Origin of the sequence: Pedobacter nutrimenti, assembly GCF_003208655.1 — a bacterium.
GTDB lineage: Bacteria > Bacteroidota > Bacteroidia > Sphingobacteriales > Sphingobacteriaceae > Pedobacter > Pedobacter nutrimenti.
The window spans coordinates 385,745-443,415 of the sequence record NZ_QKLU01000003.1; the positions used below are offsets into that span (position 1 = coordinate 385,745).

The following is a 57,671-nucleotide window of genomic DNA, read 5'->3' on the forward strand; positions in this document are numbered from 1 at the left end:
GGTTTAACCAGCATCAGTATCACCTATAATGGTTCATCGGCACCACCTACCCAGGCAGGGAGTTATGCCGTTGTGGCCAGTTTAAGCAATTCAAATTATACGGCACCTGATGCGACCGGTACTTTAACAATTCTTCCCAAAACCATAACTGTAAGGGCCGAAGCGAAAACAAAAAACTATGGCGATACAGATCCCTTATTAACCTTTACAATTAGCACCGCACCTGCGTCAGGTGATTATTTTACAGGTTCGCTCTCCCGTGTCCCGGGCGAAAACCCGGGCACTTATGCCATTGTTCAGGGAAGTTTATCGCTTGGCAATAATTATATCCTGAATTATCAGCCTGCAAACCTGAGTATTACAGGTGGAATGCTCAACTTCGCGGCACTGACAGGTAAAACTTATGGTGATGCCGATTTCAGGCCACCGGTTTCCAGCAGTAACAGCAATATAGCAATTGATTTGAGCAGTGATAATCCAGCCATTGCAACGATTGTAAACGGACAGGTTCATATCCTGGCTGCCGGAACGGTAAACATCACCGCTTCCCAGGCTGGTGCCGGGAGTATCAGTCGTCAGTTAAACATTGCAAAAGCGGGTATAACCGTCACTGCAAATAACCAAAGCAGGCTTTATGGGGCAGCTGACCCGGTATTTACAGTAGTATACAGTGGTTTTGTCAATGGAGATGATGTTTCAAAATTGAATACGGCGGCAACGGCGGTTACCACGGCAAGCCTGTCAAGCCCGGCTGGTCATTATCCGATTGTTCCTGCCGGGGCATCGTCCGCAAATTATAACTTTAATTACATCAGCGGTATTTTGACGATAGTTGCCCTGAATAATACCGATGTGATTTCCCTAAGCATTAATCCAGGGACCTTATCGCCAGCATTTAACGCCCAAAACCACAATTATACCGCCTCGGTCGACAACAGCATTGACCGTGTTTTAATAAGTATTAACCTGAGCGATGTCAATGCCGTTGCGCTGATCAATGGAAGCCCTTCCAGAGGAGTGTCCCTGAATCCGGGAAACAACACGATTGTTGTTGAAGTCACCGCTCAGGATGGAAAAACTAAAAACAGCTATATCCTGAATGTGTATAGGGGAATGTCTGAAGGTTCTATTACAGCAACGAATATCCTGACCCCGAATAATGATGGGAAAAATGACCGCTGGGTTATACAGGATATAGAATTGTACCCGAATAATAATGTAAAAGTATTTGACCGGGCAGGGCGGATCGTGTATACAAAACATGGCTATAACAATGAATGGGATGGGGCACTGAATGGCACGGGAGAGCCCCTTACCGAAGGAACCTATTATTACATTGTCGATTTAGGCACAGGAAAAAGTCCATTTAAAGGTTTCATTACCATCATCAGAAACAGATAAAAAAATGCAAACAATGCTTAGCATAAAGAACAGCTTTCCCCATATAAAATTAAATAAGGCCATCAGTACACTATTTGTTTTGCTGGTTATGATCAGTACTTTACAGGTAAAAGCACAACTGAACCCTTTCCAGGCCATGTATTTTCAAAACCCCTATTTGTACAATCCTGCAATCGCCGGAAGGGAAAAAGGGTTGGTGCTTAATTTCGGGCATAACCAGCAGTGGAACAATTTTCCGGGTGCGCCTAAAATTTCAGCAATGACCGCCGAGCTGCAGGCAACAGAAAGGGTAGGATTGGGGTTTCAGGTGAACCATGATCAGGCTGGACTGATCAATTCCAACCGTTTTATGGCCACTTATGCCTATCATTTGCCCTTAAGCCATCAGGGACAACACCTGAGTTTTGGCCTTTCTCTGGGCATCAGCGATTCCAGGATCAATTCGAATAATTTAAACGGAGACCCAACGGATGAACAGGTTCAGCGTTACAACCAGCTTAAGCCATATCTGGATGGCGACCTGGGGATTGCCTACAGAAGTGATGGGCTTCAGATCGGGGCGGCACTACCCAATCTAAAATCTACTTTTTTTAAAACCTCGGAAAGCAGGTTTGATACCGATCGCCTGTTGTTTATTGGCAGCCTTAGCTATAAAATTCATTTTCAGGGGACTGCACAACAACTGACACTTGAACCTTTAGGCACATATAGAATTATAAAGGGCTATAAAGATATTGTTGATGCCGGCTTTAATTTTAGAATGGAAGATTATGGGCTTAACCTGCAGGGCATTTACCACAGCAGTGAAAGTATGGGTATAGGCTTTGGACTGGATAAAAACAGTTATGCCTTCAATTTTGCATACAATTTTGAAACAGGTACCCTGGGTCAGTATACCAATGGAACCTTTGAACTGGGTCTGAAATTACGATTATTCAACAGGTAAAAAAACGCCTGAAGCAATAAACGCTTCAGGCGAAAATAAACCATACAGTGGTTATTCTAAATGCTTGGGAACATCGACTGGGCTTTGGCGCCGATCAACGGAATTTCTTTCTTTTTACCCTGGATGGCACCAATAAGGCCAATAATCCATAAGATGAATAGAATCAGGTAGATGATGCCGAAAATTGTTTCCAGTAAACCTGAGTAAGTAATGTTAATAATAATCCTGTACGCTATATTGACCACAATCAGCACCAGGTAAAGCAGTAGTGTTTGTCTTAAATGATAACTGCCCAGTTCCGTTCTTTTGTCTTTGTGCATGGCAAAATAGGCAATCAGCCAGCCGATAATGGTAATGTAGCTGACCACAGCCACGCTTTTACCTTCTTCTGTAGTTGTTACGTTAAAGTTTGTTTCCATAGGGTATAATTTAGAGTTAAATGTGTTTTTATATAGGATGTAGGGTCAATTTATAGCATTAATCAGTTGGTTTTTATTCAGCCTGCCCTGATCTGTGAACATCAATACAAGGAAAAAGGCATTTGGCTCATTAATAGGACATTGTTAAATAAAAATGGCCTGTTTCAATGATCCTTTTACAGGAAGCAAAGAACAGGCCATTAAATGGAATTTTAACCTAAAAAATATTGGAAACTAGAATTTAAAGGTCACATTACCTGTAAATCTGGCTGGTGCCTGTGGGGTCAAACGTACCGACCAGGCTTTTTCACTGGTCAGGTTATCTACTTTAAAACCTATCCTGAACCTGCTGTGGTCATAAAATACGGTTGCATCAAGCATGGTGTAAGAAGGAATAATGACTTTTCTGGTGGTGGTATTGGTCTGGAAGGAAGAACTGCCCGAATTTCCTCCGAAACCTGCCCCAAAACCTTTTAACTTTCCTTCAGGGAACCGGTAACTCAACCAGAAATTGAGCATTTTACCCGGACCTGATAGTGCCGGTCTTAAACCTTCAATGCTGGCGTCGGCATGGGTCATTTTACTGTCGTTATAGGCGTAACCCGCTACAATGTTAAAACCCGGGAAAGGGTTTGCCGTCAGTTCAATTTCAACTCCTTTACTGGTTTGTCCGCCATTCTGAATATTGAAGTTGACATTCTCCGGGTCAGTACGGACCATATTCTTTACGTCAATATTGTAATAACTAATGGTACCCACCAGCTTATGGTTAAACAGGTCTGCTTTAATACCCCCTTCTGCCTGGTTGGCCTGCTCGGGCTTAAATACATTTCCTGCAGCATCAGAACCAGGTTTATTGGTAAAACCGTTCATGTAATTTCCGAATACAGAAACCCGGTCTTTCCATAGTTCATAGACCAAACCCAGTTTTGGGGACAGGGCGGTCTGCCCGTATTTTCCTGTATTGATCCCCGTTGCCATGGAAGTAACCCCCTGGTTTTGGTAACGGTCAAGCCTTAAGCTCAACATGGCCAGTAAACGGTCGGTCGCATTAAATACGTTCGAGGCATAAACCGCATAACTGTTGTCACCGTTGTTTTCATTTCGCATGGTACCAGTCGGGGCCAGGCCATCAATGGTTGCCTGGGTAATTTTGGTTGGGATTTCAGGATGTGTAAAGTAAACCACCGGACCATTGATCTGTACCCTGTCGAAAGTGTTGGAGTTGTTGTAATAATCCAGACCCAGGACCAAACGGTTGCGGTGGGAACCAATTTTAAAATCACCGGTAAAGTTTTGCTGCAAATCGGTTGCAATAAATGCCGTATAGCCCCTCATGACCAATGCCCTCAACGTGGTGTCAGTAACCCCGTTCAATGCAGAAATATAGCCATTAATGGAAGTCCTGGCCCTTGAAATAACGGTTTGAGAGGTCCATTGATCAGAAATCTTATAATTGAACTGTGCAAAAATATTCATCATCTGGGTGCTGTAAGCCAGGTCATTGCTGCCAAATAAACGGTTGTAAGGGAAGTTCATGTCGGCAATACTTTCAGTTTTTTTGCTTTTCGTCCAGGGATTAAAACGGACGACAGAAGTGCCTTTTGCCTGTCCGAATTCAATATCAAACAACATGGAGAAACGGTCATTGACCTGGTAAGAGAAACTCGGTGCCAGGCTGATGCTGTTGGTAAAGCCCATGTCCTGAAAACTTTTTTCAAAACTCGTGGCCCCGTTTAAACGGAACAGCACTGTTTTATCGGCATTAACAGGTGTGTTGAGGTCAACTGCTACCCGGTTAAAATTCCAGCTGCCGCTGAAAAGAGAAAGTTCACCACCAAAACCATTGTAAGGTTTTTTGGTGACCCTGTTGTACAAACCGCCATAACTGGATAAATTGGTGCCAAACAGCGTTGCTGAAGGACCTTTAATGGCCTCAATCCGCTCTAAATTGGCGGGGTCAATAGCAGAATAAGAAAAACCGGCCACACCGTTTCTGACCATAGGTTCTATTTCAAAGCCCCGGGAACGGAAAGTGACACGGCCCTGATTGGCCAGCATGGGAATCCCTGACCCCGGTACGTTTTTAGAAATACTGCCCAGGTCCACCGCCATTTGTTCAGTGATCAGTTCTTTGGGAACAGTGGTGTATACCTGTGGATTTTCCAGGTTTTTTAAGGGAAGGCGGGCTGCGTATACACTTTCTTTTTTAGAGAACCTGTTGGTTGTGCCCGGAATGGTCACTTCCTGCAGGGCCTGTACATTTTCTTTTGGCAACTGATAATCTGCCGATGTGGTCTGTCCGGAAAGGACTTCCACAGATATTTTTTTTTCAGGAGCACCAAGCATTTGGATTTTCACCGTATACTTTCCAGGTACAAGATGCGTAAAGCTGTACTGGCCATGGTCATCTGTTAAAGTTCCTTTTAGCGTTTCCATTAAGGTAATGGAAGCAGAACCAACCGGTTGACCGTCAACCAGTGTTACTTTACCTGTAATTTTTCCAGGTGCAGATTGTGCAAAAGAGGAGAGCGCATTTGATAAAATAAAAATTAAAAAAATTTTGAGTAGAGTTTTCATCAATACGTATATGGGGTTTAACTAAATATGGCGCAAAGATATAAAGTTATTTATATTGAGTCTAAATAAATTACTATATCTTTGCACTGATGAAAAAAGCCCCTTACCTGCTGTTGTTATTTTTAATCGTTCCCTTATTTGGTCATGCCAGTGCCTATTGGATGGAAATTAAAGGAACAGGGAAATTGAGGGAAGAAGTGGAGATCCGGATTTACTATGGAAATATTAACGAATCCGGGCAACGCATAGCGCAGAGGGGCGCTGAATTGGCACTTACCGGGGAGTTCCGGATTAGGGCGCGCAATGGAAACGGTCCTTTGTTCACTATACCCATAAGTCTGAAAGGCGACTGCTGGTCAGGAACATTTACCCCAGAAAAAGAAGGGGTTTATCAGATCCTGGGCATCAATGATACCCATCCGGTGGTAGATCGTTCCAAAACCGGTGGAAAAAATGTCCGTCCTGTGGATTACCTCTGTGCTGCTTATCAGGTTGGTGTTGTGCCGGCCAGCTCCGAACCCCTACAGTTTCTGGACATCACAACGCTCATGGAAGGCAAAAGGGTTCTTGTAAAAGCCTTTAATCAGGCCAAACCCGCTGCGGAAGGCACAAAACTTAGGGTTTTTAACCCGGAAAACTGGGAAAAAGAACTTCTGGTTAACGGGCAGGGACAAGCCGTTTTTCAGACGAGCATAAAAGGCTTATACATTATCCGTCAGGACTGGTCAGATCCTAGGCCAGGCACTTATAAAGGCATTGCTTATCAACAGGTGCGTCACCGTTGTAACTACTTTTTATTGCTGCAGTAATTAACAGGTACGATCCTATCCAGAAATACGACCATTTGCATGTAAACGCACCTTTGTTCAGATCATAACAAGGAAATTTGCAGCGTAGCTGATAAAGGCTGCAATTGATGTTAAATGTTATGTGGGAAAGAATTGTATTTACGGTAAGGTTATTAAATTGGGTGTTGAGAAAAAGTTTTGGTCCTGGTTACGGTAAGCAAACGCATTAGACGCTTTATTAATTGGCATTAATTGGTAAATTAGGTCAAATTATTAATCGTCTTCCATCAGGATTTATCCGTTCAAAATGACCCTTACGTTAAATTCCTATACACTGTTGATTTTACTCGCTTGTGGCAATTTTTTGTGTATAGCCCTTTATACCCAGGTGGTCAGGGAAGGACGAGATTATATTGCAAATTGCTTTCTGGCTGCGTTTTGTTTATTCTTTTGTATCGGCAACCTCGATTATATATTTATCCCAAATCATTATTATAATTATTACCCCAGGCTCATTGGAATGGGAGATGTGGCCTCCCTGCTGTTGGGTCCGCTGCTGTATTTATACGTATTGTTGCTCAGCAGTAATGACCACAGGTTTAAATGGAAATACCTGATCCACCTTGCCCCGGTGACCATTTATATGATCTGGCTCCTGCCTTTTAAGCTAAAGGACATCAACGCCCAGGTACAGGAATTTGATCGGCTTGTTAGCGGGCTAATGCCATTTCCTGTTATGGTGGCTTATTATAATAAAGTGGTGAACTTAATCTACATACTGATGATTTTTTTCTTGTTGAGAAAACATCATTCTGTTGTAAAACAGCTGGTTTCTACCGCAGAGGAGAACAGTTTAAACTGGATAAGAAATTTGGCTTTATTTGCTTTTCCCCTTTATTTGTGCTGGTTTTTACAAAATCAGGGACTTGTTGATGATCATTTTTTTGGTGTCGGAAATCTTTTGTTCAGCTATTATCTTGGTTACCATGTCATCCAGCAAAAGAGCATCTATACAACACTTTCCAATGATTTCAGTGTGAATAAAATAGATGCCTCGGGTACAAAGTATAAAAATTCAATACTTACCGTCGAAAGGAAAACCTTGTATAAAGACAGGTTAGATGCGCTAATGGTAAGCGAAAAACCCTTTAAGGATAAAGAGCTTTCGCTTACCATGCTTGCCGACAAAGTAGAAATTAAACCCGGATATCTTTCTCAGATTTTAAATGAAGATTACCGGGAGAGTTTTTATACGTTTATTAATCGTTACCGGATTGAGGAAAGTAAACGCCTGTTGCTGGATAAGCGTTATCAAAATTATAATATCCTTAGTATTGCTTATGAGGCTGGCTTTAATTCCAAGTCGACCTTCAATAAAGTGTTTAGGGAGTCTGTTGGTGTTTCGCCTTCGGAATATCAAAAACAACACCTGGTCTAAGCTCCTGTTTACCGAGGAAAAGTCAGTTAAAGTGCTTTGATTACTAAATTGTTAACCCTATAATTTAAAATGATATTTTATGTAAAATTAGTACATTAGGTTACATTTAAAATTATAACCTCATGCTTAGAAAAACAATGATGGCAGGTCTGGCACTTTTGATGCTTTCCTGCGGAAATGCAAAAAAAGAAGAAAAAAGTGACCAGAGCAGTGGCGGTGGAATTGTGGAGGGGGTAAGCAACCTGAACAAAATGGCCAAGTCTGCAGATAAGATGAAAGACCTGTCTGAAGCTTTAAAAAAATTAACCCCTTTAACAAATGACGAGTTAAAAGCGGTCATTCCCGAAACTTTAAATGGTTTAAAAAGAAAAAGCTTTAGCGCTGGCGGTTACGGGATGGCTGGTATGAGTGCCATCCAGGCCGAATACGGGGACGATAATAAAAATGTAAAAATCAGTATTCTGGATGGGGCAGGAGAGACCGGCAGTGCCGTGGTTTCCTTAATGGCCATGACCTTAAGTATGGATGCGGAGTCTGAGTCCAATGGCACCAAAAGCAAAACCACTGAAATCAATGGGCTTCGGGCAATTACTGAAGACACCAAATCAGGAGAATCCATAAGTTCTTCCATTAAATATTTATACAAAGACCGCTATTCCATTGGCCTGGATGGTCAGGGTTATAGTCTTTCGGAGCTGGAAACTTATATGAAAGCACTTCATACCAGCGCTTTGAAATAGGTTGTTTTTTAAGATAAAAAAGGCCGGTAAATAGTTAATTTACCGGCCTTTTTGTTTGCGGATATTTGTGACAGCAGAATAATCTGTTATCTTCGCCTGCCTTTTGTGCTAAAGCCCGGAACCAGGTACATTTCGGAAAGCAGGCGCAGGGTATTAACCTATTGTCCGATACGATTTTACAGAATGAATTTTAATCTCGCATTTTACGCAACAGCTGCACTTGCAGGTATTGCGGTGGTCTATCTGATCACGACCCTTAGAAAAGCCTCTGCCTACAACATGCCTTTTTTTAAGGCCCTGAATCCAAACTACACCGCACGCGTACATGAATTGGCCCAGGTGAAGGCATCGCTGCAGCCCATTATTACAGAAATGGAAACCAGGCAAATGAGCAGTTTTATCCTGTTGTGGAAAGCAAAATTTGAAAAAGGAACATTCTCCGAGCAGGATGTGAAAGACCTGAACCAGCAGATTGCCGATGGCAATAAAGCCCAGGTAGATGGAATTTTATCCTTACACCCCAATGCACGCAGCAGGTTTAATGAAATCAATGCAGCGCTGGAGGCAGCAACCAAAGCTGCAGAGTTGCAGCAAGCAGAAGCCGAGACCGAATTGGCTTGATGACCATAGCAAAAGTTTTCCGGTTGACCCAAAAAGGAAACCGGAAAACGATTTTTAAATATTTATAGCACCTTGCCCGGCTGCAATCAGGTAGGCATCTTTTAAAGCTTCTGAATAGGTCGGATGGGCATAACTGATTTTGTGCATGTCCCTGGCGGTCACTTCATATTCCATACCCACCACGGTTTGCGCAATTACATCGGCCGCTCTTGGACCTATAATGTGTACGCCCAATACTTCTCCATATTTAGGGGCAACCAATACTTTTACAAAACCATCGGTATCCATCGAAGCCCTGGCACGTGCACTGGCCGCATAAGGAAATTTCCCAACTGTATATTCCATGCCCTGGGCTTTGAGCTCTTCTTCTGTTAGTCCTGCAGAGGCCACTTCAGGCCAGGTATACACCACACCAGGAATTAAATGGTAATTGATGTGTGGTTTTTGCCCATTGATGACCTCAGCCACAAAAGTCCCTTCATCTTCGGCTTTATGGGCCAGCATAGGACCATCAATCACATCACCAATGGCATAAATATTCGGTACATTGGTTTGCAACTGGCCGTTCACTTTTATTTTTCCGTTGGGCTCTGGAGAAATGCCAAGGGCCTGCAGGTTTAAGCCTTCGGTATAAGCTTTTCTACCCACTGCAACAAGACAATAGTCGGCAGTAACTTCCTGGGCATTGCCCTGCTGGTCCAGAAACTGTACAGAGGCCGCTGAAGGACTGGCTGTGGCAGACTGGACTTTACTGCTGAGCAATATCCGGATGCCGAGTTTGGAAAGGGTTTTGAATAAAGTCTTGCCAAGTTCTCTGTCCATAGTGGGGATCAGGGAATCGGCATATTCGATAATGGTCACCTGGGTGCCAATTCTGGCATATACCGAAGCGAGTTCTACACCAATTACCCCGCCGCCAATAATCACCATTGAATTGGGCCTGGCATCCAGGGAGAGGCTTTCGGTTGAAGTAATGATCCTTTTTTTATCAATAGTTACACCTGGGATGGAAGAAGGTTTGGAGCCGGTGGCAATGATAAAATAAGTCGCTGTTAAAACTTTTTCCTGATCAGGGCCGCTCACTTTTAAACGGGTTTTGTCTATAAAACTTCCAAGGCCCTGGTGCACATCAATTTTATTCTTTTTCATCAGGTAAATCAAACCCGAAGTGTTTTGCCGGATGACTTCTGCTTTGCGGTCTATAAACTGTTTGAAATCCAGGCTCAGTTCAGCCATGTGAATGCCATGGGCCTTAAACTGTTCTTTGGCCTGATGATAATGTTCGGAACTGTCCAGTAAGGCCTTGGCAGGAATACAGCCTACATTGGTACAGGTACCACCAAGGGTACTGTATTTTTCTACAATGGCCACTTTATAGCCGAGCTGCGCTGCACGTATGGCCGATACATAGCCACCAGGGCCCGATCCGATGACAACAATGTCATATTTATTTTCCATAAGAATTGATATCTATTTTTCTGCAGCCCCATGGACCGCGGTTTCTATAATTTTATGATCTGTTTTTAACGCATTGGAATAGCCTCTGGCCAAAAGCCTTTCCTTTTTAAGGTTCCAGAGTTCAAACTCTACATTAATGACCTGACGGCCAGCCTTTATGATTTTTGTTTTTCCAGTAACCACATCCCCCAGCCGGGCTGCTGAAAAGTAATCTATTACATTGTTTACAGTGGTGTAAAAATGTTCCCGGCCCATACTAATAATGGTTGCACCGATCATATCGTCCATGATGGCTGCAGTTACCCCGCCATGCAGGGTCCCAATGGGATTGGTCATTTCTTTTCTTACCACGTATTCAAAAGTCATTGTGCCCTCGCTGATTTCTTTTACGACCGGTGCCAGCCATAACATAAAGGCAGAAGGGGAACTGGTAACGGTTTGTCCCAGTTGCTGGATCAGGCCCTGCCTGATGTGATCTGTCGGATTGTTCATATATACTGATTGGTATTTTTAAGCTGAATTGAAAATGAACGATTAGTTGTTTTAACAACTGTTTTTTAAGGGAATTCGTTTGGAAAACCAAATATACCAATTGGTATTAAATTACCTCGTTTGCTGACGTAAATTTTACAAGAAAAAAAAATAACCCGGGCCAACTAGTACCATTCCGCCCAGCGATTGTATATGATAATAGAAGCATTGACAAACAATGTGCTGTAATAATAATGTCCGAAAGGTCCTGATGTTGTCTGAGATGATCAACCGTATATTAAAACTTCCGCTGTACCTGAAATTAAATGCATTGTTTTTTGCAGCGCTGCTGTTCATTTGTACCGCTTATACAAAAACGGCAGGTTTTGTATTGCTTAATCTGTACCATAAACCCTGGCTGGACAGGGTTTTTAGAGTTTTAACCCATTTGGGAGACGGATGTTTTGCCCTGGCTGTTATTGCTGTCTGTTTCCTGATGCGTCAAAGGAGATTGGGCTATAGCCTTACCCTGGCTTTTTTGAGCTCGGGCCTGGTGGCCGTTTTATTAAAAATACTTTTCAGGGAAGACAGGCCAAAGCTGTACTTCGAAAAAACCGGATTTCGTTATCCATATTTTATAGAGGGGATGGTGACCAACAACAGCTGTTCATTTCCTTCCGGACATACCACAACAGCTTTTGCCATAGCGACTGTACTTTCCCTCTGGTCGGGAAAAAACAATATGGTTATTTTGTTGTTTTTTCTGGCGGCTGTAGCAGGCTATTCCAGAATTTACCTGGCGCAGCATTTTCCACAGGATGTTCTGGCCGGTATGGTCATAGGAATGATGGCTGGCATGCTCAGCCATCATCTGGTTCTTAAAAAAGCTGTTTATGGCCAAACCAGGCCACAAACAAAATACAATCTTATTTCTTAACAGCTTCTTTTTTTACCGGGCTTTGTTTTTTCACTGCAGGGGCAGCTGCCGGTGCCGAAGGAGCTGGAGTCGTTGTTTTCACTGTTGCTGGGGCTGTTGCAGCATTTTCATCTGCTGTTTTATGTTTTACAGCGATCTTTTTTGATAATTTAAGGGCGGCTTTATGAACTTCTTTTTTTACTTTTTTAAGTTCGTAACCCAGTTTAACCAAACTTTGTTCAAGTTCTGTGACCAGGTGGTTGCTCAATGCTTTACGGATTTCCTTTTTGGCAGATTTGGATTGGGAGTGCTTCTTTTTACTTTTCATGAGATGTATTGTATTTGTTGAATGATCGTATTACAAAGCCGGTGCTTGTTTTGCCCGTTTTTAAGCCGGATCTGATGAACGATCTGAATATGGGCGCAAGTAACGTAAAATAATCATTAAATTAATATTATCATAATGTTAAGAAACCTTTTTACAATTAACATACTTTGCTGAAAAGCCCTTCAAAGGCTTAATTTTGAAGGGCTTAAAAATAAGTGTTTTTCGGATGCGGCCTGCGGCGGCTTGTTTTTTTTCGTTTGGCGTAAGCCGTTTTCTCTTTTGGGTTAAGTTGAAGAACTTTAAACCAGCAGGTCCTTGTCCAGGTCAAAAATGAAATCTTCATCTTTCAGATGGGCCACTTCCATTGATTTTTCATAATTGGTCGATTTCTTTGAAAAGAAATCATGTTGTGTGGTTTCCAGGTTTAATCCGTTTAATACAATCGGGTTCACCTCTTTTACCTCAAAAAGTTCCTCAAATCCAAGGTTCATCAGGGCTTTGTTGGCATTGTAACGTACATATTCTTTTACCTCGGCTGTAAGGCCGATGTCGGTATAGACCTCTTCAGTGTATTTTAGCTCATTTTCATAAAGTTCCTGCAGCAGGGCGGTCAGTTTATCTTTCGCCCTTTGCGGATGGGGGAGTGTTTTATAAACATCCTGGGCCAACAGGCCAACAAATACGCCATGTATAGATTCATCGGCAATGATCTTTTTAATGATGTCGGCACTGGCGACCATTTCACCTTGTCCGCAAAGCCAAAGGGGCATAAAGAATCCGCTGTAAAACAGAAAAGATTCCAGCAGAACCGAAGCGCCCAAAGCCAGGAACAATTCTTCATCATTCACCTGTTTTTTGTCCAGGGCGCGGTAATAGCGGTCAATTGTTGCTGCTTTAAACTGCAGGTATTTGTTGGCATGTACCCAGTCAAAAAGTTCATTGATTTCTTGTGTAGTGGTCACGGTTGTAAAAATCGTGGAATAGGATTTGGCATGAATGGCTTCCATCATACACATAAAAGAAAGCACGGCTTTATTTTGCAGTGAGTCAATATGGTCCAGAATTTTGGGCATTCCGGTGTGGCTTTGCAAGGTATCCAGCAAAGTCAAACCTCCCAGGGCCCTTTTATAAGCCTGCTGGATTTCGGGAGAAAGTCCTTTCCAGCTGTCAATGTCTTTGGAGGGTATATATTCAGTATCCACCCAGAATTGCCTCAGGTTCTGTTCCCAGAACAGGGCACTGTAATCATTTTCGGGGGTATTCCAGTTTACGGCTTTAAATGCTGTCATGGTGGGTCGGTTTTAAACGGAACAGGAAACACATTCCTCTATGGAAGCTTTACGGGTCCGGGTATAGTATAATGATTTTAATCCTGCCTTATGGGCATAAATGTAATAGCGGGCCAGGTCACGGGTATTGTCTTTGGTGTTGGTGTGCAGAATGGTCGAAATGCCCTGGTCTACATGGCGCTGAATGACAGAAACCAGGCGCAAGACATTTTTCTGGTCCATATCATAGGCCGACTTGTAAAAGAAATAATTGTCATTGTCCAGATAGGGCATAGGGTAATAGGTGGTGCTGTCGCCATATTCCCGTACTTCAATGGTGTCTACCACCGGCATCACTGAGGCGGTTGCGTTCATAATGTAAGCAGTACTTTGGTTTGGGGCAATGGCCATGCGGTAGGCATGATATAAGCCATGTTCTTTAACCTGTTCTGCCAGTTCTTCCCATGCCGCTTTTCCCGGAAGGACCATGTCTTTAAACAAAAGCTTTACCTTGTCGCTTTGGGGATGGAAGTCTGTCCGGAGGTATTTTTCAAAATAGGTGCCGTCTGCATAGCCGGATTGCTGAAAACCTTCAAAATGCTGCCCCTTTTCCCGGGCAATGTCCATAGAACTTTTCAGGGAATAAAAATTGACCATCATGAAAAATACATTGCAAAAATCAAGGGCTTCCTTACTTTCGTACATGATGTGGTTTTTGGCCAGATAGCCATGCAGGTTCATGGCCCCTAAACCCACGCTGTGCAGCTCCTTGTTTGCTTTTTGTACGCTGGGCACCATATCAATGCTGGTCAGGTCAGACACCACAGTCAAGGCCCGCATGGCGGTTTCTACAGCTTCTTTGACCCGGTTGTTTTCCATGACCGTGGCAATGTTCAGTGAACCCAGGTTACAGGAAATACCGTAACGGATGGTGTCCTGCTGGCCATAAATGGCAATGTCCGATACATGAGATAACTGCATGATCTCTGTACAGAGGTTAGAGAATTTTACATCCCCCAGATTTTGTAAAGCATGTTCTTTATTGGCATTGCCTTTAAAAAATAAATATGGATAACCGCTTTCCTTTTGGGTCTGCGCTATTTTAACCATTAAATGCCGGGCGTTGACCTTTTTTTTGCGGACTTTGGGGTTGCCTACCAGCTGGTCGTACATTTGGTCCATATCCATTTCATCCAAAGGGATGCCGTATTGCTGAAATACCGTATGCGGATAAAAAAGATAACAGATCTCATCTGCTGCAGCAATGTCCATAAACTTATCCGGGATCACCACACCAATAGAAAGTGATTTGATCCTTACCTTCTCGTCGATGTTGATCTTTTTACAATCCAGAAATTCTTCAATGTCGGTATGAAAAACATTCAGGTATACCGCGCCCGCCCCTGGCCGCTGACCAAGCTGATTGGCATAGGAGAAAGTATCTTCCAGAATTTTCATGACAGGAAGCACGCCACTGGACCGGCCTTCCACACCTTTAATGGCTTCCCCGCGCGCCCGTATTTTGGAAAGGTTAAAAGATACCCCGCCACCTATAGAAGAGAGTTTCATGGCCGAGTCAATGGCATAGCCAATCCCATTGATGTTGTCACCGATTTCATCCAGAAAACAGGAAACCAATTGACCAGAACGTTTTTTGCCGGCATTCAGAAAAGTAGGGGTGGCCGGCTGGTATTCCTGGTTAATGAGGATTTCCGCATATTTAAGGGCTTGTTCTACATTACCCTGCGCTAAAAATAAAGAGATCGCCACAACCCGGTCTTCGTATCTTTCCAGAAACTTTTCACCCGAATCATCCCGCAGGGCGTAATTCTGGAAAAACTTAAAGGCGCTCATGAAAGACTGAAAACGGAATTTTTTAGAATACACAAAATCATATACCCTTTGGAGCTCTTCAAAGGAATACTGCTCGTAAAAATTGATGTAGTAATTGTTTTCGATCAGGTAGTCTATTTTTTCTTTCAGGGTGTAAAAGAAGACGGTGTTTTTATTGACATAATCCAGAAAGTATGACCTTACTGCCTCCTTGTCTTTTTCAAGATTAAACTCGTCGTCCTTTTTGATCATGATCTCATTATTGAGCAGGATCCATTTCTTGGTGATCATATTTCTTTGTTTATCAGGTGAATCAATTTTTGTACATCGGGCTGGGTGCCGGAAAGCTCAAACTGCAGCAGAATGGGCAAATGGTAATTTACGGCAATGGTTTCAGCTGCCTTTGCAAAATTTTTGCCCCAGTTCCGGTTGCCACTTGAGGATACGGTGGTCACATAATCGGCATAACGTTGTAAAAAAGCCTGGGTACTATCGGGTACTTCCCCGATCCGGGTGGTATAGGTAACCAGGTGACCTGCTTTTTTGATTTCGATGTTTTCTGTAATGCGCAACACTTCCCATCCGGTTAAAGCTTTAATTTTATGAACAAAACGCTCGACATTGCCGGTTTTACTGTCATAATAAATCAGAGGAACCATAGGTTTGCATTTAGATGGCCGTTAAAAGAGACAATTCTTCTGGTTTGAAACCAATGACCCGCTTAATTTCTTCTTCCTTTTCAAGGAGAATAACCGTTGGCACAGAGCGTATCCTATACTTTAGGGCAATTTCGGGCTGGTCAAAAGGATTAATGCTTTCATAAGAAATTCCTTTTTGATCCAGATATTGTGAAACCATTTTGCAGGGTGCACAATCGTTTTTTTCGAATTTGAGGATTCTTGTCATAAGATGATGATTTGATGTTGTTGATGAACCATGAGCCCTTCGAGGGCTGTTTTCAAATCTCCTTTTTTTATTAAGAATCTTTCTAAATAGTTGTCCACATTCCAGGGCAATCCCAAAGAAAATACAGCAGAAATCTCCGGAAAGACAAGATAAAGTATTAGGTCACTGGGCAAAAGAATCAGTGGGCCATGTTAAAAACTTTTATTTCGTTCAGGTCCATCCAGTTTTTTCCATCCTGATAATTTTCAACCAGTAAGCTGTGGTTTTCAGCTGTATAAAGTGCTGTTAGGGCCGAAATTTCCTGTTGCAGTAAGCTCAGGCAATTTGCGCTCAGCTGACCGGAAAAACCCTGGTCCTGCATATCCAGCACATAAGCAGCGCAAATTACCCTGGCAATGATTTTGCCCAGATCAACGAGTTTACGCTGGGGCAGGTTATCGCCCGGATTAAAGGAAAGCTGTGTTTTAAAATAACCAATGGCACGGTGGCTCAATTCAAAGTTTTTCAAAAATGCAGCCAGTTGGTTTTCTTTCTGTTTTTTCATCAGTTTGCAAACCCCTTCGGCAATTTGTGCGTAGAGCATTTCGTTGGAACCTTCAAAAATCTGGAAGGGCCGGCTGTCCATAATTCCCCGGCCACCAATATTGGAAATGCGGTAACCATTTGCCCCTGATAACTGTACAAGTAAATGTGCCGATTCCTGCATCAGGTCTGTAACTACGGTTTTCATGGCATTTGCCTCCAGCCCTTCGGTGGCCAGGTGATGTTCTATTCCACTGATCATACTGCTTCTATAGCACATGGCAGAGCAAATGGTATAGGCCGACTGCATACGGGAAAGCTGGAATTGTACGTTGTCCAAGCTCAGCAGGCTGCCGCTGCCAACATTCCTGCCCCGGCAATGCGTGGTGGCTTCGTCCAGCATTCTTTGAAGAAAGCCCATGCCCATGCCCGGAAACTGCATTCTGCTGCGGTGCAAAATATCCAGCATCATTTTAATGCCTGTTGTTTCCGGTCTTAAACGGTAATTTTCCGGAACCTGGATGTCTACTTTATTTAAACCATAAGGGATCATATACAAACCGGCATTATCATAATATTGCTCAACCCGTATTTGCTGCCCGGCTTTTTGGGTATCACAGATAAAAAAATCAATGTCCCTTCCCAGATCACCATTGTCCTGCTGTTTTCTTGAAGCAATGAGCCAGAATTTGGCCATACCTGTCAGGCCCTGCCAGTGTTTGGTCCCCTGGAGCTGGAATCCTCCGGGCACAGGCCGGTTGGACGTTCTCATGTTCAATGCATCACTGCCAAAGTCGGGCTCAGTGATCATTAAACCACCCATATTTTGCTCCTGTAAAAACCTGCTGAAAATTTCAGGCTTAAGTTCAGGCTCTGCATATTTTGCGACGGGCTCCAGAAAAAGGGCAATATTAATTCCAAAAGTGAGGGAAAGGGGCAAAGACTCATAAGATGCAGCAGCAAGAATACCCAGACAATCCCTTACCCGGCAGCCCTGTCCGCCATACAGTTCAGGGATGGCTGCTGCCAGGGGCTTGGCAGACATGATTTCAGAAAGTAACTCAGCAGGAAGCCCCCTTTCAAGGCTCAACTGGTTGATGTCGTACTTATTTCTGAAAAGATGTTTCAGGTGTTGGCTAAAGTTGCTGATGTATTCCGGAGTCATTCAAATCTGTTTTAAACCCAAACATACGTTTAATTATTTGGAATTGTTCTAAATAATAAGATCTTTGTCTTTGCCGCCTCGAAACCAGGCCGCAAATGGTCGATCCGGTATTTTAGCTGAAAGCCCAATTTTATGTGTAAATCAAGCCTTATTTGTCGTCAGGGGTCGGTTTTGATAACCCGTTGCCCGGATTGTAAAACCATCAACATCTGGCATAAAACTGCCCTGATCATTTTCTCCTTCGAAGAATTTAATGAATTTGTCCAGGCGACCAAAGGACTTGTTTTTGAGGATTATGCGGAATACAATCCCGAAGGCACCCAGGTGGTGGTCCTGCCTTCAACCTGTCTGGACATTTGCCTGGTTTTTACCTGGCAACAGTGGCAGGACTTCTTTTTTGCATTGCACCAGACGGCTTATATGCAGCAGGTCTATGAAGCTTTCTATGGCTGAGCCGGTCACAAGAGGCCCCTTTAACCTTAATTAACTTTAATTAACCTTTGTTCGTACCCTGTGTAAACCGCGGTTGCTATTTTTGTTTTGTCCAAAGTTACACCGGGAGTTGTAATGAAAAAATGCGGTTATGGTGGATACCAGCCGCATTTTAGACATTATATTTTAATCACCGAATTTGCCAGATTATACAAATCGGTCTCTTTCCCGGGAAGGTCTTTTAGTTTTTTCCTGAAAAGGCTGATGTTTTTTGCGACCCTGCTGTCGGGATGACGTTTGCTAATCGCATCGAAATCTGTTTCCACCTCAGGTGCAATGTTTTTTGTCTCGCTGTCCAAAGTTGGCGTATTTTCCAGCCCGGTTAGCAGATAACTCATATAAGTGCGGTAATTGTTACGGGCCTGCTGCTGGTAATGACTGTTTGGATAACGCTTCAGGTATTGCTCCCAGCAAAAAGCCCAATCACCCAAGGTTTGTCTATCTATTGCCAAACCAGCATCATAGTCAACTACCGGATCATTTTCCAATGCGGTCTGTTCCCAGAATTTTTGGTCGGCTTCCGGAAAATGGGGGGCAAACAGTTTTTTCCAGTAACTTGGTTTAAGATGAAAAACCGGTCCGGTTTCTTCTTCTTCGATAATTTCAATCTCGTGCAAGAGCAATTCTTTATATAAAACCTTTTGTGAAGGGTTTAAAGAAGCCATGAGGCTTATGGCTAATCTTTTCTGGCGATCCGCATTGGACTCATTGTCCAGGTAAGCCGTGTTTTGGTTTTGCTCATAAAGCGTAAGCAATTTCCGTTGCCCTGGATCCAAATGGCTGATTTTTGGAACCAGTATTTGCTGCCACTGCGCCAGTATCTTGTAACGTTGCTGCAGCCCGACATCAGAAAGTTCACGGGCCATAACATTTTCGACCTCGGTCAAAGTGCCGAAATCAGGTTTTTTTTCAAATAAACGAATTTTTAAATCGATGGGGGCCGAAGCATTTGCCGAATCTTTGGCAACGGGTTCCTGTTCTTTTTCATGAGCAGCAGGTGCCGTTTTTTTTGCTGCGGCTGACCTGGGCGTTTCCTGCCTCTCAAAGCGGGTGATTGCCCAGGTAACGGCAAGTGCGGCCAGCACAACCAGGGCAATACATAGAATTTTATATTTGCTCATTTTAATAGGGTAGATCTGCATGAAGACAGGCCACTAAAGCCAGAACTGATTTCCATGCCGGATATGTTTTTCTTAAATAGGTAGGCAAATATATGGATAGAAAGGCGTTTTTTGGGTCTCTATTTTATACTTGTCGGTTTTTTACTGATATCCTGATGATTAGTTAGAGAAGATAGGAATTGCTTTTGCCCCGGGTTTTTCTACTTAGCTTCATTTTTTCTGAGCTATTCGGGAGTGAAAACTTTGTCCTGCACCTGTTTTGTATATTTTTCTACCCATTCTTTGTAATAGTACCTGGCCTATAAGATCTTGGTTTTAAGGCTGAATTGCAAGGGCTTTCCTTTGGCTGCTTTGATGACAGCCAAAAAATAAAAACAATAGAATGGGCAGACCCGGCAGGTCATTTGCAGGGAAACTAATTTTCCAATAACCATTTTACGCCTACAAATAGCATAATAATTACGGCGATGACATATTTCCATTTAATCACTTCGCTTTTTCGGTAGGCGATGTAAATTCCTATTGACATGATGATGGCTATTGCGATAATAAACCAGCCAAACGTGGAGGCGTTTCCTAATTGAATACTCATTTTATATTGGTTTTTTAGGGTCACCTCAATAATTCATCCAATTTTTTTATGGAATAAATTTTAGCTCATGAATTTTATACAGCCTGCATTTCCTGGATCTTCTGATAAAAGAAAATCCAAATATTTTGAGAACAGGATCAGAATCTTGTGTTTCTTTGAAAGAAATTAATATTTCTTTATTTGATAAATAAATTTCTTTTATTTTGATATTTATTTATATTTGGGATATGTATTCAATTGAATTAAAACCTGTAAAATCTTATTGTTTAAGGGAACCGTCTGAAACATACGGTCGCAGAGGGGATGATGAGCTCTGGAAAGGCATTTTAGAGGTGGTGTTTAAAGATTTTCTGCGTTTCTTTTTTGAAGAGGCGGACCAGCTGTTTGACCTGGAACAGGATGTGGTTTTTCTGGATAAGGAATTCAGCAGTATTTTTCCGGCGGAGGAAAATGCCCCGGGCGTACGTTTTGTAGATAAACTGGTTAAGGTACGCTTAAAAGATGGGAGCGGTGAAAGGTTTATTTTGGTGCATGTAGAGGTACAGGGCCAAAAAAGCCATGAAGAGTTGTCAGAACGCATGTTCAGGTATTATTACCGGATCAAAGACAAATACAATATTTCCACGACAGCCTTTGCCATTCTGACCGACAGAGAAAAAGGGTACCATCCCAGGGTCTATGTGGAAGAGTTTCTGGGCACCAGGCTCAGTTACCAGTTCAATACCTATAAACTACTGGAGCAGGATGAGGCTTCCCTGCGGGCGAACCCCAATCCCTTTGCCATGGTTGCCCTGGTGGGTTTGCAGGCCATAAAGTACAAAAAAGCGGGTGACCAGGAGCTTCGGCTTTTAAAACTGGACCTGATCCGGGCGTTGAACAAAAGAAACATCAGTATAGAGAAACATTCGCAGATCATGGAGTTTCTGCAGTATTATATCACATTTAAAAATCCGAGGAACATGTTAAAATTTGAAGAAGAGGTGGCTGAATTAACCGGCCGGACAAAACCGATAGGGGTTGGAGAAATATTACTGGACCGGGCTGAAAAGCGAGGTTTAAAAAAAGGAGAAGAGAGGGGTATGGAAAAAGGTATCGAGAAAGGTATGGAGAAGGGCATAGAAAAAGGCTTAGAGAAAGGTATAGAAAAAGGCTTAGAGAAAGGTAGAAATGAAGTTAAATCGGAAATGGTTTCCAAAATTTTGTTAAAAAAGGGGTATTCCGAACAGACAATATTGGAGATCATCGAATTGCTTGAGGTTTCCAGGGCTTTTATACAAAAGGTCTATAAGGGGAACCAGAAATACAATTACAAATGAAATGTTAAAATTTAAAGAAAAGCGGTTGAAACAAGGCTTATTTAAAAACTGAATTTTAAGTGGATCAGCAAAACCATCAAAACGCATCAGAATCCGGCCAGATTTCTGTGCCTGCGGCAGTGATCCGTTCATTCTTTTCAGATTACCATCTGGGGGAAAGCCAGGATTTACTTTGGCAATTGTTTAAACTGGCCTTTTCCGAAAACTGGAGCAGCTTGTCTGCTATGGAAAAGGAGAACCTCTGCACCTTTTATGAACAACTGGATGCTTTACTGGCAGCGGTTTATGAAAATATTGATGAAAACCAGGGCGTAAAAGAAAAATAAGCACCGGAAAAAATAGATCAATTCATCTTAATTAAATATTCATATGGAAGAAATGGAAAACACAGACATTGTTGTACATGAAGTTACCGAGGCCCAGAAGCAGGCACTTGCTGCAAGCCTTGGTAAAAAACTTGGACTTAGTCCGCAGGAAGTCCTTTACCGTTTAAAAAGCCTGGAAGAAAGAGGAGAATTGACGCTTGAGTACAGGACTTTGGGGAATGAAGGTGCTGTTTTTGCCGAGTTTAAAACACTGGGGCCGCCTTTCCCAGGCTCAGTGCAGTAGAAGTAACCGGCCTTGTACATATCAATTGAGGTTCCGGAAAATTTCATATCACCATGATGTAAACATGTTAAAGAACCTTAAAAAAGGTTAAAATTTGTTGCAACATTGTTGCTAATAAGATGTAGTCTTATATATTTGGCATGTTGCCAGGTGAATTCCTTGTGGCAAACGAAATTTTCCGGATCCCTTTTGTACAGGGAACATCCGCTTACTTTTAAAAAAACTTATATTTAAAATGAAAAAATTATTTTCTTTTATGGTCCTTATTCTTGGATTACAAATGGCCAGGGCGCAGGAAATTCCATTGCTGGACCGGGAGCTATTTTTTGGGAACGCTAAAATTTCCGGTGGCCAGCTCAGTCCCGATGGAAAGTACATTTCTTTTATGAAAGAGTACAATGGGATTATGAACATCTGGGTCAAATCTTTTAATGAGCCCTTCGAAAAAGCCCGCCCTTTAACCGGAAGCAAAAGACCCTTACACGGTTATTTCTGGACAAATGACGGAAAATATGTTTTGTACACCCAGGACAAGGACGGTGATGAAAATTTAAATATCTATGCTGTTGACCCCATTGCCGGATCTGCAACAGGCGGTGTGCCTGAGTCAAGAAACCTTACCCCTTTAAAAGATATTGCAGCAGAGATTTTTATGGTTAGCCGTAAAAACCCTGATCTGTTGATGGTTGGGATTAACGACCGGGATAAGGCCTGGCACGATCTGTATAGCTTAGAGATTTCAACAGGTAAACTGACCAAAATTTATGAGAACAAAGAAAGGATTAAAGGATATAATTTCGATTGGGATGAAAACCTGAGGATTTTGACCAAAACCGATGAAAAAGGAAATAGCCAAATGCTGTATAAGCAAGGGGATAAACTTAGCCCCGTTTATGAAACCTCAGTAACTGAGTCTGCCGGAGTATCTGGCTGGAATGCCGACAATAGCCGGTTTTATCTGGAAAGCAATAAAGGGGATTTAAATCTTTCCACGCTTTTTCTAATGGACCCACTGACCAGGCAACTGACCAAAATCGAAAGCGATCCTAAGGGTAAAGTAGATTTCGGTAATTTATTTTTAGACCGGAATACGCATAAAATCATCTCAACCTCTTATACTTCCGACAAAACAGAGACCTATTGGAAAGACAAAACCTGGGAAGCAAATTACAAATACCTGCAAAGTAAATTTCCAGGCAGAGAGGTGAATTTTTCGAGTGCGACCAAAGATTATTCGAAATTTTTAATTTCTGTATGGGGAGATAAATATGCACCGGAAGTTTATTTCTTTGATGCCAAAACAAAGGCACTTGTATTCCAATACACCCCAAAACCAACGCTCAAAAAGGTAGAACAGTATTTGGCTGCCATGACCCCTGTAAGCTACAAGAGCAGTGACGGACTGGAAATTCCGGCTTACCTGACCATCCCTGCGGGTTCAAATGGCAAAAATTTGCCAGTGGTGGTATTGGTGCACGGTGGCCCGAAAGGGCTAAGGGACGATTGGGGATATGCCCCGCAAGTACAGTTTCTGGCCAATCGCGGTTATGCCGTTTTACAACCAAACTTCCGGGCCAGTGGTGGTTATGGAAAACATTTTCTCAATGCAGGCGATTTGCAATGGGGTAAACTGATGCAGGATGACATTACCTGGGGGGTAAAATACCTGATCGAAAAAGGAATTGCCGATAAAAGCCGTATTGCCATAATGGGTGGAAGTTACGGCGGCTATGCTACCCTTGCAGGTCTGGCCTTTACACCCGAATTGTATGCTGCCGGTGTGGATATTGTAGGACCGAGTAATATTTTTACTTTACTGGAGTCTGTGCCGGCCTATTGGGAATCGGGCAGGGCCTTTTTGTACGGTATGGTCGGGGATCCGGGAACTGAGCAGGGCAAACAAAGGATAAAAGAAGCCAGCCCACTGTTTAGTGCCGATAAAATCAACAAACCTTTACTTATAATTCAGGGGGCTAACGACCCAAGGGTAAAGCAAGCCGAGGCAGATCAGATTGTTGTTGCGCTTCGTGAAAAGGGTAAAAAGGTTGCTTACCTGCTGGCAAATGACGAAGGACATGGTTTTGCCAAACCTGTCAATAAAATGGCCATGTATGCCGAAACCGAAAAATTCTTGTCAGAAGTTATTGGAGGAAGGTATCAGAAAGAAATGCCAGCAGAAGTTGCAAAGCGCTTACAGGAAATCACACAAGACATCAACAAAGTAAGCCATAAACCTGCCGAAAAATAAAACAGCAATAAAACATCATCCACCATTAAAAAAGTACTATGGCATTATACCATGGTACTTTTTACATTTTATATACATCAGGTTTGAAGAATGGGTTAGAGTTTATTATTTCATTAAACCCTCCTTTCTCGGGGACAGGGTGAGTTGTCTGCGCCGTCCGGTGCCATGCGGAACAGACAAAATAACTTTGTATAAATTGTTGTAGGAATGACCAATTATTTGACAAGAAAAACCAAATTTCATATAGCGTGTTTTAACGCTCCAAAGTTTGGTTTTTAGAAAGATGAATAAATTATGCCCGGATAATTTGTTGTTGTTATTTTATTGGTATTTTATAGATTTGATTTTAAGATTCCTATTCCCAATCGAAGCAACAACGGTTTTGAAACATCGAACGATTTGATAGAATCAATTTCCGAACTTTTTCATATAATCATTTAGCTCTGTTTGCAATTTGCCGGAAAGTACATTTTGTTTGTCCTTTTTAGTGAGATCAACCATGGCATTGAGCAATTGCAAACCCAATTGTATTTCGCGTGTGTCCACTTTGCTTTTATTTTGGGTATATAAGTGATAATTGTAATCCAGTTGATCCTTAACGGATTCATTGACCGTGTTTAACAGCTTGTTGCCCAATGGAATGTCATTCAGTTGGAAGGCGAGTTCAGCTAAAAAAAGCTTTTGGCCGGCGAAATCAAAATAGAATATGACTTCAGGCATTTCCTGGTCATATTTATGAAGTGCTTTCAGTGCCAGATCATGATGGCCTTCCTGGATAAGACCCTGGATCAGGTCAATAAAAGTTGATGTCATTACAGGATAATACGCAGATCGGGACTGTTGGTCCAGATACCGTGCATTTTTAAAATTGCCAAACTCAAACTTGTTCATGATGTTGTCATACATAATCATGGGGTTTGTTTTACTCAATTGGTTTTGAATTTTGTTGTCCTTTTCAAGAGGGATTAAGTGATATATGAAGCCCTCTTTGTATAAATAGGGTTGCAAGCCTATAAAGTTCTCATTATTCATGGTAATGGTAAAACAAATCGGCCTTTTCCAATCGTTGTGTGCCAGTATATCAAGCATCGCAAGGTTGTCTTTGGTGATGTAATTTGGGCTAAACTGCCATTCCATAATTTTGGCAAGCTGGTTTTTGCGATCAGGGGCAATTACACCATTTTTGATCACCTCATCCGGATTTATCGTGATTTTAAAATTTTTAGTCGGCAAATAGTTGGTGTATTCACCATTCTGATATTCCAACATGATTTGTTTCTGATCTGAAGTGATGAAATCAAATACCTCTTTAAGTTCCACAGATCCGGTGATCTTTTGGTCACTGTAAGGAATCGCATCCCTGATGCCTTCTTTATACTTATCATAAGGCATGGTAATGGGCAGTGGTGCCGATTGGTTCATGCGCTTTTGCATTTGGCGTATATACCATTCAGTGCCCAAAAGACTGAGGTTAACAATACGGACATCAGGTCTTATTCCTTCTACTTCCTGGGCGTACCAGAGTGGATAAGTATCATTGTCCCCATAGGTAAATAAAATCGCATTCGCAGGGCAGGAAATCAGGTAATCAAAAGCCATATCGCGGGCTACCCATTTGGTGGAGCGGTCATGGCTTTTCCATTCCTTGGCGGCCAATAACACCGGAGCCATCAAAAGACCAATAACGGTCGAAGCAATGGCAGCAGCTTTAGCATGGATAACCTTACGGATTAATTCTGCAAGGGCCAGTACACCAAGCCCTATCCAGATGGCAAAAGCATAAAAGGAACCTACATAGGAATAATCCCGCTCTCTGGGTTGTATGGAAGGTTGATTCACATACAATACAATGGCCAGACCAGTAAAAAGGAAAAGCAAAAAAATGACCAATGCGTCCTTTTTTTTGCGTTTAACATGATAAAAAACTCCAATCAGGCCCAGAATTAACGGCGCTGCATATAATGGGGTATAGGTGATGCCACCAATCACCGATTTTGGAAGATTTTTGCTGCTGTCAAATAAGCCGCTGGTCCAGTTGCCATCAATCCCTGCCGGATCTGTTTGTCCGTCGCTGTCATTGTAGCGCCCAACAAAATTCCATAAAAAATACCGCCAGTACATTTGGGACATCTGCCAGCTGAGCATCCATTGTAGGTTATCGATAAAAGTAGGGGACTTATCCTCAGGCATCTGTAACCAGCTTTTGTAAAATTGCACGTCCTGTGGACTGGTACTGTACATGCGAGGTAAAAAAGTAGTGCGGTCGTAAACGGGATCAATTTTTCGCCCGGCATTTTCATACTGTGTTTTTCCTTTACGGTAAATCACCTCTCCTTCTTTTTGTTCAATAATTTTCGAATCGAAATAGGGTCCGCTTAACAGTGGGTTTTCTCCATATTGGACCCGGTTCAGGTAACCATACAGGGTAAATGCATTATCAGGGTGAGAGTTGTTCAGGTGAGGGTCTGCAGCAGCCCTGATCGGGATATAGGCGAATGAACCGTAGCCAAAATAGATAAAAGCAATGCACAATAAGGCCAGATTAAGTTTTGGTTTTTTATTCCGGATGCTGTATAGGATACCCCATACGATTGCCGCAATAAGTAAGGATATAAAAAAGAAGGCACCTGTGCCGAAGCCCAGGCCAAGCGAATTCACAAAGAAAAGATCAAAATATGCCGCCAGTTTTACCGTATATCCCCGGATGCCATACTGTACAAAACCCAGGATGGCCACCCCGGTCAGGAAGGCCCGGATGCCATTTTTTACCGTAATCTTTTTACTCCTTCGGAAGAAATAGACCATGGCGATGGCAGGAATCGTGAGCAGGTTAAGCAGGTGAATGCCAATTGATAAACCCATGATATATGCAATGAAAATAAGCCATCTGTCAGATCTGGGTTCATCGGCCTGGGCATCCCACTTTAAGATGGCCCAGAATACAATGGCTGTACACATGGAAGATAAAGCAAATACAATGGTTTCAACAGCAGAAAACCAGAACGTATCGGTATAGGTAAATGCCAGCGCCCCAACCAGGCCTGCCCCCATAATTACAATAAGATTTGAGGTATGAACAGGGTCATCGGGCTTGCTGAGGAGCATCTTTTTGGCAAGTGCCGTTATTGTCCAGAACAAAAACATAATGGTTACGCCACTGGCTATTGCTGAGCCCATATTCATAAAGTAAGCCACTTTAGTTGAATCACCCAGAGATAAAAGCGAAAACATTTTTCCCAGCATTGCAAATACAGGATATCCAGGTTGATGAGCTATTTGCAGACGGTAAGCACATGAAATGAACTCGCCACAATCCCAAAAACTAACTGAAGGCTCTAAAGTTAAAATGTATGTTGACGAAGCGATAATCAAACAAAGCCAACCCAACAGATTATTGATCTTTTTGTATTGCATTTATCAATTTTTTGTGTAGAAGTTTAAATGTCAGTATTTTACTGCTAACTATTGGAAAAATTATATAAATATTAGACAATTCTAATCTGTAGTTAACATAAGTTCAGGTACAAATCTGAATTTAAAACTCATGTCCGCAATCGAAGCAATGATGGACTTGAGGCAAGGATAAGCTCATGATACCTTCGTTTTTAATGTTTGCTGTTGTACCTTGCCTTGTGTATACAATAACTGGCCTCGGTCATTTGCAAAAAAGAAGCACAGTCTTTGTTGGGCAACTGATCTGCCGGATAATGTTTAAAAAATTGTTCCACCTTTTGGGCGGCGCTTAAAGTCATCCATAAGTTTTTATTGAAATCAATTTCTTTTTCCAGCAGCATAAAGTGACTGGCCAGTTTATGGGTTTCGGGATATTGCTCCAGCCTCAGATAATCTTTGCGGTAAAGGAGCAGGGCCTGGCAGGGGCTAAGGGTTGAAATAGACAATTTTGAAGCCACAGGCTGAAAAAAACTATGTAAATCTGCTACAATGTGTCCGGGCTGGTATAAACGGACCACAGTCAGCCTGCCGTTGAGATCAGCCGCGGTAGATTTGATATAGCCTTTTAGCAGGTAGAGGGCAAATTTGGTCATTCCGCCAATGTCCAGCAGGTTGAACCGGGCCTGGAATGTTTTGTATTGAACAGCACTGCTTAAGTCTGCCCTGAAGCCGGCAGACAGATTGCTGATCAGGTGCAGCATGTCTAATAATTCTTTTGTCCTAAGCATTCTCTTTAATCATTTCGGGGTGAATGATTAAAGAGAATAGCTGTTGCAATGGATAGCTGTTATAAAATTTCAATTTCATTGGGATCAAGACCCATAAAATGGGCGAATTCTTTAACAGTAAGGTATTGTAGCGGCTTTTTTTTAAGTAAGCTGCGGATCTGCTGAATCAGCAATTGCGATTTTCTAAGACTAAAACCGGTAATCCTGATCACATCTTTAGGAAATATGAGTACTCTTTTCATAACGTTTAGCTGTTGTATCGCAAATAGGGTGGCACCTGGCATGGAAACAACTGTTCTATGGAACTCGTATTGCAATAGGTTGTTGAATTAATTTTTTGATAAATATATTATTTAATAAAGAAAAACAAACTATAATTTTTGAAAAAATTTTAGCAACCATGCAAAATGCGCATAAAGCGCAAAACATGCATAAAACGCATGATGCGTATAAAACGAAAGCCGTTAATTTTCAAAGAAATAAGTTTGGATAGCGTTTTGAAAAAGGATGAAAATTGGCAGAGCAGAAAGAAAAAACAGGCTTAAGGTGTGGCTGCTAAATAGGCTGTACCTGAACCTGCTCTTAACCGGACCTGCTTCGTCTTTTGTTCGATGGGTGCCATAGAAAAGTGATCGCAGACAGGAGTTATACAAAAGGCTTGGTCAGGATGCTTTTCCGGTCCTTTTTCAAAATTTTAATGTTCAATTATTCATTTTTAAAACAAAAGATCATGGCAAAATTACACAATGGAGTTTTCGGACCCTTTTCAGGAAAACTAGGTCCTCTAGTTGGTGCAAGTTGGAAAAACATTCCTTACCTGCGTTCACTTCCCACAAAAAAACCAGGTCGTAGTCAGACACCGGCACAGCTGGCCTGTCAACAGAAATTTAAATTCGTTACAGAATGGCTGGTGCCTTTCCACCCTTTTGTAACGGTAGGCTTTCAGAATCTGGCGCAAAGGAGAACCGAAATTAACGCTGCGTTTTCCATTAATTATAAAGAAGCAATCACTGGGGTTTATCCATATCTGGGCGTGGATTATTCGAAAGTCAAACTGAGTAAGGGACCCTTACCGGAACTTGTGGATCCGGAGTTACATCTTAAAGCACCAAATGTATTGGAACTTCGCTGGTCACAGCATCAATTGCTTCATGCCGCTTATGACGACCAGCTGATGCTGGTATTGTACAGTCCGGAACTTAAAATTGCCGATGGCTTTATTGGGGGGGTGAAAAGGGCCGATTTGTCCTGTGAATTTAAGTTTAACCCCAAAATGGTGGGTAAAACGCTCGAAGCTTATGTGGCTTTAGTGTCTTTAAACGGAAAAAAGATTGCCAACAGCAGTTATCTGGGAAAGGTGGGGCCCTTATGAAATGCATAGATTATCCCGGTTATCCGGTACCGGACTTTAGGGCGCAAATGGACCAGCTCCGGGCAGGTTTTAAAAAGAAAGGGGTAGAGCTGGCCTTACAAGACATCATACTGAGCTGCTTTAATGATTTTATGGAGGGTAAAACCTGCTATTATGAGCAATTGTTGTATATGAAAGCCCTGCAGGCAGAACTGATTAATTTTTGCAATAAAGTATCGGGCGCTCCTTTTACGGAATTACTGATCCAGCATTTGTTGTTTTTGAGGTTTAATCATTCTGCGTTTATTTCCTTTTACCAATTGAAAATCAGAGAGGGACTGGAACCTGTTTTTGAACTACGGATGCAATTCGACTATTTGTGTGCCTATGAAAAGGCGCTTAAAATTCAAACAGAATGGGCAAATGGGGTTTTTGACAAAAAATCGCCTGCAGCTCATATGGCTGTTTTGGCCTATGTAAAGGCCGAATTGGAATACCTGCAAAAAAAACAGAACTGGGACCTGGGTGACAGGCCGCTTCAATTAAAAACTACTGCCGGACCGGCTTACCGGATAAAAGTTTCTATTTCTGCAGATGCCCTGGCCTATCTGCTCCGCTTGCTTGTGGAATCTGGGATCATCATTGCCCAGCCCCGTTCGCAGCTGCTGGGTTTTGTGGCCCGTAATTTTCAAACACCAGGAATTGGAGAACAGCTGCTTTCGGCAAGCAGCCTGGGGGTGAAATACCTGCAAGTGGTTCAAACAACTGCCAAGGGTGTAAGGGCGGCTTTAATGCGGATGTTGAAAATCCTGGACAGTCGTTTTGCTTTTGTACATTTTTTTTAATGAAAAATTTTATGGCCAAATGAAGCGATAAAGACTGTTTTGCAGGTTTTTAAAGGAGGGGTAACAGACCCCGTCAACTGCCAGGCCGGCTTTGAATTTTTTCCCTTTGTCTTGTCCGCCGGCCCCGGCCCGGCAGACAAATTAACAGATTTTTTAACCCCTAATTTTTAAAAACATGGGAATAATCAGACAGGGAATCCTTGGCGGGTTCCGGAAAAAGACAGGATCGGTGGTGGGCGCACATTGGCGCACGCTGGATGTAATCAGGGGCCTGCCCCGAAAAAGCGGAAAGGCACCCACCAAACTGCAGAAAGACCAGCAGAGTAAATTTGGCTTAGTGACCGGCTTTTTAAGCTGGATTGGCGATTTGGTGGAAATGGGTTACAAGTCGCAGAGTGGCATTGCAACGGCAATGAACAGCGCTGTGGCTTATAACCTGAAAGAAGCCTTAACTGATACAGGTACAGGGATTGAATTGAATTATCCGAAAATCAGTTTCAGTTCGGGCCGGCTACGTTTGCCGGATGACTTGAAGGCGGTTGCAGTGACCGGCGCAAAAATTGATTACAGTTGGTCTCATTTGGAGAAGGACGACAAATTTCTGAATGCCAGGGACAGTGCCAATATTCTGGTATACAATCCGGTAAAAGGCAAACTGGTCAAATCGAAGGAAGCAGAAACCAGGTCAGTCGGTGCATTCAGCCTGCAGTTGCCGGCAAACTTTACCGGAGACCAGGTGCATTGCTACATCAGCTTTAATTCGGCGGTACAAAAGGCACTCGCTTCAGAAACCTTTTACGCTGGTAAATTAACGGTTATTTAAAAGATGACCCATTAAAAACTGAAGATAACCGGTTTTCTGCTGAGTATGGACACCTGTGTGACATGAAAAGCAGGCGGACCGGTTATCTTCCTAAACGGACAATACAATGAAAACTTTAAATCTGGAAAAGCCGCAGGCCTTTTCCTATGGCTGGCTGAAAATAGGGGCTATTATGGTGATTTTAGTGCTCCTGTGGCCTATTTTGCAGCATTGGATGTGGACACAAGACGGAACTTCGGGTTATATAGACCCCTCGGTGGCTTTACTGGTTTTGCTGGCCCTAATGAGTTACCTGCTGCTGCTCTGTCTAAGCTGGTTGCTTTTAAAACACTTTTGGCTGGCCATGGGCCTGCCCGGATTGGGGATTATGGTTTTACAATTTCAAACTTTAGAATTATGGCAGCAATTGGGCTTTTACTGGGCATCGTTTGCCTTGCTGGTGTTGGCAGGAGTGTGCTCCCTGGGGGCAATCTTTTAAGTATTGCCAGAAGGGAGGTTGGCGTAAAAGAACGTACAGGACAAAATGATGGTCCCAGGGTGGAAGCTTACCTTGGGGCAGTCGGCTTAAAAAAAGGAAATCCCTGGTGTGCTGCTTTTGTTTGCTGGACCTTTAAACAGGCAGGTTATGCTTTGCCCAGAACGGCCTGGTCGCCTGACCTGTTTCCAAAAGAAAAACGGGTCAGCCAGCCAGTTCCGGGATCAATTTTTAGTATTTATTTTCCTGTTTTAAAACGAATCGGGCATTGCGGTTTTGTCGAGTATGTTTATGGGCACTGGATCGGGACGATTGAGGGCAATACAAGCGGGCAGGGTTCAAGGGAAGGAGATGGGGTGTACCGAAAATTCAGGCACATCCGGACGCTGAAATCATTTGCAGACTGGAGGGAAAAAAATAAAGGATTTCAGAGGCCAGTTTTAAAAAAGGCGGCGCTACTGTTTTTTCCATGACGCAGGAATTTGATGTAAAATAACTTAATCTGATGATGGAAATTCAGTTTAAATTTCGTTAATTAGATTGATTATAAATAATAAGTCAAAAAAAGATTTAAGCCATCACATATGATCAACAGAAAAATGGAAACGCTGCTGAATGAGCAGATCAATTTAGAAATGTACTCCGCTAATGCCTATTGGGCCATGTGCTCCTGGTTATTGGAAAAGGACCTGGACGGATTTGCAAACTATTTTAAAGTACAGGCCAAAGAAGAGCTTTTTCATGCCGAAAAGCAATTTGACTACCTTCATGATGTTGGGGGCAAAGTAACCATTAAGGCTATTGAGCAGCCCTCATCGGCATTCGGGTCGGTACTGGAAATATTTGAGACCGCTTTGGAGCATGAAAAATCTGTCACAAAAAGCATCGGCAACCTGATCAAGGCGGCGTTTGAGGAAAATGATTTTGCTACCCATACTTTTTTGCAATGGTTTGTGACCGAGCAGGTGGAGGAAGAAGCGACTGTATCTCAGATTGTCAGTAAATTAAAAATGATCGGGGATAATTCTTCCGCCTTGTATTTACTCAATGCAGAACTTGCCCAAAGAAAATTTAATGTAGCTACCGGCGGGGCAGAATAATGAACCTGCAAGCCGTTGACCCTTGGGTTAACGGCTTTTTCTTTGAAAAGAAATTAATCCCAAACCATCTGATCTGATTGAATTCTAGTAGGCGGGCGCTGAAAGCTTTTTTGCAGGTTATATTGTGCTAAAAATAATCAATATTGCACTTCTAAAAGTGCAATATTGAAGCAGCCGCCTTCCAATGGTGTTCCAGGTAGTTTTTAAGCCTAAACAGAGGCATCATCAGCCCGCAGAACATTTTTAAAGCGGGAAAGGCCCTAACTTTCTTTATAATTATTATTTTTGATTTTCCTTGCTGCACAGGAGATTGGGAAAGGCTGCGGCATCTTTAAAGCGCTTTTTATGAAAAAACTTCTACTCCTGATCGCTGGATTTCTGTTTCTGACCTTAAACTTACAAGCCCAGATACAGCTTGCAACCTCGCAAACCAATGGCCTTAACGGTGCTTGTCTGTTGTGCGGGGTGACCAATCCGAACAATGCGGTCAATAACAGTAATTTGACAGATTATTCTTCCTTTGCCATTACTGAAGGATTAATAGGGGTTAGTGTAGAGCAGACGCTGATTTTTCCTGTAGCCAACCTGCACCGGGGTGTGGATTCGCTGATGATCCGTATTGGCGCAGACAATGCGGTGCTGACCCCAGGCCTGTTTGGTGGGGTTAGTGTAGAAACGGCTAATGGCACAACATCCAATAATGATGCGGTTGTCCTGGGTCCTGCAAATGTGCGGTTGGTCAGCAATGGAGCACAGGCAGAGGTTTTTATGGTCCCGGGGGCGCAATTTGACCGGGTTAAGATCAAGCTCAGCTCGATCCTGGTGGGGCAACTTTCGGGGCTGAGGATTTATTATACGTATTATACTCCCCCGCAACCACAGCCGGATGCCAATGGCATACTCTATGTGAAAAAGGGGGTCAATGGTTTGGGAAACAGCTGGTCGAGCCCCCTGGGGGAAGTGGCTGATGCCTTAAAACTGGCCAAAAACAATACGGCGGTAAAACAAATCTGGGTGGCCGCCGGAAATTATAAACCCCTGTATGCCGCAGATGATTTAAACAACGGGCCAAATTCAACCAATAGGCAAAACTCTTTTGTACTGGTGAAAGATGTAGCGGTGTATGGTGGCTTTGCGGGTACAGAAACACAATTGGGCCAGCGCAACTGGGCACTGAACAAAACCATTTTAAGCGGGGAGATGCAAAACGACGGGAACAGTACTAATAATGCCTATCACGTGGTCATTTCGGCTGCAGATGTAGGAAGCGCTACACTGGATGGTTTTACGGTTTCTGATGGTGTCGCATTTATGGAGGATTCCGGCTTAAGCAGGGTGACGGTTAATGCTACGCTGCTGACCAACCGTTTTGCCGGCGGAATCTATTGCGCCGCTTCTTCACCCCTGATTAAAAACTGTTTGCTGACCAACCATACCGGTTATGCCAGTACGGCCTTTAGAAGTGAATCCGGAAGCCCGGTGCTGGTGAATACAGTGATGAGCGGAAATTCAAGTACCCTATACAGTGTTGTTTTTACGGCCCTGGGCGGTCCGGCCAGCCTGATTAATGTGAGTATTGTCAACAACAGCTGTACTTTTCCGGTTTTAATGGAGGGCGGGGTACTGTACAATTCCATTGTCTGGGGCAATACAGTTTTTTCCAATAATCCCGCTTCGTCAACCACGACCATTCAAAACAGTATCGTTCAAAAAGGCAGCTTTGGATCGGTAGACATCGGTACTGATCCCTTGATGAACAATGTGGCTGGTGGCGATTATAGCCTGAAAAGGGGAAGCCCGGCAATTAACGGGGGCAACAATACTTTTTATCCGGTCGGCCTGAACACGGACAGGGACCTTGCGGCCAACCCGCGTTTAATAGGAAACAGTATAGATATAGGGGCTTATGAATACCAGTCTGTTGTTCAAAGCATCAGCCCGGTTGCAGCGCTAAGCAAAACCTATGGCGATGCCGATTTTAACCCTGGTGCCACCAGCAGTTCGGGTCTGACGGTCAGTTACAGTTCGGCCGATAACAGCATTGCTGAGGCTTATCAGGATGCTGCCGACGGCAACAAATGGAAAATAAAAATTAAAAAAGTAGGCGTGGTGAGCCTGAAGGCCAGCCAGGCCGGTGCAGGGAATGTAGACCCTGCCCCGGATGTGACTTTTACTTTAACCGTAGCACAAAAACCAGTAACAGTGGTATTGAACGGGGGATATACGAAGCTTTACGATGGCAAGCTTACGGCTGCTTTGACTGCTGCAGCTGTATCTTTTACCGCCGGTGATGTGCTGGGCGGAGATGATTTGGCGATTGGCCTGAGCGCAGGCGGGGCGTATACCGATAAAAATGCTGGTCATTCAAAAGCCTTGACCCTTCCTCTTGCAGCTATTGCTTTAAGCGGCGTTTCGGCGCCTAACTACCGCATTGCAAATTCTGCAGACCTGGGCAATACGCTGGGGCAAATTGATCCCGTAGCTTTGACCATTACCGCCAATAATGCGGCAAAAACTTACGATGGGCAGCCCTATCAGGGCGGAAACGGACTGAGTTATAATGGCTTTGTGAACGCAGAAGACGCCTCTGTACTGACTGGAACTTTAATGTATACCGGAAATTCCCAGGGCGCTGTGAATACGGGAAGCTACACCTTAATGCCTTCGGGCCTGGCTGCGCTGAATTATACGTTGACTTATGTTTCCGGTACCCTGACCATTTCCAGCAGCGCAGCCAACATATTGACTTTTAATACACAAAGCCCGGGAAGTACCTTAATGAAAACGTATGGGGATGCAGATGTCAATGCTTCTGCCGTCGCCAGTTCAGGACTTGCGGCCAGCTATCAGAGCAGTAACCCCCTGGTGGCTACCATAAACGCCCAGGGACAGGTGCAGCTGCTGGCTTCAGGCACGGCGACCATTACCGCTGCCCAGGCCGGGGACAGCAATTATGCCCCGGCAGCTCCTTTGAGTTTTATTGTACAGATTGCTCCAAAAGCACTGCAGGTAACGGCAAAAGATTACAGTAAAACCTACGACGGGCTGCCTTATCAAGGTGGAAACGGCGTAACCTATGCCGGGTTTGTAAACGGAGATACCCAGGCCGTGCTGAGCGGAAACCTGGTGTACAACGGGACCGCCCAGGGTGCGGTCAATACGGGAAATTACAGCATTGTGCCTTCGGGATTGACTGCGGCCAATTACCAGCTCAGTTATGTTGCCGGTAATTTAAACATTGTTCCGGCCGGATACAATGTAATTACTTTTAATGCGCAGACCGCAGGGAGTACCCTGGTGCTGACTTATGGCGATGCAGCAGTGAATGCATCGGCCCTGGCCAGTTCGGGGCTGCCGGTGAGCTACAATAGCAGTAACCCTGCGGTGGCCAGCCTGGATGCAAATGGACAATTGAGTATTTTATCGGCCGGAAACACAACCATTACCGCCAGTCAGCCCGGCGACGGCAACCACCTGGCAGCAGTACCGGTTTCTTTTAACCTGCAGGTGCAGCAAAAAGGCCTGGTTATTACCGCCAATAACCTCAGCAAAACTTATGATCATATTGCTTTTAATGGAGGCGGAGGCCTGACTTATACCGGTTTTGTAAAAGGGGAAAACGAAAGTAAACTGCAGGGTACCCTGGTGTACGGAGGGACTGCGCAAGGGGCGATAGGTACTGGCAGTTACTTCATCAGCCCTTCGGGCCTGACTTCTTCCAATTACGACATCAGTTATAAAGATGGCAGTCTGACCATAACCAAGGCGGGTTTAACCGTGAATGCTGTGGCAAAAAGTAAAGTATACGGATCGGCCGATCCACTATGGACCTATTCGGTTACAGGCTTATTGCAGGGCGATGCCTTACAAGGCACACTCAGCAGGAGCCCTGGTGAAAATACGGGGAGTTATCCGATTCTGCAGGGCAGCCTTTCGGGCGGTGACAATTACAGTTTAAGTTATGTTCCTGCGGCATTGACCATCAGTAAAGCAGCCTTGGTGGTTACTGCCGATAATCAGCAGGTATGTCAGGGCGCGAACCTGCCTGTCTTTAGCCTCAGCTATTCAGGCTTTCAAAACGGAGACAATGCAAACAGCCTGGGTACTAAAGCCAGTGTCGGTACTGCAGCCAGTGCAGGTTCGCCTGCCGGCAGTTATGCGCTGGTTCCCGGCGGAGCGGTATCGGCCAATTACACATTCAGTTATGTCAACGGAAACCTGCAAATCAATGCCTTGCCAGCCGTGAGCATCAGCAGCAGTAATGGCAATTCGGTCAGTAAAGGCGAAAGCCTGGTCCTGACAGCCTCCGGGGGCAACAGTTATTTGTGGGAAGGCCCGGGCATCGGTGGGCAAAATACGGCAAGTTTAAGCCTTCGCCCTCAGCAAAGCGGAACTTATACCGTAACGGTTAGCAATGCCAGTGGCTGCAGCCAGCGTAAAAGTTTTGATTTGACCGTACGGGAAGATTTTCAGGCCATTGCCACCACCAACATCATCAGCCCCAATGGCGACGGGATAAACGATTTGTGGATCGTTAAAAACATCGACATGTACCCGAATAACCAGGTGAAAATTTTTGACCGGGCAGGCCGGATTGTTTACGAGAAAAGGGGCTACGACAATAGCTGGAACGGAACAGTCAATGGCAGCCCGCTGTCCGAAGGGACCTATTATTACATCCTGGATTTTGGGACCGGAAAACTGAAACAAAAAGGCTATATCACCGTAATCCGGCAGTAATGGGACTTCTGGTTGCAATGAAGCATTCGCATGGGGCAGAACATAAGTGGTCAATTTTTTATCAAAACCTGCTAGTTTAATCGCATAAATAAATCTAAGTTTACATTTTTGCTGAATTAAAGATCTTACCAACAATTCCAGACCATACACATTGAAACAAGTAGAAGAACAAACCGGAGAAAATAAATTAAAAAGAGGTTTACAAAACAGGCATATCCAGCTCATTGCCCTGGGTGGCGCCATTGGTACCGGTCTGTTCCTGGGCATTGGTCCGGCAGCTGTACTGGCCGGCCCCTCTGTAATTTTAGGCTATGCACTGGCTGGCGTTATTGCTTTTTTTATTATGCGCCAACTGGGCGAAATGGTGGTGGAAGAGCCGGTATCGGGCAGCTTCAGTCATTTTGCTTATAAATATTGGGGTTCTTTTGCAGGTTTTGCCTCCGGATGGAATTACTGGGTGCTGTATATTCTGGTGAGTATGTCAGAATTGACCGCTATTGGGGTGTACATTCATTTCTGGTGGCCGGAAATTCCTTTATGGACTTCCAGTCTTTTCTTTTTTGTGGCCATCAATGCGCTGAACCTGACTTCTGTAAAGGTATATGGTGAAGTGGAGTTCTGGTTTTCCATCGTAAAAGTAGTGGCCATTATTGCCATGATTGTATTTGGGGTTTATTTATTGTTCAGCGGGTCTGCAGGGGAACAGGCCACCGTGCATAACCTTTGGAACGATGGTGGCTTTTTTCCAAAAGGCCTGTTCAGTTCCGATGGAAAAGGTGGTTTTCAGGGACTGTTTGCCGCCATTGCCATGATCATGTTTTCTTTTGGCGGGCTGGAGCTGATTGGCATTACGGCCGCGGAAGCCGAACGTCCGGAAAAAACCATTCCCAAGGCTACCAATCAGGTTATTTACAGGATCCTTATTTTCTATGTTGGCGCTTTGGTGATCTTGTTTTCCCTGTCTCCATGGAAAAACATCACCACCGACAGCAGCCCTTTTGTGATGGTTTTTGAAACCTTAAAAGGCTTTCAGTTTAACCTTTTTGGCAAAACCATTTATTTTACCAGCGTGATTGCCAATGTGCTGAACCTGATTGTACTGACTGCCGCATTATCGGTATACAACAGCTGCGTGTACAGCAACAGCCGGATGCTGTATGGTTTGGCCCAGCAGGGCAATGCACCGGCTTTTTTATCAAAACTGAACAAAAACCATGTGCCGGTAAAAGCGCTGCTGATTTCAGGCATTTTTGCTGCGGTTTGTATTGTGGTCAACAAGCTGATGCCGGAAAGGGCATTGGGGATATTGATGTCGCTGACAGTGTCTTCGCTGATCATCAACTGGCTGATGATTAGCATTACCCATTTAAAATTCAGGAAAAATAAAAATGCAGAACAGGTGAAAACCAAATTCCCTTCTTTTATTTACCCCCTGTCCAATTACATCTGTCTGGTCTTTTTGATTGGTATTCTGGTGCTCATGTGGATTACAGGCATGAAAATGCCGGTCGAGCTGATCCCTGGCTGGATTGCCTTATTGTATGTCTGTTACTGCTTACTGAAAAGAAAAAGAGCTAAACAGCTCATTTAAAGTTCCAGCTGCTGCTGGTACCTGGCAATATGAAAGCCGTTTTTCAAAACGGTTTTGCTTTGTTCACTTTCGGGCTTCAGCAAAGGATTGGTATGGTTCAGGTGAATGAACCAGATTTTGTCTTTTTCACTTTTTGGGAGCGAGGCAAACAGTTGCATGCTTTCACTGACAAAAGGATGTGGAACTTCCGAAATCAGTCGTCCTGGAAGCTCGGCAGCATCGTAAAAAGTGGCATCAATAAAAGCATAATCTACTTTTTTAATTTCGTCTATAATGTTTTTGTCCCATTTTGACCATTTGTCAATATCGGGAATAAACAATGCCTTTTTGCGGGGGCCTTCGATAAGAAAACCGACGGTTTCAGAAAACTCGTCCCGGTGAGGAACTTTAAAGGCTTTGACTTTAATGTTTGGCGAAAGGACCTCTGTTTTTTCATCCTGCAGTTCCCTGAGCTGTATGTTGTTTAAACTGACAAGCTGGCTCCAGGGACCATTACCGGTCAGAAAATCTTTCATTTTGGGCATGGCATATACAGCTACGTTTTTGGAGCCCATCGCCTCACGGCCCAGGTACATCAGCCCGGCATAATGACCAATATGTGCATGGGTCAGAAAAATCCCGTCGGGGGCCTGTTTGCTGCTGAAAAGGGAAAGGTTTTTTAGGGCTTTCATTTGAAAAGGCAGGTTTGGTGTAGCGTCAAACAGCCAGTTCATTTTGTTTTCGGGATCCAGCACAGCCAGGCAGGAAACCATACGGTTGGGGTCCGGGTGCAGGAACAGGTCCCGGCAGCAATCTTTGGTGCAGCCAATATGGGGCGAGCCCCCATCCTGAACATTTCCCAGTACGACAAGAACAGGGCCTGTGGAGGCCTGTTTCTGGGCAAAGGTGCTCTGGCTAAGGATCCAGATAAAAAGTAAAATGGCGGGTGTTTTCATGGAGCAATGTTTTAAATGCCTGGCCTGTTCAAAAGCAGACAGGACAAAGTACTGCAAAATTTTTTATCCGCTGTCTGTTCCGGGGTTTAAAAAATGCCTGGCGAAAGGTTAATGAACCTTGCAAAAAGGTTAAATTCAGTTAACTTGTACTGCAAAGCCTTGTGTATCATGTAACTTTGCCCGATATGAATAAACTGGTTAAACGGATTTGGTGGATTGTGCTTCCAACAGCCCTGGCGGTTCTGGCTTTCCAGCTCTATTGGTTGCGTACCAATTACATAGAGCAGCGGGACAGTTTTGAGCAGGTGGCTGCTGACGCCCTTCAGAAAGCCTATGACCAGTCGGTGATGGAAAGTTTGGAGAAAATGGGCCAGCAAAAAGCAGAACGTCTTAAAAAGAAACCTAAAAAGCTTGTACAAACCACCACCAGTAAAATCACCCTGCTTCCTGCGGGGCAGGTATCTGATCAAAAGATCGATTCTATCGCCAGCAGTATTGTCCAGGGCTTGGCAGGTGCAAAAAAAACAAATAAAACAGGGATTGAAAATACGACGATTACCCTTTCCCAAAAATGGTCAGATAAGCCCGACAGTGTGGTGAACCAGGAAATTAACCCCAGGAGTGCCAACCTGGATTTTAATCACTTTTTGGCGGGTATATTAAGTGCCGCGCAGATCACTGAAATTGATACCCTGCTGATCCGAAAAAGCCTGCTAAAGGAGCTGAAAATAAGACATATTTTATTGCCTTTTTCACTAAAGCTCCTTGCTAAGGATACGGTTTTTAAAGATAAAGATGCGGGCCTGGTGTATAAAAATATAACGACCCCTAAAAAGAAAATGACTTTACTGCTTCGTTTCGAAAAGGTAGGTCCTATGCTTTTTCTGAAAATCCTGTGGCCGGTGGTGCTGTCCTTTTTATTGGTTTTACTCATAACAGGTTGCATCTGGCTGCTTTGGCGGATTATTGTCCGGCAAAAAAAACTGGAAGTGATGAAAAATGATTTCATCAGCAACATTTCCCATGAGCTAAAAACCCCGCTTTCTATATTAAGCGCCACCAACGAGGCTTTGCTGAAATTTGGGGGGATCCAGGACCGGGAAAAAACAGAACGTTATTTGCTGCTGGAACAGGCAGAATTACGTAAACTGCAGGGCCTGGTGGAGAACATTATGACCTTAACCCGCATGGAGCACCGGGAAGATGAACTGATTGGCAGGCAGGAGAAAACGGATGTTAAAGCCTTACTGGATCAGGTGTTGTCGCGTTTTAGTGAGCTGTCCGGGCTGGAGTTGCATACCCGGTTTTTGGTCGAAAATGCGCATTTGAATACCTATCCTGCTGGCTTAAAAATCATTTTGTCGAACCTGATTGACAATGCCATTAAATATACCCCAGGAATACAAAAAGAGGTGTTTATCCAAATAGAAGAAAGAACGGGAGACTTTGTGTTTTCAGTTCGCGACCAGGGGATCGGTATCGATAAAGCGTATTTGCCTTTTATTTTTGATAAATTTTACCGGGTGCCGCAGGGCAATGTACACGAGGTAAAAGGCTATGGGCTGGGCCTGAGTTATGTAAAAACCATTGTCGGGAAACTAGGGGGCGATATTCAGGCCGAAAGTACAGTGAACAGGGGAACAACATTTACTTTTCAATTGAAAAAATCATGAGCCAGAACATACGTTTATTGTTGGTAGAAGATGAAGAAATTCTTGCTGCTGTGGTGAAGGAAACCCTGGAGACCAGTGGTTTTGAAGTGACACTTGCCTCAAACGGAGTCGAAGGCTGGAACATGTACCAGTCTGTAAAGCCAGACCTTTGCATTATTGATGTGATGATGCCTAAAAAGGACGGTTTGAGCCTGGTTACAGAGATCAGGGCGGTAGACCAGGGAATTCCCCTTATTTTACTCACGGCCAAAAGCGAAAAGCTCGATGTGCTGAAAGGTTTTCAGGCGGGTGCCGATGATTATATGAAAAAACCTTTCAGTATAGAGGAATTGATTTTTCGCATCCATGCCATTCTTAAAAGGACCATGTTCAGCGCCAAACCCCTGGTGGCCGAATGCATACGCATTGGGTCTTATACCTTTGATTACAACCGCCTGGAACTGCGGCATGAAAATGAACTGAAAAAATTATCCCAAAGGGAGGCCGATATTTTGAAAATGCTGGTGGACCATGCCAATGACATCACCTCCAGAAAAGAAATCCTGATGGATTTATGGGGGGACGATAGTTTTTTCAATACCCGTAATATGGATGTATACATCAGCCGTCTGCGCAAGTATCTCCGTCATGACCAGGAAGTACAGATTGTTAATGTCCGTAGCCGCGGCCTGAAGCTTTTGCTTTAAGGCCTGAAAATATCAAGGTTGTTTAACCCGATATCAAGGTACGTTAACCCGCTTTAAATCAGTGGCTCCATACTTTTGGGGCATGGTTAGGTTTCATTTTTTTGCAATCCTGTTTACAGGTTTAACAGCCATCCCGGGGATGGCTGATGCGCAGCAACAGCTGAAAAGCAAAATGATCGATGGCAGTACGGGCAAGTCACTTGCAGGCGTTACGGTTAAAGTATACAGCAATACAGATACCCTTAAGGCCCTTCATACGGTCGTGAGCGATCAGCAGGGCCTGCTGGTTTTGGATGGGGTCTCCAAAGGAGATTTTTTACTGAAAGCAAATCTTTTGGGCTATAAAGCATTCAAGCTGTATTTCAGTCAGCCTGCGGGTCAGTTTGGTCCATTGCCCGCATCCATTTCCCTATACAGCGAAAGCACACAATTAAAAGAAGTCGCTATTGTGAAAGAGGTTCCGCCCATTCGCATGAAAGGGGATACCATAGAATACAACGCCGATAAATTTAAGACCAAGGAAAATGCAGTGGTGGAAGACCTGCTGAGAAAACTCCCGGGCGTAAATGTTGAGCGCGATGGCAGTATTAAGGCCCAGGGTGAACAGGTGCAGCGGGTATTGGTAGACGGCAAAGAGTTTTTTGGCTCGGACCCTTCCATTGCCACCAGAAACCTTCCGGCCGATATGATCGATAAGGTCCAGATCCTGGATAAAAAAAGTGACCTGTCGGAGTTTACGGGAGTAGCAGATGGGAACCAGGTGAAAACCATTAACCTGGTGACCAAAAAGAACCGCAAAAGAGGGTATTTTGGAAATGCGAGTGCCGGTGCCGGCACTTCAGGAACTTATGAAGGCGGAATAAATGCCAACAGCTTTGTGGGGGACATGCAACTCTCTACGCTGCTGAAAGGCAATAATGTCAATAAATCGGGTTTTAGTGCAACTGAACTGATCCGTTTGCTTTCACAAGACAAGGATATGTTCAATAACCTGCCCCCATCGGCTTTATCTGAACTCATGCGCATGAAAGGGGTGACCATGCAGGGAAGTCCGGATGCCCTGGCGGAAATTGCCAGGCCGGTTGGCCTTACCGATACTAAATTTGGTGGCCTTAATTTTAACAACGACTGGGGGAAGGACATTCAGTTTCGCAGCAGTTATTTTTTTAACAATAACCAAACCAGCAATGATTTTGATTATGCCCGCCAGTACCTGCTGCAAAATAATGCTTATAATTATAACCAGATGGGGTCGGTCAGCGACCGCAACACCAACCACCGGATAGACCTGAGCGGGGATATAAAACTGGGGGAAATGACTTCCCTAAAAGTTACCCCGCACCTGAACTTTAGCCAGACAGAAAGTAACAATTCCCGTAATTTCCGTTCCACCAGCCCCGACGGGACGAAATTACTAAACCAGGGCAGCCAGACCAGCAGTAATGATGGCCGGCACAGTTTATTGAACAGCGGAATCCTGTTGCGCCAGCGCTTTAGCAAAAAAGGACGTACACTGGCAGTCAACCTGAGCCCGGAATTGTATCAGAACAAAAACTTACTGTACAACCAGAGCAACAGTATTTATAACGACCCCGTTCTGGGCAGCAGGACAGAAAACATCGATCAGCAGACGGCCAACCACTCGGATGTCTACAGTCTGAATACCAATGTATTGTTTACCGAACCTTTATTTAAAAGCAACAGTCTGCAAATTGGCAACCAGTTGTATTACAGTCATGGGACCTATGACCGCCTGGTGAACAATAAAGATGCAGCCGGCCGTTATGGCAACCTCGATTTTGACCTGAGCGATGTGTTTAGTTCACGAAGGTTGCAATATACCGCCAAACTTTCCCTGGCGGGCAATTATAAAAACTTTTTATATACCATTGGGCTGGGCTGGCAGCAAAACAACATCCGCGGCAATTCATCCATGAAAAACTACCTGGTACAGGGGCATTACAATGATCTTTTGCCCGATGCTTATGCCGAACTCAAGACCAGTAAAACGGACAAACTGATTTTCAGGTACAATGCGGCTGCAACAGCACCCACTATTAGCAATTTGCAGCCCCTTACCGATAATACAGATCCCGTCTATACCCGCAGGGGCAATAGCGGGCTGCAGCAAAAGAAAAGCCAGCAGTTGTCCCTTTCCTTTAATCATTTCAACACCGGCAGCGGTAACAACCTTTATGCCCGGGCTGGTTTTACCAGACTGGACCGGGATATTGCCGACAGCATCACCACAGACCTGAACTCGGGTAAACAACTGATCATTCCGGTCAATGTAAAAGGCAATTACCAGGCTTCTGTTTCGGCCGGGCAAAGTATAAAAGTAGACGGGAACGGTTCTTCTTTGTCCGCGGATGTGAATTTTGCTTATACCCGAAGTGTGGTGTTTAACAATGGTTTGGCCAATGAAAATAAGGTGCTTTCGCTCACACCGGGTTTTAATTTTAACTATTACCTGGGTTCCAGCATCAGCCTGACAGCCAGGGGCAGCGCAGCCTGGAATGTGCGCCGTTTTACCGGGGCTTCTGCATTGCCTGAAAAGAACTGGCTGTTGATGTACAGCCTGGAAGGGACCATTTTATTGCCTTATAAATTTACCCTGGAACCGACCATTGATGCCTTCAGCACCCTGGGCATGGCCAGTGGTTTCAACAATAATATTGTCCTGCTCAATACCGCCATCAGCCGCCCGCTTGGCAAACATTTTACCCTGCAGGCCCAGGCTAAAGATTTACTCAATAAAAACCAGAGCCTAAACCGGATTACCGGTAATGGTTATATCGAGGACAGAAAAAACAATACCCTGGGTAAATATTACCTGTTTAGCCTGATTTACAAATTCAGACATTTTCCAAAAGCAAAAGCATAAATAAATGATAAATAAAACAGATATGACAAGAACAATGTTGTTGCTGGTGCTGATCAGCAGTTCGGTGACTTATGGTAAGGCACAGGACAAAAATCAGGGAAAAATAGAATATGAAGTCATCCAGAACCTGCATGCGGCCTTAAAACCCGATCAACAGCAGTTTAAAGAAATGATCCCGGAAACGGTCACAGATAATGCCGAAATTTACTTCAACGGGACCAAAGCGAAACTGGTCGCAAAAAAGAAAGATCATTCTTCTGAGGAAGATGGGGTGAAATTAAAAGTCCAAAGCGACCAGGACAATGTGCTGGCCACCTATATGGATGTGAATAAAACCTATAAACTGACCGACCTGGGCGGCGGCAAGAAAGAGTTGCAGTTACAAACACATGATTTTAAAGGAAAAGGGCTTGGAAAAGCTGGCAGCCGGACCCGCAACATTCTGGGGCTGACCTGCAGGGAGGTGATTATGGATGGACCCGGGAGTAAAATGGTCCTCTGGATTGCCGATGATTTGCCTTTTACCGGCGGCCCGATGGGTATTCCGAGCGATAAGGGCGCCATACTGGGGATAGAGAGTAAAGTATTGAAAATTACCGCAACAGCCATCAATTATGTTCCGGTCCCGGTGGCCGAGGTGAGTATTCCGGCCGGAGTGGAGGTGAAAGAGAAAAAAGACAAATAGCTATTCCATGCCTATGGTTAAAACAGGAGAGGACCGGATTTGAATTTTATTGATCCGGTTCTTCTTTTTTCTGGTCTTTTTCGTTTTTAAACAGCAGGCTGTATTTTTTTAATTTTTCCTGCAGATAGCTTCTTTTTTTTCCGCTTTGCCAAAAGGGGCTTTCTTGTTCTGCTTCTTCACCGAAAATTTTGGGTACGGCAATTTGTTGGGCCGTATAAATACCCGAATGTCCGCTAAAAAAATAGGCGGTAAAACAGGCGACTGCAAAAAGCAGGGCATGTTCTCCCCCAAAAAGTTCTACACCCATAAAGGTACAGGCCAGTGGGGTATTGGTTGAACCCGAAAACACCGCAATAAAGCCAAGTGCGGCAAAGAGGCTTACCGGCGCATCCATCCACACAGAAAGCGTATTGCCCAGGGTCGCCCCAATATAAAACAAAGGGGTCACTTCGCCACCTTTAAAACCGGTGCCCAGGGTTAGGGTCGTATACAGGGTTTTCCAGAGCCAGCTCCAGGGATCTGCTCCCCCGGCATGAAAGGCCGAGGGCAGGGTAACTGCACCAGGGTATTCTGCATCAATGCCAAGGCTCAGGTAATCGGGTTTTCCGTTGACAAAGGTCAATCCGATCAGGAGCAGTCCACCAAAAATAGGGATTATCCATTTGGATTTAAACAGTTTAAGGCAGGTGTTTTTAATGGCGTGGGCCATTCCCGAAAAGAGGTAACTGGCCAGTCCAAATGCTGCAGAGGCCAGAATTACTTTTCCAAGGAGCAAAATGTCCATATGTAAAAAACGGCCCAGACCATACGTAACTTGTGGCAGGGGGTCAATATGATAATGGGTATGGCTAACCTGCCAGGCGGCTACGGTGAGGTCACCGATCACTGCTGCAATCAGGGCCGGAACCAGGGCATCGTACTTGATGCGGCCTACGGCAAGCACTTCCATGGCAAATATAGCCCCTGTTACCGGTGTGCCAAATACAGCGCCAAAACCAGCGGCCACACCTGCAATTAGTATAATGCGCAGGTCGGGCCCCTTTAAACCAAACCAGTTTCCAAACATAGCGGCTATACTTCCGCCAATTTGTACCGCCGTACCTTCCCGGCCGGCCGAGCCTCCAAACAAATGGGTCATAACCGTGGTCAGCAGAATAATAGGGGCCATTCTTTTGGGCACGGCGCCACCTTCCTGATGGATTTGTTCCAGGATCAGGTTATTGCCTTTTTCGGAGGATTTCCCTACAGACTGGTAAATAAAATGAATGGCAAGGCCCGCCAGCGGCAACAGGTACAATAACCACTTGTGCTGAAAACGAAAGTGAATGGCCCCGTTTAACAGCCACAGGAAAAGGGCTACAATACTGCCGGTCAAAATGGCAACAGGCAACACCAGCAGGGTCCAGCGGCATAAATGTTTCAGGATGCGGAGGTGTTCTTTGAAGGAAAACGAATTCTGGTCTTTCATAACTACAATAATTTTAATGCCGGCAGGATTTTGTTCTGCCGGGGAGGTTATTGTAGGCGCCATCAGCAAATGCGGTTTTTAAAAGGAAGACACCATTTCCTGAGCCGAATATAAGGAATAATTTTTTTGTTTCAACCGGGAGATTAAAATTTGCTTTTTCAAACCGGCCTGTTTTTAGGGAAAAATAGTTTTCTCAAATTGTTCGTTTTTGCGCGGTTTCTGTCCGTTTTTGAACGATTGTTTTTATAAAACCCTGTTTTATGCACCAAAAAAGAATATTTTTATACTGGCATATCCTTGGCAGGGATAAACAAAAATGTACAGATATGTTTCGTCTTAACCTGAAAATCGTTTTAAGAAACCTTTGGAAAAATAAAGGTTATACGCTGATCAATGTGTTTGGATTGTCGGTGGGAATGGCCAGTTGTATCCTGATTTTTATGTTCATCAGGTATCAGCTGAATTTTGACAAAGGTTATAAGAATGACGACCGGATTTACAGGTTTGTAACCGACTGGACCTATAATAGTTATCAGGATTATAGCCAGGGGGTCCCTGTTCCATTACCTGCGGCCGTGAGAAATGAATTTACCGGACTGGATAAAGTTGCGGGCATTGTAAGGGCTGGGGGCCTTATTTTGATAAAGGATACAAATGGGGTAAACCGGATCAAGACCTATCAGAATGTGTACTTTACCGAACCTGGTTTTTTTGATATTTTTAAGATCAGCTGGCTTTCGGGAAATCCTGAAAAAGACTTGTCGGGGCCTGGCACGGTAGCTTTATCGGAAAGCACAGCAAAGAAATTTTTCGGCGGCACCCAGCAGGCCATGGGAAAAAGTATGCAGTATGGCGGCAAAATGGCCTTAAAGGTCATTGGGGTATTCAAAGACCAGCCCCTGCAAAGCAGCTTTCCCCTGGAAGTGGTCATCAGTTTTCAGAGTTATGCACATAAAGACAATAAGGAATGGGATGCGGTTTCCTCCAGCATGCAGTGTTACGTATTGTTTAGTGAGGCCCTAAAACCAGAAGATTTTAAGGGACAATTGGACCGCTTTAATGATAAATATTACAGGCAGCAACACTTGCCGGGTAACCAGCGCAATGCTTTTCAGGCTTTAAAAGACATACATTTCAATACACGCTACGGAAATTTTGCAGAATTTTCCATGACCAAAAAGGAAATTTATGTGCTGGGGCTCATTGGGTTGTTCCTGATCCTGACCGCATGTATTAATTTTATCAATCTGGCCACCGCGCAGGCCATTAACCGCTCTAAAGAAGTTGGAGTCCGTAAAGTTATGGGCAGTAAACGCCAGCAGCTGATTGGTTATTTTTTAACCGAGACCATGGCCATTACCATTTGTTCGTTGCTTTTTGCCGGTATGATGGCAGAACTGGCCCTTCCTTATTTGCAGAATCTTTTGGGGATCAGGCTTGGAGAGGATTTGTTTACAGCACCGGCAGCTTTATTGTTTATGGTTTTACTGGCGCTTTTTGTCGGTTTTATGGCTGGCTTTTACCCCGCCCTGGTGATGTCTGGTTTTAGTCCGGCACTGGCCATTAAAAATAAGGTTGTGGTGAATAAAAGCGGCCTGAGTTTAAGAAAAGTATTGGTGGTGTTTCAATTTTCCATGACCATTATTTTGCTGATCTGTACGCTGGTGGTCATGAAACAGATGGATTATGTGCGAAAAAGGCCCCTGGGTTTTAATTCTGATGCTGTGGTGATGGTCAATGTTCCCTCGGGTGGAGGGTACGAGGGAAAACATGCCAGTTTTAAAGAAAGGTTGTCCAGGATTGCAGGGGTGAATGGGTTAAGCTTTTGCAGCACCCCGCCTTTGTCGGGGGATATGAATACAACGGCGTTTAAACTCAATGGTTTGGAGAACAAAGATTTTGAGGTCAGGATTTCCCGCGTCGATGAAAATTACTTTAAGCTCTTTGACCTGAAAATCATAACCGGAAAGGTATTTGCAAAAAGCGACAGCCTGAATGGTTATGTGGTGAACGAGACTTTTCTGAAAAAGATTTATATCGATGACCCGCAGAAGGCCCTGGGCAAGATCGTGGAGCAGAATGGTCATGCGGCACCCATTGTAGGGGTGGTGAAGGATTTTAATGATTTGTCCCTTCAGGAAAACATTTCCCCCATGATCCTTTGTAATGGTAAAGATTTCTATTATACGATTGCAGTTAAACTCGACAGTAAACAAATTCTTCCTGCAATGAAAGAAATAGAGACTTTGTGGAACAATACCTTTCCGGACGATGTGTATTATTCCTGGTTTGTAAACGATGGTTTTGCCAGATATTACAAAAGTGAACGTTTAATGGGCACCATGTTCCGGTTGTCTGCCACCCTGGTGATCTGTATTTCTTTTATCGGCTTGTTTGGCCTGATTTCTTTTGTGGCCACGCAACGGACCAGGGAAGTGGCCATCCGTAAAGTACTGGGTGCCTCTACTTATCAGGTCATGCGCCTGCTCAACAGCGCTTTTTTGCTGATGGTGTTTATGGCCAACCTGCTGGCCTGGCCATTGGCTTATATTTTTGTCTCCAGGTGGCTGTCGGGATTTGCGTATCATATAGAACTGAGCGTATGGCCTTTTGTGTTTGCCATGTTGCTTTCTATGCTGATCACCCTGATTACGGTAAGCATCCGTTCTTACCGGGCTGCAATAGCAAATACAGTCGATGCCCTTAAATATGAATAACTTTAAGGGAGCAGCAGTTCGATGACATTTTTTAGCGCCGGATTGCGGTTGGACTCTTTCCAGATGGCATAGAGTTCTGTGGTCTGGGGAATGTTTTTCAGTTCAATGAATTTTACGTTGAGATTGTAGCCATATTGCAGGGAGGTGGGTACTATGGCGACGCCAAGACCCTCTTCCACCAGTTTAAAGATTGTTAAGGCATTGACCGATTTGTGAAACACTTTAGGGCGGAAACCATGGTCTTCGCAAATGCTCATGATCAGGTCATGGTAAAAAGGGCTGTCTTCGCTGGAAAAGAAAATAAAAGCTTCCTGGCTCAGCTCGCGTACGCTGGTGAAATTCAGGGGACTGACCGGATGCTCTTTGGGCAGCACGACAGAAAAACTATCCTGGTGCACCAGCTGTTTGCTGACCCCTTCGGGAAAGCGCTGTACCCTTACAAAACCCAGGTCCAGTTTGTCGCGTTCGAGCAGGTCGATTTGCATTTTGTTGGGCATTTCTTCCAAAATGGTCCGGATGCCCGGATATTCCTTGTTCAACCTGAAAACCAGTTCTGGGATGACTTTTTGGGCAGCTGAACCCAGAAAGGCAATGCGCAGTTCGGTTTCTTTACCCTGGCTGATGTTGTCCAGCTGCTCTTTGATGTTGTCCAGGTGGTTAAAAATAAAGTCTACTTCTTTTTTCAGGTAAATTCCGGCTGCAGTGAGTTCTACCTTTTTTTTGCTGCGGTCAAACAGGCTCACTTTAAAGATTTCTTCCATTTGCCGGATCTGGCGGCTCAGCCCGGGCTGCGAAATAAACAGCAGTTCGGCGGCCCTTCGAAACTTCAGTTCCTGGGCCAGTACCTGGAAATATTTCAAATGCCGCAGCTCTATCTGATAACCCATGGTTATTAATTGATGATGTAATTGGTATTTATAGGTATCAAATATAGAGATTATATTTGTCTAAACCATTTAGTTATATGAGCGTTAAAGAGATATTTAATTACGGGTCGGACTTTCTTACCGCCGGTAAAGCATTGGCCATCAGTAAAGGAAGCTTAAAAGGGGTGTTGAGTGAAGACTGCCGGATCAATGTGCGCAAAAGCAGCGAAACCGTGGCAAAAATTGCCCTTTCAAATAAAGTTGTTTATGGAGTAAACACAGGCTTTGGTCCTTTGTGTACCACCATGATTTCTGCAGAAGATACCAAAAAACTTCAGGAGAATATTTTAAAAAGCCATGCCGTAGGTATCGGGGAACCGATAGCTGAAGAGATTTCCCGCCTGATGCTGGTGCTGAAACTTCAGGCCCTGGCCAAAGGTTATTCGGGCATACAGGAAATAACCCTGGACCGTATGATCTGGCACCTGGAAACAGGCGCTATTCCGGTGGTGCCCAAACAAGGTTCTGTAGGGGCTTCGGGAGACCTGGCACCTTTGTCGCATTTGTTTCTGCCCCTGATTGGACTTGGAAAAGTGCATTATAAGGGGAAGGTGATCCCGGCAGCAGAACTGCTGCAGGAACATGGGCTGCAGCCCATCCCGCTGGCTGCAAAAGAAGGCCTGGCCTTAATCAACGGGACGCAGTTTATTGCTGCCCATGCGGTAAAAGTGATAGAACGTTTTCATAACCTGCTCAGCACGGCCGATATTACCGCTGCCATGATGATTGAAGGCCTGATGGGTTCTGTAAAACCTTTTCATGCGCAACTGCACGAGCTCAGGGCTTATAAAGGAAATCAGCATGTGGCACATAATGTCCGTCATTTGCTGGAAAACTCTGAAATTGTAAGTTCCCATTCGGATTGCGCAAAAGTACAGGATCCTTATTCGCTGCGCTGTGTACCGCAGGTACATGGGGCTTCCCGCAATGCCTGGTTGCACCTGAAAGAAATGCTGGAAGTAGAAATCAACTCTGTGACAGATAATCCGGTGATTTTTAGTGAAGAGCTGACCATCAGCGGTGGTAATTTCCATGGACAGCCTATGGCCATGCCATTGGACTATGCCTGTCTGGCTGCTTCAGAGATTGGTAACATTTCCGACCGGAGAATTTATCTTTCCCTGGAAGGCAATACGCCGGGGGTCCCAAAATTGCTCATGAAAGAGACGGGTTTAAATTCTGGTTTTATGATCCTTCAATATACCTCTGCTGCATTGGCGAGTGAAAATAAAGGGCTTTGTTTTCCGGCAAGTGCCGACAGCATTCCGACTTCACTGGGACAGGAAGACCACGTGAGCATGGGTTCCATTAGTGGACGTAAAGCCCTGCAGGTGATTGAAAATGTAGAAAAAATTCTGGGTATAGAACTTTTTTGCGCGGCCCAGGCCATGGATTACCATGCCCCTTTAAAATCTGGAAAGATCATTACAGCGGTACATGATTTTGTAAGGTCAAAAGTGGCCCATCTGGAGCAGGACCAGATCATGTATGACCTGATGGAAGAAACCATAGAAATGGTGAAACAAGGCAGCATCCTGAAAATTGCAAAAGAAGTAGCTGCCCGTGAAAATATTGCTTTTGGTACCGGAGACGATTTTGAAAAATTCTAGCTTATGAAAAGTGAATTCTGTTTAATTGGCCCTATTACCCAACTGGTCAGCCTTTCGGGCTTACCTGAGCGCGGACCGGTCAAGGATGAAGAGATACAACCTTTAGCGCAGGCCGGACTGTTGCTAAAGGGAAATAAAATTTATAAAACTGGTGTTTATCAGGAGCTGAAAAAACAGGCAGAAGCTGTAGGTGCAGCCCTGGTCGAGCTGGACCAGGACTATGTCTGTCTGCCGGGTTTTGTAGATGCACATACACACATTTGTTTTGGGGGCTCCCGGGCAAATGATTATGCCATGCGCAATTCTGGCAAAACTTATCTGGAAATTTCTGAAGCCGGGGGCGGGATCTGGGATACGGTACAGCAAACACGCAAGGCAAGTGCCCATGAACTGGAAGTTTTAACCCTGGCAAGGGCCAGCAGGCATTTGTCGGAAGGGGTGACCACCATAGAAGTGAAAAGCGGTTACGGGCTGAGCACGCAGGAAGAATTGAAAATGTTAAGGGTCATCCAGGCGGTAAACAGCCAGACGCCTGCGGATCTGGTGGCGACCTGTCTGGCGGCGCACACCTTGCCAAGGGACATTAGCGGAAATCATGCTGCTTATTTACAGGAAATGGCAGCGCAGCTGTTGCCGGTGATCCTGGAAGAAAAACTGAGCCGGCGGGTGGATGCCTTTGTGGAAAAAGGTGCTTTTTCAGCGGAAGACATTAGCCCTTATTTTAAAAAGGCGCAGGAAATGGGCTTTGACATTACCGTGCATGCCGATCAGTTTAGCAGTGCGGGCAGTGCAGTGGCTGTGGCATTCGGTGCATTGAGCGCCGACCATCTGGAAGCCAGCACCCAGCAGGACATTGACCGGCTGGCGCAAAGCAAGGTCATTGCGGTGGCTTTACCGGGCGCCTCTATAGGTTTGGGCTGCGGTTTTACCCCGGCCAGGAAAATGTTGGATGCAGGTTTAAGCCTGGCCATTGCCAGCGACTGGAACCCTGGCTCTGCGCCAATGGGCGACCTGCTTGCCCAGGCAGCCATATTGGGCACTTTTGAAAAGCTTTCCAATGCCGAAGTCCTGTCGGGAATTACTTTCCGGGCGGCACAGGCCCTGAATTTACATGACCGGGGCAAACTGGAAGAAGGCTTTCTGGCCGATTTTGTTTTGTTTGCGGCAAAAGATTATAAAGAGATTTTATACCAGCAGGGAAAGCTTAAACCTGCAAAGGTTTTTAAAGGCGGTGTTTTATTTAAAGGGTAAAAAGACAAGCAATATGAATTTTAAGGAACAGATTTTACAGGGGATACCTGCAGTGTTACCGGCAAAAAAAGCCTGGGATGCGCAGGTGAACCACGCACCTGTAAGGAAGGATATTTTAAGTCCGGAAGAGAAAAAATTAAGCTTACGTAATGCCTTAAGGTATTTTCCGGAAGAATGGCACCAGGAACTGGCCGCAGAATTTTTAGAAGAACTGCAGCAGTACGGGCGCATTTATATGTACCGGTTCAGACCGGATTACCAGATGTATGCCCGGCCGGTAGGGGATTATCCTTATCAGAGCCTTCATGCCGCCTGCATTATGCTCATGATCCAGAACAACCTGGACCCGGCCATTGCGCAGCATCCGCATGAACTGATTACCTATGGTGGAAACGGTGGGGTTTTTCAAAACTGGGCGCAGTACCTGCTGACCATGCAGTACCTGGCAAAAATGACAGATGAGCAAACGCTCAACATGTACAGCGGTCATCCTCAGGGTTTGTTCCCTTCTTCTGCGGCTGCACCAAGGGTTGTGGTGACCAATGGGATGATGATCCCGAATTATTCTTCGCCCGATGACCTGGAAAAATTCAGCGCCCTGGGCGTGACCCAGTATGGACAAATGACGGCTGGATCCTATATGTATATCGGTCCGCAGGGGATTGTACATGGAACAGCCATTACCCTGATGAATGCTTTTCGTAAAAAACTTCATAAAGGAGAAAGCCCTGCCGGAAAGATTTTTCTGACCGCCGGTTTGGGTGGCATGAGCGGTGCGCAGACCAAGGCGGGTAACATTAGCGGTTGTATTACGGTATGTGCGGAGATCAACCCTAAAGCAGCACATAAAAGAAAGCAGCAGGGCTGGGTAGATGAATTGTTGGAGGATATGGACGCTTTGCTGGAAAGGGTAAAAAAAGCACAGCAAGAGCAGGAAGTGGTTTCCCTGGCCTATATTGGCAATGTGGTGGATGTCTGGGAACGTTTTGACCAGGAGAACATTTTTGTACAGATTGGATCAGACCAGACTTCATTGCACAATCCATGGTCGGGCGGTTATTATCCGGTCGGTCTGAGCTATGAGCAGGCGGGGGAAATGATGGCCAGGGACCCGGAATTGTTTAAAGAAAAGGTACAGGCTTCTTTGAAAAGACAGGCTGCAGCCATTCACAGGCACAGTTTAAAAGGGACTTACTTTTTTGATTACGGGAATGCTTTTCTACTGGAATGCAGCAGGGCAGGGGCCGATGTGATGGCTGCCGACGGAAAGAAATTCAGGTATCCGTCTTATGTACAGGATATTCTGGGCCCCATGTGTTTTGACTATGGTTTCGGGCCTTTCCGCTGGGTATGTACCTCTGGAAAAGCAGAAGACCTGCAGACCACTGACCGGATTGCAAAACAGGTGATGGAAGAGATTAAGGCCACTGCGCCCCAGGAGATCCAGCAGCAGTTGCAGGACAACCTAGTCTGGATCAGGGAAGCCGAAGTAAACAAACTGGTGGTGGGGTCCCAGGCCAGAATTTTATATGCAGATGCAGAAGGCCGTGCAAAAATTGCCATGAAGTTTAATGAGGCAGTGGAGTCTGGTTTGTTGTCTGCCCCGGTAGTACTGGGCCGTGACCATCACGATGTGAGCGGAACGGATTCCCCGTTCAGGGAAACCAGCAATATTTATGATGGCAGTAGTTTTACCGCAGACATGGCCATTCACAATGTGATCGGTGACAGTTTCCGCGGTGCGAGCTGGGTATCCATTCATAACGGTGGTGGTGTTGGCTGGGGCGAGGTGATCAACGGGGGCTTTGGACTGGTGCTGGACGGAACCCAAAGTGCTTTGTCCAAACTGAAAAATATGCTCTTTTTTGATGTCAACAACGGGGTGGCCCGCAGAAGCTGGGCCCGAAATAAGGAAGCCCGTTTTGCCATTGAAAGGGAAATGGAAAGAAGCCCCTCCTTAAAGGTGACTTTACCCTATTTGGTCAATGATGATTTACTGGACCGGCTGATTTAAAGCCGGGTGTAAGTTTAGCAATAGGAATGCGGATGGGGACATCCGCATTTTTTGTTTGATGACCAGGTAACCCTAAATGGTTTATATTTATTTGTAATTATTCTAAATAAGACTTACTTTCGCAGCAAAACACCATCAATCAAGGGGTAACAAAATCAAATTATAATGCTAAAACTTTTACTTTGTTTAAAAACTTTCAGACTTTACATTTTTTTATTTGCGTTTTTTGGCTTTCAGGCGGTAATGGCCCAAACAGGGAGTATTAAGGGAAAGATCAGGTCAAATGATGGCTCCCTGCTTTCTTCAGTTACAGTTTCATTGGTGGAAAGCGGAAGTAAAGTGTTGAGCACTGCACAAGGTACCTATGAAATAACTGGTATTAAAAGTGGTACTTATAAAGTAACTGCGAAATTCGTGGGTATGAATGTGCAGACCCAGACGGTTAAGGTGAGGGAAGGAGAGGCGTCTATCGCAGATTTTATATTAACCGATCTGGATAATATGCTCGATGGGGTAGAGATATCATCAAGTTACAGGCGGTTTGGTAAAAAAGAATCTGATCAGGTGGCAAAGTTACCACTCAAAAATCTGGAAAACCCGCAGGTATACCATATTGTGCCAAAAGAAATCCTTCAGGAACAGGTTATTGTGACTTATAATGATGTGCTGAAAAATGTTACAGGTGTTAGTCAGGGTTTGGTCAATGGGAGCAATTCATTTTATATGAGGGGTTTTGAAAACAGGAGTTTGCTTAGGAACGGAATTCAGGACAATAAGGATAACAGCATTGAGGTCGCCAATATTGAAAGCATTGAGGTACTCAAGGGGCCTTCGGCCACCTTATTTGGCAATAGTTTGACTTCATTTGGTGGTTTGATTAACAGGGTGACCAAAAAGCCGTTTGATCTCTTTAAAGGAGAAATTTCTTATACGATTGGTGGATATGATTTAAATAGAATTACAGCGGATGTGAATACACCATTGAATAAAGAAAAAGGATTATTATTAAGGACCAATGTTGCTTATTATGATGAAGGTAGTTATATGGATGCCGGTTTTACCAAGAGATTATTTATTGCACCCTCCCTGCTTTACCAGGTAAATGACCGTTTATCGATCTCATTTGATGCCGAAATTTATCAGCAAAGGGCAAATGATTTTCACCGGTTGTTTCCTGAAAATTCTTTTACCAAAACCAATACTGAAAGTTTGGACTTAAACTGGAGACGTTATTATCACGGTGATGACCTGACCGAGTCGAAACCTTCGGTGAGTTTGTTTACAGAATTGAATTATAAAATATCGGATTTCTGGAAGTCACAGACGGTTTTATCTCAGACCAAGTACTCAAATACGGGTTACCGGGTTTGGAATATGATCAATAAAGACTCTGTAAACAGAAGTGTGAGATACAGCAATTCAAATTACAATACCATTGAGGTTCAACAAAATTTTACTGGTGATTTTAAGATTGCCGGACATAGAAACCGGTTGGTGATTGGACTGGATTATTATACCAGCCGTTCTAATGAAAATTT

The 57,671-nt window shown here is 44.2% G+C and carries 47 protein-coding genes and 1 riboswitch (1 of these 48 cut by a window edge); of the genes, 29 read left to right on the forward strand and 18 right to left on the reverse strand.

The features are described from left to right. On the forward strand, positions 1–1,401 hold a 1,401-nt coding region (locus B0O44_RS09825), incomplete at its 5' end, for an MBG domain-containing protein (RefSeq protein ID WP_170123301.1). Positions 1,402–1,414: 13 nt separating this feature from the next. Further along, a complete protein-coding gene (locus B0O44_RS09830) occupies positions 1,415–2,347 on the forward strand; it encodes a PorP/SprF family type IX secretion system membrane protein (RefSeq protein WP_170123302.1) in 933 nt (310 codons plus the stop codon). Between the two features lie 56 nt (positions 2,348–2,403). Here B0O44_RS09830 and B0O44_RS09835 read toward each other — a convergent pair whose 3' ends face one another. Further along, positions 2,404–2,766 (reverse strand): hypothetical protein, encoded by a 363-nt coding sequence (locus tag B0O44_RS09835; RefSeq protein ID WP_110829757.1) that lies wholly within the window; start codon positions 2,764–2,766, stop codon positions 2,404–2,406. A gap of 234 nt (positions 2,767–3,000) precedes the next feature. Beyond that, on the reverse strand, positions 3,001–5,346 hold the full coding sequence (locus B0O44_RS09840; protein ID WP_110829759.1) for a TonB-dependent receptor: 2,346 nt from the start codon (positions 5,344–5,346) through the stop codon (positions 3,001–3,003). A gap of 89 nt (positions 5,347–5,435) precedes the next feature. Between B0O44_RS09840 and B0O44_RS09845 the strand changes: the two genes are divergently transcribed. The 4 genes from B0O44_RS09845 to B0O44_RS09860 all read left to right on the forward strand — a co-directional run bounded on the left by B0O44_RS09845 (position 5,436) and on the right by B0O44_RS09860 (position 8,933). Then, positions 5,436–6,155 carry a hypothetical protein gene (locus tag B0O44_RS09845; protein WP_110829762.1) on the forward strand — a complete coding sequence of 240 codons (720 nt, stop codon included), beginning with the start codon at positions 5,436–5,438 and terminating at the stop codon, positions 6,153–6,155. A gap of 286 nt (positions 6,156–6,441) precedes the next feature. Further along, positions 6,442–7,572, forward strand: a complete 1,131-nt coding sequence (locus tag B0O44_RS09850) for a helix-turn-helix transcriptional regulator (RefSeq protein ID WP_110829765.1) — start codon at positions 6,442–6,444, stop codon at positions 7,570–7,572. A 122-nt stretch (positions 7,573–7,694) separates the two neighbouring features. Then, positions 7,695–8,312 carry a hypothetical protein gene (locus B0O44_RS09855; RefSeq protein ID WP_146229800.1) on the forward strand — a complete coding sequence of 206 codons (618 nt, stop codon included), beginning with the start codon at positions 7,695–7,697 and terminating at the stop codon, positions 8,310–8,312. A gap of 183 nt (positions 8,313–8,495) precedes the next feature. Next, a complete protein-coding gene (locus tag B0O44_RS09860) occupies positions 8,496–8,933 on the forward strand; it encodes a hypothetical protein (RefSeq protein WP_110829768.1) in 438 nt (145 codons plus the stop codon). A 54-nt stretch (positions 8,934–8,987) separates the two neighbouring features. Here the strand turns inward: B0O44_RS09860 and lpdA are convergent, their stop codons facing one another. Together lpdA and B0O44_RS09870 are read right to left on the reverse strand one after the other, a co-directional pair. After that, entirely contained in the window at positions 8,988–10,391 is a 1,404-nt protein-coding gene (gene lpdA, locus B0O44_RS09865; RefSeq protein WP_110829770.1) for a dihydrolipoyl dehydrogenase, read from the reverse strand. Between the two features lie 12 nt (positions 10,392–10,403). Further along, positions 10,404–10,883, reverse strand: coding sequence for a PaaI family thioesterase (locus B0O44_RS09870; RefSeq protein WP_211321357.1), 480 nt, complete (start codon positions 10,881–10,883; stop codon positions 10,404–10,406). Positions 10,884–11,100: 217 nt separating this feature from the next. Between B0O44_RS09870 and B0O44_RS09875 the strand changes: the two genes are divergently transcribed. Further along, positions 11,101–11,799 carry a phosphatase PAP2 family protein gene (locus tag B0O44_RS09875; RefSeq protein ID WP_110829772.1) on the forward strand — a complete coding sequence of 233 codons (699 nt, stop codon included), beginning with the start codon at positions 11,101–11,103 and terminating at the stop codon, positions 11,797–11,799. Here B0O44_RS09875 and B0O44_RS09880 read toward each other — a convergent pair. The 6 genes from B0O44_RS09880 to B0O44_RS09905 form a co-directional block, all read right to left on the reverse strand. Further along, entirely contained in the window at positions 11,789–12,106 is a 318-nt protein-coding gene (locus B0O44_RS09880; RefSeq protein WP_110829775.1) for a hypothetical protein, read from the reverse strand. The two genes, B0O44_RS09875 and B0O44_RS09880, sit on opposite strands and share 11 nt — an antisense overlap. Before the next feature lie 299 nt (positions 12,107–12,405). Further along, on the reverse strand, positions 12,406–13,395 hold the full coding sequence (gene nrdF / locus B0O44_RS09885; RefSeq protein WP_110829777.1) for a class 1b ribonucleoside-diphosphate reductase subunit beta: 990 nt from the start codon (positions 13,393–13,395) through the stop codon (positions 12,406–12,408). A gap of 12 nt (positions 13,396–13,407) precedes the next feature. Continuing rightward, complete coding sequence (nrdE, locus tag B0O44_RS09890; RefSeq protein WP_110829780.1) at positions 13,408–15,498, reverse strand: class 1b ribonucleoside-diphosphate reductase subunit alpha; 2,091 nt, start codon at positions 15,496–15,498, stop codon at positions 13,408–13,410. Then, positions 15,495–15,866: a class Ib ribonucleoside-diphosphate reductase assembly flavoprotein NrdI gene (gene nrdI, locus B0O44_RS09895; protein WP_110829782.1), complete on the reverse strand. Its 372-nt coding sequence runs from the start codon at positions 15,864–15,866 to the stop codon at positions 15,495–15,497. Before nrdI ends, nrdE begins: the two co-directional genes overlap by 4 nt. A 10-nt stretch (positions 15,867–15,876) precedes the next feature. Beyond that, positions 15,877–16,113, reverse strand: a complete 237-nt coding sequence (locus B0O44_RS09900) for a glutaredoxin domain-containing protein (RefSeq protein ID WP_110829785.1) — start codon at positions 16,111–16,113, stop codon at positions 15,877–15,879. A 178-nt stretch (positions 16,114–16,291) separates the two neighbouring features. Beyond that, positions 16,292–17,800 (reverse strand): acyl-CoA dehydrogenase family protein, encoded by a 1,509-nt coding sequence (locus B0O44_RS09905; RefSeq protein WP_110829787.1) that lies wholly within the window; start codon positions 17,798–17,800, stop codon positions 16,292–16,294. A gap of 132 nt (positions 17,801–17,932) precedes the next feature. Between B0O44_RS09905 and B0O44_RS09910 the strand changes: the two genes are divergently transcribed. Further along, positions 17,933–18,253 carry a hypothetical protein gene (locus B0O44_RS09910; RefSeq protein WP_146229801.1) on the forward strand — a complete coding sequence of 107 codons (321 nt, stop codon included), beginning with the start codon at positions 17,933–17,935 and terminating at the stop codon, positions 18,251–18,253. A 158-nt stretch (positions 18,254–18,411) separates the two neighbouring features. Here the strand turns inward: B0O44_RS09910 and B0O44_RS09915 are convergent, their stop codons facing one another. Both B0O44_RS09915 and B0O44_RS24970 read right to left on the reverse strand, forming a co-directional pair. Then, positions 18,412–19,413 (reverse strand): hypothetical protein, encoded by a 1,002-nt coding sequence (locus B0O44_RS09915; protein WP_146229802.1) that lies wholly within the window; start codon positions 19,411–19,413, stop codon positions 18,412–18,414. A gap of 415 nt (positions 19,414–19,828) precedes the next feature. Next, positions 19,829–20,005, reverse strand: a complete 177-nt coding sequence (locus B0O44_RS24970; RefSeq protein WP_170123304.1) for a hypothetical protein — start codon at positions 20,003–20,005, stop codon at positions 19,829–19,831. A gap of 227 nt (positions 20,006–20,232) precedes the next feature. Between B0O44_RS24970 and B0O44_RS09920 the strand changes: the two genes are divergently transcribed. The 4 genes from B0O44_RS09920 (at position 20,233) to B0O44_RS09935 (ending at position 24,178) form a co-directional block, all read left to right on the forward strand. Continuing rightward, a complete protein-coding gene (locus B0O44_RS09920) occupies positions 20,233–21,321 on the forward strand; it encodes an RpnC/YadD family protein (RefSeq protein WP_110829793.1) in 1,089 nt (362 codons plus the stop codon). A gap of 59 nt (positions 21,322–21,380) precedes the next feature. Then, on the forward strand, positions 21,381–21,647 hold the full coding sequence (locus tag B0O44_RS09925) for a hypothetical protein (protein WP_110829795.1): 267 nt from the start codon (positions 21,381–21,383) through the stop codon (positions 21,645–21,647). A 43-nt stretch (positions 21,648–21,690) separates the two neighbouring features. Further along, complete coding sequence (locus tag B0O44_RS09930) at positions 21,691–21,930, forward strand: Lrp/AsnC family transcriptional regulator (protein WP_110829798.1); 240 nt, start codon at positions 21,691–21,693, stop codon at positions 21,928–21,930. A 235-nt stretch (positions 21,931–22,165) separates the two neighbouring features. Further along, complete coding sequence (locus B0O44_RS09935; protein ID WP_110829801.1) at positions 22,166–24,178, forward strand: S9 family peptidase; 2,013 nt, start codon at positions 22,166–22,168, stop codon at positions 24,176–24,178. 408 nt (positions 24,179–24,586) lie between these two features. On the opposite strand, the gene B0O44_RS09940 is transcribed toward B0O44_RS09935, so the two are convergent. From B0O44_RS09940 to B0O44_RS09950, 3 genes are all read right to left on the reverse strand, one after another. Continuing rightward, positions 24,587–27,592 carry a glycosyltransferase family 117 protein gene (locus B0O44_RS09940; protein WP_110829803.1) on the reverse strand — a complete coding sequence of 1,002 codons (3,006 nt, stop codon included), beginning with the start codon at positions 27,590–27,592 and terminating at the stop codon, positions 24,587–24,589. Between the two features lie 191 nt (positions 27,593–27,783). Further along, complete coding sequence (locus B0O44_RS09945; protein ID WP_110829805.1) at positions 27,784–28,359, reverse strand: Crp/Fnr family transcriptional regulator; 576 nt, start codon at positions 28,357–28,359, stop codon at positions 27,784–27,786. Between the two features lie 59 nt (positions 28,360–28,418). Continuing rightward, on the reverse strand, positions 28,419–28,601 hold the full coding sequence (locus tag B0O44_RS09950; RefSeq protein WP_110829807.1) for a hypothetical protein: 183 nt from the start codon (positions 28,599–28,601) through the stop codon (positions 28,419–28,421). A 488-nt stretch (positions 28,602–29,089) separates the two neighbouring features. Here B0O44_RS09950 and B0O44_RS09955 point away from each other — a divergent pair, with 488 nt between their 5' ends. The 8 genes from B0O44_RS09955 (at position 29,090) to B0O44_RS09985 (ending at position 39,284) form a co-directional block, all read left to right on the forward strand. After that, the gene (locus B0O44_RS09955; protein WP_146229803.1) at positions 29,090–29,731 is read left to right on the forward strand and encodes a DUF6266 family protein; all 642 of its coding nucleotides are present in this window, start codon (positions 29,090–29,092) and stop codon (positions 29,729–29,731) included. Then, positions 29,728–30,555 (forward strand): hypothetical protein, encoded by an 828-nt coding sequence (locus tag B0O44_RS09960; protein WP_110829811.1) that lies wholly within the window; start codon positions 29,728–29,730, stop codon positions 30,553–30,555. The genes B0O44_RS09955 and B0O44_RS09960 overlap by 4 nt, the downstream gene beginning before the upstream one ends. A gap of 175 nt (positions 30,556–30,730) precedes the next feature. Next, a complete protein-coding gene (locus tag B0O44_RS09965) occupies positions 30,731–31,378 on the forward strand; it encodes a DUF6266 family protein (RefSeq protein ID WP_110829813.1) in 648 nt (215 codons plus the stop codon). A gap of 106 nt (positions 31,379–31,484) precedes the next feature. Next, complete coding sequence (locus tag B0O44_RS24875) at positions 31,485–31,856, forward strand: hypothetical protein (protein WP_146229804.1); 372 nt, start codon at positions 31,485–31,487, stop codon at positions 31,854–31,856. Continuing rightward, positions 31,775–32,326, forward strand: coding sequence for a CHAP domain-containing protein (locus B0O44_RS09970; RefSeq protein WP_110830423.1), 552 nt, complete (start codon positions 31,775–31,777; stop codon positions 32,324–32,326). Before B0O44_RS24875 ends, B0O44_RS09970 begins: the two co-directional genes overlap by 82 nt. A gap of 111 nt (positions 32,327–32,437) precedes the next feature. After that, on the forward strand, positions 32,438–32,953 hold the full coding sequence (locus B0O44_RS09975) for a ferritin (RefSeq protein ID WP_110829815.1): 516 nt from the start codon (positions 32,438–32,440) through the stop codon (positions 32,951–32,953). A 345-nt stretch (positions 32,954–33,298) separates the two neighbouring features. Further along, entirely contained in the window at positions 33,299–37,693 is a 4,395-nt protein-coding gene (locus B0O44_RS09980; RefSeq protein WP_146229805.1) for an MBG domain-containing protein, read from the forward strand. A 151-nt stretch (positions 37,694–37,844) separates the two neighbouring features. Beyond that, positions 37,845–39,284, forward strand: a complete 1,440-nt coding sequence (locus B0O44_RS09985; RefSeq protein ID WP_110829819.1) for an amino acid permease — start codon at positions 37,845–37,847, stop codon at positions 39,282–39,284. Here the strand turns inward: B0O44_RS09985 and B0O44_RS09990 are convergent. Continuing rightward, positions 39,281–40,219 (reverse strand): MBL fold metallo-hydrolase, encoded by a 939-nt coding sequence (locus tag B0O44_RS09990; RefSeq protein ID WP_110829821.1) that lies wholly within the window; start codon positions 40,217–40,219, stop codon positions 39,281–39,283. The genes B0O44_RS09985 and B0O44_RS09990 overlap by 4 nt on opposite strands. A gap of 185 nt (positions 40,220–40,404) precedes the next feature. Between B0O44_RS09990 and B0O44_RS09995 the strand changes: the two genes are divergently transcribed. The 4 genes from B0O44_RS09995 (at position 40,405) to B0O44_RS10010 (ending at position 46,147) form a co-directional block, all read left to right on the forward strand. Beyond that, on the forward strand, positions 40,405–41,892 hold the full coding sequence (locus B0O44_RS09995) for a sensor histidine kinase (RefSeq protein ID WP_110829824.1): 1,488 nt from the start codon (positions 40,405–40,407) through the stop codon (positions 41,890–41,892). After that, complete coding sequence (locus tag B0O44_RS10000) at positions 41,889–42,578, forward strand: response regulator transcription factor (RefSeq protein ID WP_110829826.1); 690 nt, start codon at positions 41,889–41,891, stop codon at positions 42,576–42,578. The genes B0O44_RS09995 and B0O44_RS10000 overlap by 4 nt, the downstream gene beginning before the upstream one ends. Before the next feature lie 82 nt (positions 42,579–42,660). After that, positions 42,661–45,462, forward strand: coding sequence for an outer membrane beta-barrel protein (locus B0O44_RS10005; protein ID WP_110829828.1), 2,802 nt, complete (start codon positions 42,661–42,663; stop codon positions 45,460–45,462). Between the two features lie 22 nt (positions 45,463–45,484). Next, complete coding sequence (locus tag B0O44_RS10010) at positions 45,485–46,147, forward strand: DUF4412 domain-containing protein (RefSeq protein ID WP_170123305.1); 663 nt, start codon at positions 45,485–45,487, stop codon at positions 46,145–46,147. Positions 46,148–46,193: 46 nt separating this feature from the next. On the opposite strand, the gene B0O44_RS10015 is transcribed toward B0O44_RS10010, so the two are convergent. After that, entirely contained in the window at positions 46,194–47,678 is a 1,485-nt protein-coding gene (locus B0O44_RS10015; protein ID WP_245943635.1) for a voltage-gated chloride channel family protein, read from the reverse strand. Beyond that, positions 47,662–47,724, reverse strand: a riboswitch (Fluoride riboswitch). It overlaps the preceding gene by 17 nt. A 151-nt stretch (positions 47,725–47,875) precedes the next feature. Here B0O44_RS10015 and B0O44_RS10020 point away from each other — a divergent pair. Beyond that, the gene (locus B0O44_RS10020) at positions 47,876–50,332 is read left to right on the forward strand and encodes an ABC transporter permease (protein WP_245943636.1); all 2,457 of its coding nucleotides are present in this window, start codon (positions 47,876–47,878) and stop codon (positions 50,330–50,332) included. A 2-nt stretch (positions 50,333–50,334) separates the two neighbouring features. Here the strand turns inward: B0O44_RS10020 and B0O44_RS10025 are convergent, their stop codons facing one another. Then, entirely contained in the window at positions 50,335–51,219 is an 885-nt protein-coding gene (locus tag B0O44_RS10025) for a LysR family transcriptional regulator (RefSeq protein WP_110829833.1), read from the reverse strand. Between the two features lie 77 nt (positions 51,220–51,296). Here B0O44_RS10025 and hutH point away from each other — a divergent pair, with 77 nt between their 5' ends. The 4 genes from hutH to B0O44_RS10045 form a co-directional block, all read left to right on the forward strand. Further along, positions 51,297–52,868, forward strand: a complete 1,572-nt coding sequence (gene hutH, locus B0O44_RS10030; RefSeq protein WP_110829835.1) for a histidine ammonia-lyase — start codon at positions 51,297–51,299, stop codon at positions 52,866–52,868. A 3-nt stretch (positions 52,869–52,871) separates the two neighbouring features. After that, positions 52,872–54,119 (forward strand): imidazolonepropionase, encoded by a 1,248-nt coding sequence (hutI, locus tag B0O44_RS10035; protein ID WP_110829837.1) that lies wholly within the window; start codon positions 52,872–52,874, stop codon positions 54,117–54,119. A 13-nt stretch (positions 54,120–54,132) separates the two neighbouring features. Next, positions 54,133–56,133 carry a urocanate hydratase gene (locus B0O44_RS10040; protein ID WP_110830429.1) on the forward strand — a complete coding sequence of 667 codons (2,001 nt, stop codon included), beginning with the start codon at positions 54,133–54,135 and terminating at the stop codon, positions 56,131–56,133. 165 nt (positions 56,134–56,298) lie between these two features. Next, positions 56,299–57,671 carry the 5' portion of a TonB-dependent receptor gene (locus B0O44_RS10045; RefSeq protein ID WP_110829840.1) on the forward strand. It continues 988 nt past the right edge of the window, so 1,373 of the gene's 2,361 nt are visible here — the first part of the coding sequence; it begins with the start codon at positions 56,299–56,301; the stop codon falls past the right edge of the window.

Coding starts and splice junctions, on each gene's coding strand:
- B0O44_RS09870 (WP_211321357.1), bottom strand. CDS start 10,883: ATGAACAATCCGACAGATCACATCAGGCAGGGCCTGATCCAGCAACTG.
- nrdF (WP_110829777.1), bottom strand. CDS start 13,395: ATGACAGCATTTAAAGCCGTAAACTGGAATACCCCCGAAAATGATTAC.
- B0O44_RS10020 (WP_245943636.1), top strand. CDS start 47,876: ATGCACCAAAAAAGAATATTTTTATACTGGCATATCCTTGGCAGGGAT.
- B0O44_RS09845 (WP_110829762.1), top strand. CDS start 5,436: ATGAAAAAAGCCCCTTACCTGCTGTTGTTATTTTTAATCGTTCCCTTA.
- B0O44_RS10010 (WP_170123305.1), top strand. CDS start 45,485: ATGACAAGAACAATGTTGTTGCTGGTGCTGATCAGCAGTTCGGTGACT.
- B0O44_RS10015 (WP_245943635.1), bottom strand. CDS start 47,678: ATGGCGCCTACAATAACCTCCCCGGCAGAACAAAATCCTGCCGGCATT.
- B0O44_RS09875 (WP_110829772.1), top strand. CDS start 11,101: ATGTGCTGTAATAATAATGTCCGAAAGGTCCTGATGTTGTCTGAGATG.
- B0O44_RS09935 (WP_110829801.1), top strand. CDS start 22,166: ATGAAAAAATTATTTTCTTTTATGGTCCTTATTCTTGGATTACAAATG.
- B0O44_RS10040 (WP_110830429.1), top strand. CDS start 54,133: ATGAATTTTAAGGAACAGATTTTACAGGGGATACCTGCAGTGTTACCG.
- B0O44_RS09855 (WP_146229800.1), top strand. CDS start 7,695: ATGCTTAGAAAAACAATGATGGCAGGTCTGGCACTTTTGATGCTTTCC.
- B0O44_RS09945 (WP_110829805.1), bottom strand. CDS start 28,359: ATGCTTAGGACAAAAGAATTATTAGACATGCTGCACCTGATCAGCAAT.
- hutI (WP_110829837.1), top strand. CDS start 52,872: ATGAAAAGTGAATTCTGTTTAATTGGCCCTATTACCCAACTGGTCAGC.
- nrdI (WP_110829782.1), bottom strand. CDS start 15,866: ATGGTTCCTCTGATTTATTATGACAGTAAAACCGGCAATGTCGAGCGT.
- B0O44_RS10000 (WP_110829826.1), top strand. CDS start 41,889: ATGAGCCAGAACATACGTTTATTGTTGGTAGAAGATGAAGAAATTCTT.
- hutH (WP_110829835.1), top strand. CDS start 51,297: ATGAGCGTTAAAGAGATATTTAATTACGGGTCGGACTTTCTTACCGCC.
- B0O44_RS09950 (WP_110829807.1), bottom strand. CDS start 28,601: ATGAAAAGAGTACTCATATTTCCTAAAGATGTGATCAGGATTACCGGT.
- lpdA (WP_110829770.1), bottom strand. CDS start 10,391: ATGGAAAATAAATATGACATTGTTGTCATCGGATCGGGCCCTGGTGGC.
- B0O44_RS09915 (WP_146229802.1), bottom strand. CDS start 19,413: ATGAGCAAATATAAAATTCTATGTATTGCCCTGGTTGTGCTGGCCGCA.
- B0O44_RS09880 (WP_110829775.1), bottom strand. CDS start 12,106: ATGAAAAGTAAAAAGAAGCACTCCCAATCCAAATCTGCCAAAAAGGAA.
- B0O44_RS09955 (WP_146229803.1), top strand. CDS start 29,090: ATGGCAAAATTACACAATGGAGTTTTCGGACCCTTTTCAGGAAAACTA.
- B0O44_RS09910 (WP_146229801.1), top strand. CDS start 17,933: ATGTGTAAATCAAGCCTTATTTGTCGTCAGGGGTCGGTTTTGATAACC.
- B0O44_RS09860 (WP_110829768.1), top strand. CDS start 8,496: ATGAATTTTAATCTCGCATTTTACGCAACAGCTGCACTTGCAGGTATT.
- B0O44_RS09965 (WP_110829813.1), top strand. CDS start 30,731: ATGGGAATAATCAGACAGGGAATCCTTGGCGGGTTCCGGAAAAAGACA.
- B0O44_RS09975 (WP_110829815.1), top strand. CDS start 32,438: ATGATCAACAGAAAAATGGAAACGCTGCTGAATGAGCAGATCAATTTA.
- B0O44_RS09840 (WP_110829759.1), bottom strand. CDS start 5,346: ATGAAAACTCTACTCAAAATTTTTTTAATTTTTATTTTATCAAATGCG.
- B0O44_RS24875 (WP_146229804.1), top strand. CDS start 31,485: ATGAAAACTTTAAATCTGGAAAAGCCGCAGGCCTTTTCCTATGGCTGG.
- B0O44_RS24970 (WP_170123304.1), bottom strand. CDS start 20,005: ATGAGTATTCAATTAGGAAACGCCTCCACGTTTGGCTGGTTTATTATC.
- B0O44_RS09835 (WP_110829757.1), bottom strand. CDS start 2,766: ATGGAAACAAACTTTAACGTAACAACTACAGAAGAAGGTAAAAGCGTG.
- B0O44_RS09850 (WP_110829765.1), top strand. CDS start 6,442: ATGACCCTTACGTTAAATTCCTATACACTGTTGATTTTACTCGCTTGT.
- B0O44_RS09900 (WP_110829785.1), bottom strand. CDS start 16,113: ATGACAAGAATCCTCAAATTCGAAAAAAACGATTGTGCACCCTGCAAA.
- nrdE (WP_110829780.1), bottom strand. CDS start 15,498: ATGATCACCAAGAAATGGATCCTGCTCAATAATGAGATCATGATCAAA.
- B0O44_RS09905 (WP_110829787.1), bottom strand. CDS start 17,800: ATGACTCCGGAATACATCAGCAACTTTAGCCAACACCTGAAACATCTT.
- B0O44_RS09960 (WP_110829811.1), top strand. CDS start 29,728: ATGAAATGCATAGATTATCCCGGTTATCCGGTACCGGACTTTAGGGCG.
- B0O44_RS09830 (WP_170123302.1), top strand. CDS start 1,415: ATGCTTAGCATAAAGAACAGCTTTCCCCATATAAAATTAAATAAGGCC.
- B0O44_RS09940 (WP_110829803.1), bottom strand. CDS start 27,592: ATGCAATACAAAAAGATCAATAATCTGTTGGGTTGGCTTTGTTTGATT.
- B0O44_RS09995 (WP_110829824.1), top strand. CDS start 40,405: ATGAATAAACTGGTTAAACGGATTTGGTGGATTGTGCTTCCAACAGCC.
- B0O44_RS09990 (WP_110829821.1), bottom strand. CDS start 40,219: ATGAAAACACCCGCCATTTTACTTTTTATCTGGATCCTTAGCCAGAGC.
- B0O44_RS10005 (WP_110829828.1), top strand. CDS start 42,661: ATGGTTAGGTTTCATTTTTTTGCAATCCTGTTTACAGGTTTAACAGCC.
- B0O44_RS09980 (WP_146229805.1), top strand. CDS start 33,299: ATGAAAAAACTTCTACTCCTGATCGCTGGATTTCTGTTTCTGACCTTA.
- B0O44_RS10025 (WP_110829833.1), bottom strand. CDS start 51,219: ATGGGTTATCAGATAGAGCTGCGGCATTTGAAATATTTCCAGGTACTG.
- B0O44_RS09920 (WP_110829793.1), top strand. CDS start 20,233: ATGTATTCAATTGAATTAAAACCTGTAAAATCTTATTGTTTAAGGGAA.
- B0O44_RS09930 (WP_110829798.1), top strand. CDS start 21,691: ATGGAAGAAATGGAAAACACAGACATTGTTGTACATGAAGTTACCGAG.
- B0O44_RS09970 (WP_110830423.1), top strand. CDS start 31,775: ATGGCAGCAATTGGGCTTTTACTGGGCATCGTTTGCCTTGCTGGTGTT.